Raw genomic sequence first — 53,800 nt, forward strand, 5'->3', positions numbered from 1 at the left:
CGAATGGCCCACCGTGTTCGGCGATCCCAAGATGACCACCGCGCTCCTTGATCGCGTCACCCACCATTGCGACATCGTCGAGACCGGCAATGACAGCTGGCGCTTCAAAAACCGCAGCTGATCGCCCCCACCGACCTCCGATTAAAAGATGCTTTGCGCTGCGCGCGCCTCCGGTCGGGCTCCGCCCTCCCTACGCCGCGCGCAGCGCAAAGGCGCGTGTCCGATCAACCTTGCGCCATCGTGAAAGGGGGTCCCTTTTGCGCGCCGATAGGGGGTCCCGTTTGCACGCCGATTGACAGGTCGCCGCCATATAGCGGCCGTCGAAAAAGCCTTCGAGCGCCATTCCCTCGAGCATCTTCAGCAGCTCGTCATCGACGAAATTCTTGAGGTCGCCGGCGCGGGCGAAATCGACCTGGGCGGTAAAGAAAGTGGCCGAGGCGACCTTCTCGCCCTCCCCTCGTCCGGCGAGCACCGCCAGCGTGGCGGCCAGCGTGGTCCCGGCGACGCAATAGCCGATCGTGTGGGCAGTCTTGACTCCGAGCAGCTCGCGAATGGTATCGATCGCATCGATCTGGGCGGCGACATAATCGTCCCAGACGACATCCTTCATGCCCGCGTCGGCGGATTTCCAGCTCACCATGAACACGGTCAGGCCCTGCTCCACCGCCCAGCGGATAAAGCTTTTCTCCGGCGTCAGGTCGAGGATGTAGAAGCGGTTGATCCAGGGGGGGAAGATCACGATCGGCGTCTCGAATACCTCATCCGTCGTCGGGCTGTACTGGATCAGCTCGTAGAGCGGCGCGCGCTTGACCACCTTGCCGGGCGTGGTGGCAAGGTTCTTGCCGAGCTCGAAGGCCCCTTGCTTCACATGGGTGAGCTGGCCCTGGCGCATGTCGCGCAGCATGTGTTCCAGGCCGCGGAGCAGGTTCTCGCCGCCGGTTTCCAGCGTCTTCTTCATCACCTCGGGATTGGTGAAGATGAAGTTGGACGGGCTCATGGCATCGGCCACCGCGCGCGCGGCGAAGCGCATCTTCTCGCGCTGCGCTTCATCGACCCCCTCCACGAGATCGACGGAGCGCATCAAATGCTCGGCAACCAGCTGATAGCTTTGCCGGATCATGTCGAACATCGGATGCTGCTGCCATTCCGGCGCTGCGAAGCGCTTGTCCTTCGGCTTCTCGGCGGACGTGGTATCGGTGCCGGGCGTCAGGAAGCGCTGCCATAGCTTCAGCCCGTCCGACCAGAAGTCGGTCGCGGCCTTGGTGAGCGCCGTGGTTTCGGCGAGGTTCGGAAAGGCGCTGGGCGGCGGCGTCTCGCTGGCCTTCATCGCCATCTCGACGCCATGCTCCATCATCAGCTGCTGGGCACGGCCGATCACCCAGGTCCAGCGCTGCATCTCGTCGAGCGTGGGCACATGGGCGCCGGGCGTTTCGGTCTGGCTAGCCATCGAATCCTCTCCTTGGGATAGGCTTCTAGCCGGCGCGAAGGGTTGTGCGAAGCGCGGCTGGTCACGATATCCTTACCATGGCCGCCACCTGCCCGCTTTGCGACAAGCCCGCCGATCCTGCCCACCAGCCCTTTTGCAGCCGCGGCTGCAAGGACCGGGATCTGCTGCGCTGGCTGGGTGAGGGCTATCGCGTGCCGGGACCGCCCGCCACCGAGCACAAGCCACTGGACAGCGAGCTTTAGCCGCCGCTATAGGCCGCGCCTCGCTCGACAAGCGTGCCGTGCCCAGGTAGCTCAGTTGGTAGAGCATGCGACTGAAAATCGCAGTGTCGGCGGTTCGATCCCGTCCCTGGGCACCATCTTTCCTCTCGCTGGTTCCGCTATCGTGGCCGACGACAAGACCGAACGCTTCGCCTGGACCGAGGAGGGTCGCTGGCACTGGATCGGCCGGGTCGGCTGGAAGGGGCTGTGCCCCCGCTGCGGCCAGGGGCCATTGTTCCGCGGCTGGCTGAAGGTGCGCGAGGCGTGCCCGGTGTGCGGCCTCGACTTCCGTTTCGCCACGCCCGATGACGGACCCGCCTTCTTCGCGCTTTGCCTGACCGCCTTTCCGCTGATCTTCTTCGTCGTCTGGCTGGAGGTCGCCTATGCGCCACCCTGGTGGGTGCATCTGCTGACGTCGATCCCGCTGATGGGGATCGGCACGCTGGCGAGCCTACGCCCGTTCAAGGGCTGGCTGGTCGCTTCCCAATATGTGAACCGCGCCGAGGAGGCGGGCACGAGCGAGCTGTCCGCGAGGCTGCGGCACAAGGACTGAACCCGGAACGACCCTCGCGTGTTTGAACGGACGAGGAGATCGGGCATGGACATTTCGAATACTCCGCTCGTCGAGCGGATCGCGCGCGTGCTGGCCGGACAGCGGCTGAGTTCCAACGCGGAAGGATCGAACCCCTCGGCCGGTGAAGCGGTCGACCTCGCCTGGCGCGAACATCTGGACGACGCCCGTGCGGTCCTGCGCACGCTGCGCGAGCCGGACGAGACGATGGCGGTCGCGGGCGACGCAGCGATATGGGAGCGGATGGTCCGCGCAGCGATCGACGCCGATGGGGCGGAGAAGCCAAACGCCGACCGTGTCGAGGAAGAGGCGGCAGCCGTCGGTCCTTAGATCATCGCCGTGGAGCGAGCCTTGCTTCTCCACAACAGTTTGACTCGTTTGCGCACCCGTTGGACTCATTGCTGGGGATAAGGAGCGCCGCGCCCCTTCCGCCCGCGTGCGCGCGCGATAAGCTCGGGCCTGGAGGGAGGCTCGTCTTTTGCGCTTCAAGCGGCTCAAGCTGTCCGGCTTCAAGAGCTTCGTCGATCCGGCCGAGCTGCGCATCGAGCCGGGGCTGACCGGCGTCGTCGGCCCCAATGGCTGCGGCAAGTCGAACCTGCTGGAAGCGCTGCGCTGGGTGATGGGCGAAGGCTCGGCCAAGTCCTTGCGCGGCGGCGGCATGGAAGACGTGATCTTCGCCGGCACCGCCACTCGCCCGGCCCGCGACTTCGCCGAAGTCCAGCTGTTCGCCGATGCCGCCGACAATGATGGCGGCGAGATCGAGGTCGTCCGCCGCATCGAGCGCGGCGCGGGATCCGCCTATCGCCTGAACGGCCGCGACGTGCGCGCGAAGGACGTCGCCCTGCTGTTCGCCGATGCCGCGACCGGCGCGCATTCGCCGGCGCTGGTCAGCCAGGGCCGGATCAGCGCCGTTATCGCCGCCAAGCCGGTCGAGCGGCGCGCGATGCTGGAGGAAGCGGCCGGCATCGCCGGCCTGCATGTCCGCCGCAAGGACGCGGAGCAGAAGCTTCGCGCGACCGAAGCCAATCTGACCCGGCTCGGCGAACTGCTCGCCGATATGGAGGCGCGGTCGGGCCAGCTGCGGCGGCAGGCCCGCGCGGCCGAGCGCTATCGAGCCCTCTCGGCCGAGATCAAGCTGGCCGAGGCGCGGCTTACCTTTGCGCGCTGGCGGGACGCGGCTGAGGCGGCGGAGCATGCCAAGAAGGAAGCCGCCGCAGCGGACGAACGAGTGCATCAGCTTGCCGAGGCCCAGCGCGCCGCGGCCGCGTGGAACGCGGAGGCGGTACGCCAGCTCGGCGACGCCCGCGCCGCGGCCCAGTCGGCGCGCGATCGCCTGTCGCAGCTTGGCCATGAACTCGCCACAGCACGCGCGGAGATGGCGGCTGCAGAGCGCCGCCTCGCCGAACTGCACCAGTCGCGCGAACGCCTCGCCAGCGACCGGGATCGCGAAGGCTCGCTCGCCAATGACGCGGCGGAGGCCATCGCCCGGCTGAGCGCCGAAGCCAAGGCGTTGGAGCAGCGCGTCGCCGCGGCCGAGGCGGGGCGCCCCGGTCTGGTCGCCGAGCTCGCCCGCGCCGAGAGCGACGCCCGCGACGCCGAAGTCGCACTCGCTCAGGCGTTGACCGCACAGGCGCGTGAGCAGGCCGATGCGCAGATCGCGCGCTCGGCGGCGGCGGCGGCGCAGGCAAGGCTGCAGCGCGCAACGGGCGAGGCGGCACGGATCGAAGCGGAAATCGCGCAGCTCGGCAGTGGCGAGCAATGGGTCGTCGGACGCGACGAGGCGGTCGCGCGCCGCATCGCGGCCGAGGCAGACGGTGCTGCTGCTGCTCAGGCGATCGAGCGCGGCGAAGCGGACCGGGCGGCTGCGGCCGCCGACCGCGACCAGGCGGAAGCCGGCCTTGCTGCGGCACGCGCGGCTTTGGCTGCGATCGAGAGTGAAGCCGCGGCACTCGACAAGGCGCTCGCCCGCAGCAGCGGCGACCGGCTCATCGACCATGTCCGCGCGGCGCCGGGTTACGAGCGCGCGCTGGCTGCGGCACTGGGCGACGATCTCGAGACACCGCTCGCCGCCTGGTCGACCGCGACCGGTGGCGAGCCGCCGATCGCCGATGCGCTGGCGGGTCACGTGACCGCCCCGGCAGCTTTGCAGCGTCGGCTGCAGCAGGTCGCGGTCACCGAAGCGGACGATGGCCGTCCCCTTGGCGTCGGCCAGCAGATCGTCACCCTTGGCGGCACGATGCGCCGCTGGGACGGCTTCTCGGCCGCCGAGACAGGCGCGGCGGCAGCCGAGCGGCTGATCCGCGTCAACCGTCGCGAGGCGCTGGCAGCGGCTCTGCCCGACGCCCGCGCCTCCGTAGAACGTGCCGAGGCGGCATCGAACGACGCCGCCGAACGGCTCGCCCGTAGCCGTGCGGCGGTGGAGGAGAGTCGGCGTGTGTTGGCGGCGGCGGAGGCTACGGCACGCGCCGCGCGGCGGGACGAGGATGCTGCCGATGCCGCGATCGAACGCTTCACGGCGCGCAGGGCCGAGCTGCAACAGCGTCACCAGCGCGCGAGCGGCGAGCTGGCGGAAGCGCAGGGCGACGCCGATGCGGCCAACGCCCGACTGGCGGCTTTGCCGAACGGGGAAGCGACGGCGCGGCTTGTCGCCACCCTCTCCGCGCAGAGCGAGGTCGCGCGCGCGGCGGTGCTGGACAAGCGCGGCGCCGCCGCGACGCTGGACCGCGCCATCACCGCTGACCGGGATCGGCAAGCGGCAGCGTTGAGCGAGGTGAAGGGCTGGCGGACGCGCGCTGGGGAGGCGGCGAAGCGCATCGACGAAATGGCCCGGCGCGCGCGTGCGGTCGAGACCGAACTCGGATCGTTGGCAGATGCGCCGGACCAGCTGCGCGCCGCGATCGCGACGCTGGAGAGCGAGCAGGACGCCGTCAAAGCGCAGGCCGAAGCGCTGGCCGCCGAGGAGCGTGCCGCCGAAGCGCGGGTACGGGAAGGCGAGGCGACGCTGGCGCAAGTCGGGGAGGCGCTCGCCCAGGCGCGCGAGACGCGTGCCGGCGCGCTGGCGCGGGCCGAGGCCGCCGACCTGCGGCGCGTCGAGATGAACCGGGTCTCGGGCGAGCGATTCGAATGCCCGCCCCCTCTCTTGCCGGAGCGGATCGGTTTCACGGCCGGCGAGGTGCGCGACGCCTCGGACGAGTCGGCGCGCCACGACCGGCTCAACATGGATCGCGAGCGGCTCGGGCCGGTCAACCTGATCGCCGAGCAGGAGCTGCGCGAACTCGAGGGAGAATTGGAACAGTCGCTCGCCGATCGCGAGGAGCTGACCGAAGCGGTCAATCGGCTGCGCGGGTCGATCGGCAGCCTCAACCGGGAAGGCCGCACCCGTCTTCTGGCCGCCTTCGAACAGGTCGACCAGCATTTTCGCCGGCTGTTCGAGCGGCTGTTCGGCGGCGGCGAAGCCTATCTGCAGCTGGTCGATTCGGACGATCCGCTCGAGGCGGGATTGGAAATCATGGCCCAGCCACCCGGCAAGCGGCTGGGGTCGCTCACGCTGCTCTCGGGCGGCGAACAGGCGTTGACGGCGGTCGCGCTGATCTTCGCACTTTTCCTCACCAAGCCATCGCCGATCTGCGTGCTCGACGAAGTGGATGCGCCGCTCGACGATGCCAATGTCGAACGCTTCTGCGACCTGCTGGACACGATGGTGGCGGATACCGAGACGCGCTACCTGATCGTCACCCATAACGCCGTGACGATGAGCCGCATGCATCGCCTGTTCGGCGTCACAATGGTCGAACGCGGCGTCAGCCGGCTGGTGTCGGTCGATCTGGGTGGCGCGGAGGAATTGCTGGCAGCGGAGTAGCATCAACATGCGCTCGTCCCGAGCGAAGTCGAGGGGCGCGGCTCAGAGCCCCCGCAGACGCCCCTCGACTTCGCTCGGGACGGGCGAGATAGTCGGCTTCATGCAAATCTCCTTCCTCCTCTTCCCGCATGTCACCCAGCTGGACCTGACCGGTCCCGCCCAGGTCCTGTCCCGACTGCCGAACGCCAAGGTGGAGCTCGTCGCTAAAACGCTGGAGCCGGTGCCGACCGACGCCGGCTTCCCGCTGCTGCCGAGCGCGACTTTCGACAGCGCGGCTGTCCCGGACATCCTTTGTGTGCCTGGCGGATTTGGCGTCACCGGTGCGATGGAGGATGAAGCGACGCTCGCCTGGCTTCGCCGGGCGACGGCGCAGGCGCAATGGGTGACGAGCGTGTGCACGGGTGCGCTGGTGCTCGGCGCGGCAGGCCTGTTGCAGGGCTATCGCGCCACCACGCACTGGGCGAGCCACGACTGGCTTGCCGCCTTTGGCGCGATTCCAGTCAAGGAGCGCATCGTGTTCGACGGCAACCGTGTGACCGGCGGCGGGGTTACGGCCGGAATCGATTTCGGCCTGGCGCTGGCGGCGGAGATCGCCGGCGACGATCACGCCCGCTTCATCCAGCTCAGCCTGGAATATGATCCGGCGCCGCCGTTCGACGCGGGGTCGCCCGACAAGGCAAGCGCCGCCACGATCGACACCTACAACAAGCTGGTCGCGCGGCTCTCTTCCGACCGCCCGGCCCGCTACCAGGCAGCCGCGCACCGGCTCCATGCGAAAAGCCCCGCCGGTGAGGGCGGGGCTTGACGCTTACTGGATCGGGGAGAGGTTCACCGCGGCGTATTTGCCGCGACGGTCCACTTCCAGCTCGAACTCAAGCTTGTCGCCCTCGTTGAGGGTCGGCATGCCGGCCCGCTCGACGGCTGAGATGTGCACGAACGCATCGGGCTGTCCGTCGTCGCGCTGAATGAAGCCGAAGCCCTTCATCGCGTTGAAGAACTTGACCGTGCCGGTCGCCTTTTCGCCGGTCAGCTGACGCTGCGGACCGCCGGCGCCGCCACGTTCCTCGCGACCGCCGCCACCACCGCCGGTGACCGGAAGCGGCTCGCCTTCGATCTTGAGGTCGGTGGCCGAGATGCGGCCGCCCCGATCCACCAGTGTGAAGCCGAGCGGCTGACCTTCGGCCAGGCCGGCCAGGCCGGCACGCTCGACCGCGGAGATATGCACGAACACATCCTCGCCGCCATCGTCGCGGACGATGAAGCCGAAGCCCTTTTGGCCGTTGAAGAACTTAACGACGCCCGTGCCCTCGCCGATGACCTGCTGCGGCATGCCGCCGCCGCGGCCACCAAAGCCGCCGCCACCGCCGCCGCCGCCGCCGAAACCACCGCCGCCGCCGCCAAAGCCGCCGCCACCGCCGCGGGGGCCGCCGAAGCCGCCGCCACCGCCGCCGAATCCGCCGCCACCAAAGCCGCCGCCGCCGCCGTAGCGGCCGCCGCCGCCGCTTTCATTGTAGCCGCCGTAGCTCTCGTCACCGAAACCGTCGCGCTTGTCCTTGCCGCCGCGCGGACCCCTACGTCCTCTGTCGAAACCCATTACTGCCTTCCGGTCGCCCACATAATCCAGTCAGAACCCTCGCGCCGGGCGCGCGCGTCGGCCCTTTCAGACGGTACCCCATAGTCACGCCCACTCCATTGCATAGCGGAGATTCGCTCGGGCGGCGAACGAAATAATCCACAGGCATGCAAAGCGAAGCTGACGGCGAAAGCGTCGCCGTCGCTAAATCATTGAGGCTTTGGTGCGTCGAGCCTATGCGTCTCAACGACATGGCCGTTCATTTCCACGAAGAAGACTTGCCCGCAGGCGTACTCGCCGAGGGCGCCGTTGCCGTCGACACCGAGACGATGGGCCTCCATTCGCACCGGGACCGGCTCTGCCTCGTGCAGATTTCCGACGGCGGCGGCGACGAGCATCTGGTCCGGTTCGGGCCCGCGAGCCGCTATGACGCGCCGAATCTGAAGGCGGTGCTCGCCGATCCGGCGCGGCTGAAGCTGTATCATTTCGCCCGATTCGATCTGGCCGCGATCGAGCTTTATTTGGGCGTCACCGCCGCCCCCGTCTACTGCACCAAGACGGCGTCGCGCCTCGTGCGCACCTATACCGATCGCCACGGCCTCAAGGATCTGGTGCGCGAGCTGGTCGGCCAGGAAATCTCCAAACAGCAGCAAAGCTCCGATTGGGGCGGGCCTGTCCTGAGCGACGCCCAGAAGGATTATGCCGCCTCGGACGTGCGCTTTCTCCACGCGATGAAGGTCGAGCTCGACAAAAGGCTTGAGCGGGAAGGTCGAACCGCCCTCGCCCAAGCCTGTTTCGATTTCCTGCCGCACCGGGCCAAGCTCGACCTCGCCGGCTGGCCGGACGTCGACATCTTCGCGCATGTCTGAAGCCGCCGAACGCTCGCGCGATTCGCGCCGGCGCTGGGCAGTGCCGGGCAGCAGCCATGACCGCACCATCCGATTGCTGCGCGTGGCGCTGCCGATGGGGATCGGCGCACTGTTCGCCTTCCTGTCGATCGCGCCGCTGACGATCGCCGGCGAGATGAGCTTCATGCTCGACAAGAACAAGGTCGAAGTCGCCAAGGAGCGGCTGCGTGTGACCGAGGCATTGTATCGTGGCGAAGATGCGAAGGGTCAGTCCTTCGCGCTCCGCGCCGGCTCGGCGGTGCAGGCGACGTCGCGTGAGCCGATCGTGCGGCTTCAGGACCTCTCGGCCAGCCTGTCGATGCAGGAAGGACCCGCCCTGCTCCGCGCCGACCGCGCCCGCTACGACATGGACAAGGAAGCTGTCGCGGTCGAGGGGCCGGTCACCTATCAATCGGCCGATGGCTATCGCCTCGTCACGCGCGACGTGAACGTGGACCTGAAGACCAGGCGCCTCGCCAGCCAGGGGCAGGTCGAAGGGCGCATGCCGCTTGGTACCTTCAGCGGTGGCCGCATCTCGGCCGACCTGCCCACCCGGGTCGTGCGGCTGGAAGGCAGGGCGCGCTTGCACATCGTCCAGGGAGCGGCCAGATGAGCCCGATGCGATCCCGGCTGATCATGGCAAGCACTGCAGGCTTTGCACTGGCCCTGTCCGCCCCGGTGCTGGCGCAGGCGCTCGCCAACCACAACACCAATGCGCCGGTCGACGTGGAGGCGGACCGGATCGAAGTGCAGGATCGCGCCGACCGCGCCATATTCTCGGGCAATGTCCGGGTCCGCCAATCCGACCTGACCATGAACGCGGCGCGGCTGACGGTCGCCTATGCCAATCAGCGCGGCAGCGGCGTCGATATCGAGCGGCTCGACGCCGCCGGCGGCGTGACCGTGCGCAGCCCCAGCGAGACGGCACGAGGGCAGTTCGCCATCTATGACCTCAACCGGCGCCAGATCACGATGGTCGGCGGCGTGGTGCTGGAGCAGGGTGCGAATGTGGTGCGCGGCGGCCGGCTGGTGATCGACCTCGACAGCGGCCGCGCCATTGTCGACGGCTCGGCGGCGGGACGCGCGCCCGGCACGGTCAGCAGCGGCACCGGCGGCCGCGTGACCGGCCGCTTCTCGGTGCCGCAGCGAAAGAATCCCTGACCTGATCCAGGCGCTTGCATCATTTCGTCGCACCCGCCGCACGGCCGCATGCACGAAGCTTGCCAAATGCCCCATCTTTACCGATCAGTAACCCCGATCTGACACCAGCCGGAGCCGGCATGAACGACGTCGCCACCCTTGCCGCACCGCTCGCGCCCGGTCCCGATGCGGATGCCGGCGGCCTCGCGGTCGTGTCGATCGCCAAGGCCTATGACAAGCGCGTGGTGCTGTCCGACGTGTCGCTCGCCGTCGGGCGCGGCGAAGTGGTCGGCCTGCTCGGGCCCAACGGCGCTGGCAAGACCACCTGCTTCTATTCGATCATGGGGCTGGTGAAACCGGATTCCGGCCGCATCATGCTCGACGGGCTCGATATCACCGGCCTGCCCATGTACCGGCGCGCCATCCTTGGCCTTGGCTATCTGCCGCAGGAAACGTCCATCTTCCGCGGGCTCTCGGTGGAAAAGAACATCCTTGCCGTGCTGGAGCTGGCCGAACCCGATCGCAACGAGCGGGCGGCGCGGCTCGAGCAATTGCTCGACGAATTCGGTCTCACGCGTTTGCGCAACGCGCCGGCGATGGGTCTGTCGGGCGGCGAGCGGCGGCGCTGCGAGATCGCGCGCGCGCTCGCGGCCAATCCGTCGATCATCCTGATGGACGAGCCGTTCGCGGGCATCGACCCGATCTCGATCGCCGACATTCGCGACCTGGTCTGCCAGCTGAAGAAGCGCGGCATCGGCGTGCTGATCACCGATCATAATGTCCGCGAGACGCTCGACATCGTCGACCGCGCCTGCATCATCTATGATGGCCGGGTGCTGTTCGCCGGCAGCCCGCAGGCGTTGGTCGCCGACGAAAATGTCCGCCGCCTCTACCTAGGCGAGCATTTCGAACTGTAGTCATGGCGTCACTCGCGCCTCGCCTCGACCTGCGCCAGTCGCAATCGCTGGTGATGACGCCGCAGCTGCAGCAGGCGATCAAGCTGCTCGCGCTGTCCAACCTCGAAGTCGAAAGCTTCATCGCCGAAGAGCTGGAGAAGAACCCGCTGCTCGAGACCGGCGGTGAGGAGCGCGCCCCTGCCGAGCCGGCCGACTTCGAAGGCGGCGAGGAGTGGGACGGCGAGAGCGCGCCCGAGCCGGTCACCGCCGATCGCCTCGTCGAACATGGCGACGGCGTCAGCGACTCTCCGCTCGACGTGGATTTCGTCGCCGAGACCTTTCATCATGACGGCCCGTCCGACAGCCACCTGGACGGCTCGCTGGGAATGGGTGGCAGCAGCGGCGGCTTGGGTGGGGAGGAGGCGATCGACTTCGATAGCTTCGGCGCCCCCGCCGAGACACTGCAGGAGCATCTGCTTGCCCAAGCGGGCGAGCGGCTGTCCGGCACCGACCATGCGATCGCCGTCTGGCTGATCGGCCAGATCGACGAAGCCGGCTACCTCGCCGTCGACTTGATCGAGGTCGCGCATCAGGCCGGTGCGCCGCTCCAGCGCGTCGAGCAGATACTCGGTGTCGTCCAGAGCTTCGATCCCACCGGCGTCGGTGCGCGCAACCTCGCCGAGTGCCTGGCGCTGCAGGCGAAGGAAGCGGACCGCTATGATCCGTGCATGGCGCGGCTGATCGCCAATCTCGATCTGGTCGCCGCCGGGAAACTGCCGCAGCTCAAGCGCATCTGCCAAGTCGACGACGAGGACCTGGCCGACATGATCCGCGAACTGCGCGGCTATGATCCCAAACCCGGACTGAGGTTCGGGGCCGCGCGCACCGAGACCGTGGTGCCCGACCTGTTCGTCGCCAAACGGCCGATCGGCTGGGCAATCGAGCTGAACGCCGCGACATTGCCCAAGCTGCTCGTCAACCGCCGCTATTATGCCGAACTCGCCTCGGGCCCGCAGGACAAGTCGTCCAAGGCGTGGCTAACCGAATGCCTGCACAGCGCGAACTGGCTGATCAAGGCGCTCGACCAGCGGCAGCGCACGATCATCAAGGTCGCGACCGAAATCGTGAAGCAGCAGGAAACGTTCTTCCTGAAGGGCGTGGAGCATCTGAAGCCGCTCACCCTGCGCCAGGTCGCCGAAGTGATCGGCATGCATGAATCGACCGTCAGCCGCGTGACGTCGAACAAATATCTGAGCTGCGCGCGGGGGCTGTTCGAGCTCAAATATTTCTTCACCTCGGGCATCCAGTCGGCGGATGGCGGCGATGCGGTGTCGGCCGAGGCGGTCAAGAGCGCGATCAAGGGCTTGATTTCCGCCGAGCAGCCGGACGCGATCCTGTCGGACGACACGCTCGTCGATCTGCTCAAGGCCAAAGGGTTCGATATCGCGCGGCGCACGGTCGCGAAGTATCGGGAAGCAATGGGCATCGGCTCTTCGGTCCAGCGCCGCCGGCAGAAGGCGTTGCGGGCCGCCTGACGCGCTCTTTACCCGCCGGTAACTCCCTACCATTTATCGTTAACGCATCACGGCCCTTTGAGTGGGATGGATTGATGCGTAAGCTTCGGAACTACAGCGCTTTCAGCCTTGGGCTGGTCCTCGCGGCCTGCGGCGGCGGCGGGAGCAGCGTCGGTTCCGCCGGCTCGCCCGCGCCCGTCCCGGCGCCGAGCCCTACGCCCACTCCGACTCCTACGCCAACACCAACTCCGGCTCCGACGCCGACGCCGACGCCGACACCCACTCCGAGTCCCTCGCCGACTCCGACTCCGACGCCAACGCCGGCACCGACACCGACGCCGACGCCCACTCCGAGTCCAGCGCCGACTCCGAGTCCAGCGCCGACTCCGACTCCGACTCCGACTCCGACGCCAACGCCAACGCCAACGCCGGCACCGACACCAACGCCGACGCCGACCCCAGCTCCGACGCCGACGCCAACTCCGACTCCGACTCCGACCCCGACTCCGGCGCCGACGCCCGCACCGACTCCGACGCCGACCCCAACTCCGACTCCGGCGCCGACGCCCACGCCCACGCCCACGCCCACGCCCACGCCGAGCAACTCGACGTTGCCGCTGGTGCACAGCGAAACGTTCCAGGCGCTTGGTGCACGCGTGGGGTCCACGGTGACGCGGGCGGACGGCACCGCATCGGCCGTGAGTTCATCCTCGGCGGACTTTTCCGGTGGGGTCAGCCTGTCCTATGACTCGACGACCGGCGCCTATACGGTGCGGGAAGCGGGCGGCGGCACGGCGACGTTCCTGCCGGCGAGCAAGAATCCAAGCGCCAGCGACGCGACCGTGACGGTATACAACAAGGCATCTGGCAACCGCACCGATCAGCTGGTGCTGTTCAATCCGGGCGCGTCCAATCCGAAAATGGCGCTTAGCTATGTCAGCTACGGCATTTGGCAGCAGGTAACCGACAATGGCGCGACCTTAGGCGTCGCCCAGCAATATCTGCTCTATGGCATTCGCCAGGCGGCCGACCAGCCGAGCACCGGCTCGGCCTCCTACACGACCCTCGTCGACGGCCTCTGGGCCAATCCCGACGGCGTCTATTCGCTGGGCGGGACCAGCAGCTTCACGGCGAATTTCGCTGCCAAGACGGTAGCGACGACGCTCGACCTGGTCGGAAAGCATGTCAGCACCGGCGTTTCGAAGACGCTCGGCCAGTTCAACGGCAGCGGCACGATTGCGACGCTCGGCGGCGGCTTCAGCGGCACGCTGACTCACCAGGGCACCGACATCGACGGCAATATCTACAGCGGCAACTTCGCTGGCGCCTTCTTCGGGCCGCAGGGTCAGGAAATGGGGTACACCTTCAACCTGACCGGCAACGGCGGCGCTGCCGTCGGCGCCGTCGTCGGCAAGTCGAACTAGCCGTTCGCTCATGCGTGCCATGCCGGGCCTCCGGATGCTCTCCGGAGCCATTCTGGTCGCCTGCGCAACGCCCCTGCTCGCGCAGGCGCCGGCGCCCGCCTGCGATCACGAAGCCGGCTGCGCCACCGGCCTGACCGCGCCCGACATCTTCGCGCTCGCGGAGCGCTATGCCGCGGCGAAGCGCCTGCCGGACGCGGAAACACTGCTGCGCGGCCTGATCCGCGATCCCGATCCGGACTATCGCGCCGAAGCCCGCTTCCGCCTGTCGATCCTGCGCGAGGCACAGGGGGATCGGCGCGGCGCCATCGAATGGCTGAAAGCCCTGCTCGACGAAAAGCCCAATGCTGGTCGGCCGCGGCTCGAACTCGCGCGGTTGCTGGCGGCCGAAGGCGACGAGGCCGGCGCGCGGCGCGAGTTGCGGCGGGCAGGCGCCGCCGGACTGCCGGACGAGGTGGCGCGCGTCGTCGATCGCTTTGCAACCGCGCTGCGATCGGTGCGGCCCATCGGCGGCGCCGTCGAGATCGCCATAGCGCCGGACAGCAATATCAACCGTGCGACCACGCAAGAGCGGGTGGACACGGTGGTCGCCCCGCTGACGCTCAGCCGCGATGCGCGTGCGACTTCCGGCATCGGCGTATCGTTGTCGCTGCAAGGCTTCGCCCGCGCCGACCTGACCGACGATATCGCGCTGCTCAGCCGCGCCTCGGCCCGTGCCGACCTCTACGGCAAGTCGCGCTTCAACGACGTGGTGGTGACGCTCGCCAGCGGCCCCGAATTCCGGCTCGGCGGCGCGCGCCTACGCCCGGCCGCCATCGCCCAACGCCGCTGGTTCGGCGGCGATCTCTATTCGGAAAGCTATGGCGGCTCGCTCAATCTGCTGAAGCCGCTCGACCGCGTGAGCCAGTTCGAGGGCGAACTCACGATCCTCGACTCGCACTATAGGAGCGCCTCGGTTCAGGACGGCACACTGGCCGATTTGAACATCGCCTATGACCGCGCTTTCTCGCCGCGGTTCAGCACCCGCGCCGCGATTCGGATCACGCGGCAGGATGCGCGTGCGGGCTTCCTCGCGACTACCAGCGGCGGCATCGACCTGCTCGCCTCACGCGCCTTCGGCAAGCAGCTCGCCTATGTGCAGCTGAGCGGGTCCAGGCTAGGCGCCGACGCGCCCTACCCGCTGTTCGGCGTCACCAGAAGGGACACGCGTTTCGACGTGACTGGCGGCCTGGTCCTGCGCCGGTTCAGCTGGCGCGGCCTGGCGCCGCTCATCCGCGTGACGCACAGCCGCAGCGACTCGACGATCCCGATCTTCGACTTCAAGCGGACGCGCGTCGAGTTCGCCCTCAGCCGCGAATTCTAGGCGACGCGGATCAGGCGCCAGCCGCCTTCAGCTGTGGCTCGAGCTTGTCCCAGGTGCCGGTATTCTCCAGCATCTTGCCGTTGAGGATGAAGGTCGGCGTGCCGACGAAGCCGGGCATCTCGTTCGCGGTCTTCTGCATCGCCACGAGCTGGTCGAGCGCGGCCTTATCGGCGAAGCACTGATCGAGCTTCGACTGCGGCACGCCGCGCTGCTTGGCGAACTGGTCGATCCCGAGCATGGCCGCCAGCGACTTGAATTGCTCGGCAGGCTGCAGGCCCTGCAGCCGCTGCAGCTCCGCCTGCGGCAGGCCCTGGATCTTGGTCATGATCTCCGACTGCTGCTCGAACGCCTGCTCGGTCATCGCAAAATAGGTGGCCGGACCATTGCAGCGGCTGACCAGGGTGGCGGTCATGTCGATCGGATCGCGCACATAATTGCGCACTTCGAGGCTGAGCGTGCCCTTCTTCACATAGTCCTGCAGCTTGGCGTAGCCGGTCTCCGCGAACTCCTTGCAGTGCGGGCAGGTGAGCGAGAGATATTCGACCAGCTTCACCGGCGCGTTCGGATTGCCCATGACGAAGCCGCCATCGGCGGTCTGGCTGACGACCTGCGTCCATTCCTGTCCGGCCGGCGGCGCAACCGTCCCCGCGGCGGCCGAGCCGTTGGCGGGAGCCGTCGCATTGTCCGCACCCTTGTTGCAGCCGGCAAGCGCCAGCGCGGCGGCGCCGAGCGCCAGCAGGTGAGCTTTGGTCATCTAAGTCTCCGTCACTTGGTCTTGAGCCTGGGCTCGAGCGCGGCCCAGCTGGTGGCATCCGGCACATCCGCGCCGTTCACGAGGAAATGCGGCGTGCCGGGGATCGAGCGGGTCTGCCACGCTTCCTGCGTCATCGCCATCACCGGCCGCTGCTGGGCCGTGTTGGCCAGACAGGCATCGACCTGCGTTTGCGAAAGCCGGACGATCGAACCAAGTCCTGCGCCCTTGGCGAGCATCTTCACGCGATCCGGTCCAGGCGCCTTTTCGAGCGCATCCTGATTGGCCTGGGCGTAGCTGACGCCCTTGCCGAACCATTGCTCCTGCGTGGCGAACAGCTTCTCGTGCGCCGCGAAAAAGCGGGTGGGTCCAGTGCAGCGCGCGAGCAGGGTCGCGGCGAGGTCGATCGGATCGCGCACCGCGTGGCGCACTTCCACCGCCGTCGATCCGCTCGCGACGTAACGCGACTTGAGCGGCGCGCTCGCTTCGTTGGTGAAGTGCGCGCAATGGCTGCAGGTATAGCTCACATATTCGACCAGCCGGGTCTTCGCGGCGGGGTTGCCGAGCACGAACGCGCCTTGCGCAGTCTGCGTCACGCGCTTGGTCCAGTCGACCGCGGCCGGTTTGGCGCCCACCAGCACGAACGCCGCGACCAGGACGCCGGCAATCACACCCACTCTCACGCTTTCACTCTCCCGAGCACGGGGATGGTCTCACTGGTCGCGATGCCGCGGGCGAGCGATTCGAGTACCGCCCGCAGCTCGGGATCGCCGACCGACCGCAGCGATTCGCCCAGTTCCTGCGGCACCGGCTCAAGCTTCGGGGGCTGCGGCTTCAGCGCGGGCCTTGCGACGACGCCCTGCCGGATCGCCACGCGCGCCACGGCGGGGTAGCCGAAAAAGCGGTTCACCCGCTCGACGATCTCCGGCAGCACATGCTGCATCATCGGCGCATGAGCGCCGGCAACGGTCAGCGTCAGCGTGCCGTCCGAGCGCTTGCCCTGCGGAAAGCGGATCGATTCGGGGGCAGACACGCCCGCATAGCGCTGGCCGACAATCTCGCCCCAGCGGCTGACGATCGAATGCTGGACGAAGCCGAACTTGCGGAACGAAGCGCGGCCGGCATCGGGCAGCAATTCGGCGACGCTGCGCGCGCGGCCGCCGCGCGCTGCCTCGTCCTTGGTGACCTTCTTGCCGCTCATCGGCCTGTCGTTTGCCACGCTTCCGATGAACCGTCCATGGCGGTAGAGGCGGATCGCGTGATCTCCCGCGATCTTCTCGCCTGGTATGACCTGCACGCCCGCACGCTGCCGTGGCGCAGCCCGCCCAGCGCGCCGCCGCCAGACCCCTATGCGGTCTGGCTGTCCGAGGTGATGCTGCAGCAGACCACCGTCGCGGCGGTGAAACCCTATTACGAAGCCTTCCTCCGTCGCTGGCCGAGCGTCGCCGATCTGGCCGCGGCGGAGGATGCTGAGGTGATGAGCGCCTGGGCCGGCCTGGGCTATTATAGCCGCGCGCGCAACCTGCTCGCCTGCGCCCGAGCGATCGTGCGGGATCATCAAGGCCGCTTCCCTGCCACCGCGGCCGAACTGCGGCGCCTGCCGGGCATCGGCGACTATACGGCGGCAGCGATCGCCGCGATCGCATTCGGCGAGGAGGTGGCCGTGGTCGACGGCAATGTCGAGCGGGTGGTCGCGCGGCTGTTCGCCATCGACACGCCATTGCCCGCGGCGAAGCCCCTGATCCGCGCGCGGGCCGCCGAACTGACGCCCGCCGATCGGCCGGGCGACCATGCGCAGGCGATGATGGACCTGGGCGCGACCATCTGCACGCCGCGCCGGCCCGCCTGCGCGATCTGTCCGGTGCGGAGCGACTGCGCCGCCTTCGCTGCCGGCATTCAGGAAGACCTGCCGGTCAAGGCGTCCAAAGGTGTCAGGCCGCACCGTCGCGGCTTCGCCTTCTGGGTCGAAGCCGAGGGGCACGTGCTGCTGGTAAGGCGACCGGCCAGGGGGTTGCTAGGCGGCATGCGCGCGCTCCCGACCAGCGCCTGGAACGACGCGCCTGAGATGGACGATGCGCCGGTGGCCGCCGATTGGTCCATCGTCGAAAAGCCAGTGCGCCACGTCTTCACGCACTTTTCCCTCGACCTGCAGGTAGCTATCGCCCGGGCAACGCGGGCGAACTTGGCTGAGGGAGAATGGTGGCCGATCGCAACGCTCTCGGAAGCGGGATTGCCGACGGTGTTTGACAAGGCCGCACGACGCGCCATGGAGCATCGCATGTCCTTGACTGCTTCATGCTGATCCCCGGCCTGACCGGCTCGCCGCTCGACCGCGCCGACACCCTCCGCACCAATCCCGAAGCGCTCGGCGCCGCGATGGGCGACTGGCGCTCGCGCCTGTTGCGGCTGGACGGCATCGACCCGGTGCTGGGTGACGATGGGCGGCTTACGTGGGGCAGCCTCGCTGAAGCCGGGGAAGAGGCGGAGCTGCTGCTGCTCGGCCTGCACGAGGGGCGCGCGCATTTCGCCGCGCTCGACTACCGCATGCCGGAAGCAGCGGGTCGGTCGATGGCGATCTTCCGCGCGCTCGAGCTGCTGCCGCCTGAGGAAGCGTCCACCTATGCCGCCGCGCGCAGCCTGATCGACTGGCATTTGCGGCACCGTTTCTGCGCGCGGTGCGGAAGCGGCGACACGGCCATCTATCGCGGTGGCTGGGGCCGGAAGTGCGGCCAGTGCGCGACCGAGCATTTCCCCCGCGTCGATCCCGTAGTGATCATGCTCGCCGAGCATGAGGGCCGCGTGCTGGTCGGCCGGCAGCCACGTTACCCCAAGGGTCGCTATTCGGCGCTCGCCGGCTTTGTCGAGCCCGGCGAATCGGTCGAGGAAGCGGTCGCGCGCGAGCTGTGGGAGGAGGCCGGGCTGAAGGTACGCGATGTGCGCTACATCGTCAGCCAGCCCTGGCCCTTCCCGTCATCGCTGATGATGGCCTGTATGGCCGCGACCGACGATCCCGCGCTCACCATCGACACCACCGAGCTGGAAGACGCCTTCTGGGTCGATCGCGCGGGCGTCGCGGCATCGATCGCGGGTGATGCGGGAGCCCCGTTCCTGCCGCCGCCGCCTTATGCGATCGCGCACACGCTGTTCAGCTGGTGGCTGGACCAGAACTGAGGATCAGCCGCGCTTGCGCGCCTGAGGATAGGTGCCGAGCATCCGCACCGAACGAGCGTGGAAGTTGAGTTCCTCCAGCGCCCGGTCGACCGGCGCATCGCCGGGAGCGCCCTCGATATCCGTGTAGAACTCGGTCGCGGCAAAGCTGGCGCCGCGCTGATAGCTCTCCAGCTTGGTCATGTTGATGCCGTTGGTCGCGAAGCAGCCGAGCGCCTTGTACAGCGCGGCGGGCACGTTGTTCACCTGAAAGATGAAGCTGGTCATCAGCGGACCCCGCTCGGGCCGCCGCGCCTCGCGCGCGAGGATCAGGAAGCGGGTGGTGTTGTCGGCCTCGTCCGCGATCTCATTCGCCAGCACGTCGAGCCCGTAGATTTCGGCCGCAAAGGCCGGAGCGATGGCAGCGATGCCCCAGTCCTGCATCTCCGCGACTGCCGCGACCGCCGCCGCCGTGTCGGCATAGTCGATCGGGCGCATGCCACGCGCGCGCAACCATTTGCGGCTCTGGCCGAGCGCCTGCGGGTGGCTCATCACTTCGCGGATCTCGTGCCCCGCCTTGCCGATCAGCGCCGGCACGATCGGCAGGAAATGCTCGCCGACAATGGCGAGGCCCGACTCCGGCAGCAGGAAGTGGATGTCGGCGACACGGCCGTGCACGGAATTCTCGATCGGGATCATGGCCGTGCTTGCCCGCCCCTCCTTCACTGCCTCCAGCGCATCCTCAAAGCTGAAGCAGGGCAAAGGCAGGCCGTCCGGGAAATGCTCGATCAGCGCGCGGTGCGAGTTGGCACCCGGCGCACCCTGGAACGCGACGGCGCGCGCGGGGTCGGCTTCGGCGGCCGCCCACATCTGCGCGACCAGAGTGCGCGCCGGTTCGGGATAATTCTCCATGACGGGTGCGCCGTTAGGGGCTTTCTCGGCGCCTGCAAAGCCGCGGCGCTTGCGGGCCGCGTGGGCTCTTTCTAAAGGAGGCCGCAAATTTCCTGAGCGCGGCCCTTCCGGGCCTTCAAGAGGACATGGAATGAACGACCGCAACAACACGATCGCCGGCTGGGTTTTGGGTGCCGGCATCGTGGCGCTGGGCGCCGGGATCGTGACCAGCGAACTGTTCCACGCCGAACGCCCGGAGAAGATGGGCTATCCGATCGAGGGCGTCGCGGCCGAAGGCGGCGGCGGCGAGGCCGAACAGCCGATCGAGGCACTGCTCGCCACCGCCGATCCGGCGAACGGGGCGAAGGTGTTCCAGAAATGCGCGGCCTGCCATACGGCGACCAAGGGCGGCGCCAATGGCGTCGGCCCGAACCTTTGGGGCGTGCTCGGCAAGCCGCACGGCCATGTGCCCGGCTTCGCCTATTCCTCGGCGCTGACGGGCAAGCCGGGCAACTGGGACTGGACGAACCTCAGCGAGTGGCTGAAAAGCCCGCGCAAATATGCCGAGGGCACCAAGATGACCTTTGCCGGCCTGTCGAACGGCAAGGACCGGGCGGACGTGATCGCCTATTTGAACCAGCAGAGCGACGGTCCGCTGCCGCTGCCCACCGCCCCCGCCGCCGGCAAGGCTGAAGGCGACGCGCCGGGCGGCGAAGCAGGCAAGTCGGCCGATGTCGGCGCCTCGCCGGTCGATACGCCGGCGACCGGTGCCGTCACCGCCGATCCTGCAGCCAAGCGCCAGTTCGAAACCAAGAGCGACATGCCGGCGGTCGAGAAGAAGTAACGCCCCGTAGCCGCGCTCCTGCGCAGGCAGGAGCCCTGTTCACGCGCTTGCATCTCATCCGACCGGGGCTCCTGCCTGCGCAGGAGCGCGGCCATATGATCGTCTAGTCGGCGAACGGGTCGCGAACCAAGATCGTGTCCTCGCGTTCCGGGCTCGTCGACACGAGCGCGACGGGGCAACGGATCAGCTCCTCGATACGACGGATATATTTGATCGCCTGCGCGGGCAGTTGTGCCCAGCTGCGCGCGCCGCCGGTCGTTTCGCTCCAGCCCTCGATCTCCTCATAGATCGGCTCCACCGAGGCCTGGTCGGCGGCATGGGAGGGAAAGTGATCGAGCGTGCGGTCGCCCAGCCGGTAACCGGTGCAGATGCGGATCGTCTCCAGCCCGTCGAGCACGTCGAGCTTGGTCAGCGCGACGCCGGTGACGCCGGACACCGCCGCCGACTGCCGCACCAACACCGCGTCAAACCAGCCGCAGCGACGCTTGCGGCCAGTCACCGTGCCGAACTCGCGCCCACGCTCGCCGAGCCGCTGACCGATTTCGTCGTCCAGTTCGGTTGGAAACGGACCCGACCCGACCCGCGTCGTATAGGCCTTCACGATCCCCAATACGAAACCGACCGCCCCCGGCCCCAGGCCCGAGCCGCCGGCGGCGGTGCCGGCAATGGTGTTGGACGAGGTGACGAACGGATAGGTGCCGTGATCCACGTCCAGCAGCGTGCCTTGCGCGCCTTCGAACAGGATGCGACGCCCTCGGGCACGCGCCTCGTTCAGGTCCAGCCAGACCGGCTTGGCGAATTGCAGCACGAAGTCGGCGATCCCGCGCAGTTCTGAGACCAGCCGTGCGCGGTCGATCGGCGGCTCGCCGAAGCCCGCGCGCAGGGCGTCGTGATGCGCCGTCAGCCGGTCCAACTGCGGGCCGAGATCGTCGAGATGGGCCAAGTCGCAGACGCGGATCGCGCGCCGGCCGACCTTGTCCTCATAGGCGGGGCCGATGCCGCGCCGCGTCGTGCCGATCTTGCCCGCGCCGCTCGCATCCTCGCGCAGCGCATCGAGATCGCGGTGGAAGGGCAGGATCAGCGCGCAATTGTCTGCGATCGACAGGGTTCGCGGGGTAACTTCCACGCCCTGAGCCTGCAGCTTCTCGACCTCCGCCTTCAGCGCCCAGGGGTCGAGCACCACGCCATTGCCGATCACCGAGGGCGTGCCGCGCACGATGCCCGAGGGCAGCAGCGACAGCTTGTACACCTCGTTGCCGATGACCAGCGTGTGGCCGGCATTGTGCCCGCCCTGGAAGCGCACGACCATGTCCGCCCGCTCAGCAAGCCAGTCGACGATCTTTCCCTTGCCCTCGTCGCCCCATTGCGCGCCGATCACCGTGACGTTGGCCACCGCATTCTCCCTAGTGCGGGGCGTGGCCTAGTCGGGACGGGCGCGCAGGTCTAGGCGGCGCGCAGCTTCCCCGACGGCGCACGCCGGGCGGCCGTGCCGGCGAGGCCGAAGCCGGCGATCATCAGCGCCCAGCTCGCCGGCTCCGGCACGCCGTTCGGCACGACCAGTTGCGCCGACCTGACATCCGCAGCCAGCCAGTAAAGATGGGAAAAGCTGCCGTCGCCCCGCGCCTGATAGTGCCAGAAGGACGCGGTCCCGATCACGTTCTGATTGACGAACGGATCGGTCAGGATGTGGCTGTTCGGTGCGTAGGAGGTCGCGTTGATCGACGCGGCCCAATATTTTTGGTTGCCGAACCCGCCATCGAAGGAGATCGACCAGGCGCCGGCACTCTGGTTGCCGGAGCGCGCGACGGTGTTGTTGTAGAGGTCCGTGTCGAGGCGCACGGCATTGTCCGTTACGCCGTTCACGGTCAGGGACCAGCGGCGGATCGGCCCGATCGCATAGCCGATGCCGCTCAGCTGGCTATAGCCGGGCACCACGGCGAGCGAGCCGATCGCCGTGTCGAAGGTCAGATCATAGACATAGTCGAGCCCCGGCGTGAGCGGACCATTGATGTCCGGGACGCCGAATGGGTCGTTCGAATAATGGACATAGTTGAGCTGGCCGGTGAAGCGGACGGTGACTTCCTCCGCCTGGGCCGGCACCGCCACCCCCGCCAACAGCAAAGCAGCAAGCAAAACGCGCATCGACAAAACTCCCCCTGAACCGAGCGCGGGGGTAAGAGAGAGCAGGCATAGCCAATAGGATGAATTCGACATTGGCGAGTCCCTGTCTCATTCTGCGACAGACGTGGAAGCGGAGGGAGAATGCGAGCAATGCTGGGACTGTCCGCGCTGCTGCTCGCCGCCGCAACGCCCGCGATCGTCGAGCAGACGGGGCCGCACATACTCGTCGCGGGACCGATCGTCGTGCAGAGCCTGACTTATGGGCCGGAGCCGCGCCAGGGCCTTGAGCTCTTCACCCGGGAACGCGCCGGCCGCGGGCCGCTGATCGTCTATCTGCATGGCGGTGGCTGGAGCGCGGGTTCGCCCAGGGACGGCGCGCGCGGAGCGCAGGCGGAGCATTGGACCAGCCTCGGCTATGCCTATGCGACGGTCGCTTATCGTTACGTGCCGATCGTCACCGCCGAGGAGCAGTTGCGCGACATCGCCAAGGCGATCGCCTTTCTGCGCCGCCAGCGGGGTGTGGATGGCCGTCGCATCATCCTGATCGGCCACAGCTCGGGCGCGACGATGGCAGCGCAGCTCGGCACCGACCCGCAGTGGCTCGAAGGCGCCAGGGTGCCGTTCGCCGATCTGAAGGCGGTGGTGCTGCTCGATCCTTCGGTGCTCGACATCGCGCCGCTGATGGCCGCGGCGGAGGCGCCCGCTGTCGAACGCTATTTCCGTCCGGCTTTCGGCGACGACCCGGTGCGTTGGTCGCAGCTGTCACCGATCAAGCAGGTCGGCGCGCGTGATGCGCCCGCTTGGGCGATCCTTACCGATGCCAACAACGTGTTCGCGGCGGCCCAAGGAGGCGACTTCGCCGCCGCGCTAATCGGCGCCGGCGCGAAGGAAGCGCGGGTGACGCCGATTCCGGACACCAGCCACATGCAGCTCAACAACCAGATCGGCCAGACTGACGATCGCGCCACGGCCGCGATCGACGCGTTTCTCGCCCGTGCCTTGCCCGAGATGCAGCGGCCCCGATTCAGGTGAGCGAAACCGGCTCCCTGCCCTGAAGCATATGGCTGCAGCCCTGCGCCGTGCATGAATCGCCTAGCGCCGCGACGGTGATCCACCCCTGTTGGCGCAGGCTGGCGGCCGCATCCGCATCGTGGCCGAGCGGCAGGAACAGGCGGCGCACCGGAGCTTCCGAGGTGACCCGATCCAGCAGCGGATCGGGATAGATGGAGAAGCCGACGGCCGGCTCCTCGCGGCCATCCTCGTGCAGGATGGTATAGCTTCCGCCACGCCCGATCTCACCCGCCAGCCCTTCGGCGAAGAGCGAGAAGCCGAGCCAGCTCTGATATTCGAAGCCGTGCCTCTCCGTCGGATCGAGCGTAACGTTCGCCACTCCCTGCAGGCGGGCGGCGATCTGCTGGAGCGCGTCGAGCCGTCCGCCGAGCTTCGCCGAATAAGGCCGCAGCCGGGCGACCGACGCCTCGAACGATCCCGCGGCAGCGACCAGCGGCAGATAGGCCTCGGCGCCGAGCGCCGTCAGGCCCCCCGCATCCTTGGCATCGAGCAGCGCGCGGACCTTGGCCGTGGTCGGGGCGTCGAGCGGCAGCGGACCCGCCGCGAGCGTCTCCACCAGATCTGGCAAAGTCAGATCGACGGTGATACCGCGCGCGCCCGCCGCCTTCAGCGCCTCAACGGCGAGGGCGACGATCTCGGCCGCCGCTGCGGCGCTGTCGCGACCGATCAGCTCGGCGCCGATCTGGGTCATCTCGCGTTCCGGCCGCAGTTGCGACGCGCGCAGCTTCACCACCGGCCCGCCATAGGAGAGGCGCAGCGGTCGCGGCCGGCCGGCCAGCCGAGTCGCCGCGATGCGGCCGACCTGCGTGGTGATGTCAGGACGCAAGGCGAGCGTCCGCTGAGACAGCGGATCGACGACGCGCAACAGGTCGCGCGCCGTGCCCGCCTTCAACCGGCCGACCAGCGACTCCTCATATTCGGCGAGCGGCGGCGCGACCCGTTCATAGCCATGCGCCCGAATGGCATCGAGCGCGGCCCGCAGCATCGCGGCGCCCGCCTCCGCCTGGGGCGGCAAGCGGTCGCGCAAGCCCTCGGGCAGCAGGGCCGTCACGAAAACAGCAGCGGCTTCACGCGCTTGACGCCCGGAAGGCGGCAGAGCGTGTCGAGCACCGGCTCGGGCACGGGGGAGTCGACCGACAGCAGCAGCACCGCTTCACCGCCCGCGGCGCGGCGGCCGAGATGGAAGGTACCGATGTTGACGCCCGCATCGCCCAGCGTGGTGCCGATGCGGCCGATAAAGCCGGGCGAATCCTCGTTCACCACATAGAGCATCGGCCCGGCAAGATCGGCCTCGACCTTGATCCCGAACAGCTCGACGAGACGCGGATTCTGGTCGCCGAACAGGGTGCCGGCGACCGAGCGCTCGCCTTCAGAGGTGGCGACCGAAACGCGCAGCAGAGTGTGATAATCGCCCTCGCGGTCGTGACGGACTTCGCGCACGTCGAGCCCGCGCTCCTTCGCCATGAACGGTGCGTTCACCATGTTCACCGTGTCCGAAAAGACGCGCATCAGCCCGGCCAGCACGGCGCCGGTGATCGGCTTCTGATTGAGTTCGGCGGCAGCGCCTTCCACCTCGATATTGATGGAGGTCAGGCCGCCATGCGAAAGCTGCCCGACGAGCGAGCCGAGCTTTTCCGCCAGTGCCATATAGGGGCGCAGGCGCGGCGCATCCTCGGCCGACACGGACGGCGTGTTGAGCGCGTTGACGATCGCACCCGTCAGCAGAAAATCGGACATCTGCTCCGCCACCTGAATGGCGACATTGACCTGCGCTTCGTCGGTCGAGGCGCCGAGGTGCGGCGTCGAGATGAAGCCAGGCGTGCCGAACAGGGGCGACTCCTTGGCGGGCTCCTCAACGAACACGTCCAGGGCGGCGCCTGCGACATGACCGCTGTCGAGCGCATCCTTCAGCGCGGCCTCGTCGATCAGCCCGCCACGCGCGCAGTTGACGATCCGCACGCCCTTCCGGGTCTTGGCCAGATTTTCGCGGCTGAGGATGTTGCGGGTCTGGTCGGTCAGCGGCGTGTGCAGCGTGATGAAGTCGGCGCGGGCGAGCAGTTCGTCCAGCGTCACCTTCTCCACGCCCAGGTCGCGCGCGCGCTCAGCCGAGAGAAAGGGATCATAGGCGACCACCTTCATCTTGAGGCCGATCGCCCGGTCGGCAACGATCGAGCCGATGTTGCCGGCGCCGATCAGGCCGAGCGTCTTGCCGGAGACTTCGACGCCCATGAAGCGGTTCTTTTCCCACTTGCCGGCCTGGGTGGAGCGGTCGGCCTCCGGAATGTCCCGGGCGAGCGCGAACATCAGCGCGATCGCATGTTCGGCCGTGGTGATTGAGTTGCCGAACGGCGTGTTCATGACGACCACGCCCTTTGCCGACGCCGCCGGGATATCGACATTGTCGACGCCGATGCCGGCACGACCGACGACCTTGAGCCTGGTCGCGGCATTCAGCACGTCGCGTCCGACCTTGGTGGCGGAGCGGATGGCGAGGCCGTCATAATCGCCGATGATCGCGATCAGCTCATCCTTGGTGAGGCCGGGCTTCTCGTCGACCTCGACGCCCCGCTCGCGAAAGATGGCGGCGGCGCGGGGGTCCATTTTGTCGGAAATGAGGACTTTGGGCATGGGGTGTTCCTAACGGCGCGTTCCCCGGCGCAGGCCGGGGTCCATTGCGCATGAAGATGGGCCCCGGCTTTCGCCGGGGAACCGGTTAATTGCGGATCGAATGCCACGCCCAGTCGAGCCAGGGGCCGAGCTTCTCGACGTCCTCGGCATCGACGGTGGCGCCGCACCAGATGCGCAGACCGGCCGGCGCATCGCGGTGGCCGGCGATGTCATAGGCGACATCCTCCGCCTCCAGCACCGAGGCGAGCTTCTTGACGAGCGCCAGGCGTCCAGCCTCGTCCATCCCGGCGACCACGTGATCGGCGAACTTCAGGCAGACGCTGGTGGTGGAGCGGGTCGCCGGCTCGGCGACAAGATGATCGAGCCAGGCGAGATCCGCGACCACCGCATCGAGCGCGGCGGCATTGGCCTGCGAGCGGGCGACCAGCCCGGCGAGACCGCCGACCTCCTTCGCCCATTCCAGCGCGAAGATATAATCCTCGATCACCAGCATCGAGGGCGTGTTGATCGTCTCGCCCTGGAAGATGCCTTCGATCAGCTTGCCGCCTTTGGTCATGCGGAAGATCTTCGGCAGCGGCCAGGCGGGCGTGTAGCTTTCCAGCCGCTCGACGGCGCGTGGCCCCAGGATCAGCACGCCGTGCGCGGCCTCGCCGCCCAGCACCTTCTGGAAGCTGAAAGTGGTCACGTCGAGCTTGTCGAACGGCAGCGGCATGGCGAAAGCCGCGCTGGTCGCGTCGGCAAAGGTCAGGCCATCGCGGTCCGCGGGGATCCAGTCGCCGTCCGGCACCCGCACGCCCGAGGTCGTCCCGTTCCAGGTGAAGATGACGTCATGGCTAAAGTCGACAGCGCCCAGATCCGGCAGCGCGCCATAGGGCGCCTTCAGCACGGTCGGATCGAGCTTCAGCTGCTTGACCGCATCGGTGACCCAACCTTCACCGAAGCTTTCCCAAGCGAGCAGAGTCACCGGCCGGGCGCCGAGCATCGACCACATCGCCATTTCGACGGCGCCGGTGTCCGACGCGGGGACGATGCCGATACGGTGCGTGTCCGGCACCTGCAGCACTTCGCGGGTGAGGTCGATCGCATGCTGGAGCCGGCTCTTGCCGAGCTTGGAACGGTGCGAGCGCCCGAGCGAGCCGTGCGGCAGCCGCTCCAGCGCCCAGCCGGGGGGCTTGGCGCAGGGACCAGATGAAAAATAGGGGCGCGCCGGTTTGTCGGCAGGACGGTCCAGGCGCAGTTCAGCCGTGGGGTCGGCAATCGATCCAGTCATGTATCTCTCCTCGCAGAGAGCGCGCGCCGCGTTGGGACGGCGTGGCCCGAGGCGCGGGATAAGGACGATGTCGGATTTGTCAAACGCCGATTGCAACGGTCGCCTGCCCCTCCAGGCCAAACAAAATGGTTAAACTTGGGCCGATCTGTGGTATCAACATCCGATAAACATAACGGCCGGGCGCGACTCACAAGCCGATCAAGTCAGACTTAAATGGGGGATTTCATGAAAAGACTTATTCTCGCCAGCGCGATAGGCATGGCTGCGTTTGCCGCAGCGCCGTCGCAGGCGGCCGACATCGTGACCGATTGCGTCCTGTTGGGCATCGACGATATCGTCCCGAATGCCGAGAAGTGCGTCGGCTATTATGACAAGAATGTGCTGAAGGCTTCGGCGGGCGATTTCGCCAAGCAGGAAGAGGTCGACGCGCTGAAGCTGCTGGGCCTTGGCGACGGCACTCTTGGCGTGATCAAGGTCCTGGAGAAGCTCGACAACTCGGGCAACTTCGTGCGCCCGCTGAACGGCCTCACCTATATCGGCGTTCACTATGGAGCCGGCAACGGCCCGGTCGCCAATAACGGCGGCGTGACCGCATTCTACCGTTTCAATGCGGGTGCCAATCTGGATGCGATCAGCTTCCAGAACGGCTCCGTGTCGGGCGTGGCCCTTTATGCGACCGGCGCGGCCGTTCCCGAGCCGGCCGCCTGGGCGCTGATGCTCGGCGGCTTCGGCCTGCTCGGTGCGTCGATGCGCCGTCGTCAGCGCACGACGGTGACCTTCGCCTGAACGTCACTGCCAAGCTGATCGAAAGGGGCGCCACCAGGCGCCCCTTTTTTTGCGCCCAATCGCCAAAGCCAACACAGATTGGGTCAATTTATTGCGCCGGAACGGAACCGGACCAAACGCCGGGCCTTGTGAGTTTCTGCAAAGGTTAACGCCATGTTGACCGGCAGGACAGTCCAAGGGGTGTATCATGAGAGCAGGTCTGGTTGCGATATCGACAGCCGCGTTGGCGTTCGGTGCGCCGGCGAGTGCTGCCGTGCTGATCGACTTCAACAACGTTTCCACGAACGAGAATGTGCTGTTCGGCAGTTCGACGAACGTGCCGAGCACGAGCATCGTGGCCGCTACCAACCAATCGAACACGGCCGTTACCTTCACCAACGCTCTGGGCCTGCTCGCCAATGCAAGCGGCCAGTCGTCGACCGCGCTCGCCTCCGGCGTTCTGACGGGCACCACCAGCGTCCTGATCGCGAACGGCTTCACCTTCGACGCGGCCTCGTTCAACCTGCAGGGCATTCCCGGCAATTCGTTGCCGGAAGCAACGAGCGTGTTCGTGGAAGCGCTGAATGGCAGCAACGTGATCGGCTCGACCACTCTCGCCCTTGGCGGGTCGGGCGAGAACCGTATCCGAATCGTCGGCAATGCCGGGGAGGTCTTCACCGGCTTCCGCATCACGCTCAACCCGACAGGCGGCGGCGTGGACTCGCTCAGTCAGGTCCGGCTCGGCGGCGTGTCGGCGCTCGCGGTGGTGCCGGAACCGGCCAGCTGGGCGATGATGCTCGGTGGTTTCGGTCTGCTCGGCGCCTCCATGCGCCGGCGGCAGCGGACGCGCGTCACTTACGCCTGATCGCGTCTGGCGACGATCGAAAAAGGGAGCGCCTTTTGGCGCTCCCTTTTTCGTCTCAGGCGACCGCGCGGGTCGGCGCGTAGGCGACCGGCTTGATGCCGGTCAGCGCTTCCAGGCGCTGTTTCACGTTGGCGCTCATCAGATTGACATAGACGCGCGCGGTTTCGTTCAGCTGCTTGGCCTGCTCGGCCAGCGCCCGCTCCTCGGCTGAGAGCGGATTGTCGTTGCGGGCCGCCAGCGCGCCGATACGGCCTTCCTTTTCGGCGGTCGCTGCGGCGAGTGCATCGATGTCGAAGCTCTTAAGCGCCGCGAGTTCGGCCTCGAGCGAGGCAATCACCGCCTTCAGCGCATCCATCCGCGTCATTTCTTTTCGACCCATTTCAGTTGCGCCGCGATCATGCGGTCGGCGATCTTGGCGGGCACGATCGGGTAGCGCCCTTCCTGCAGCGCCCGCTTGATCATCTGTACGCGCTCCGCATCGACCGGGGGCTTGGCCGCGAACGCCTTGGCCGTTTCGCGCACGCTGGTTTCGGCGATCGCCGCCGGTTGCGGCGCGCGAGCGGCTTCGATGGACACGACCCGGCTGGTGTTACCGGCTTCTGCACGGCCGCCCTGGACCTGGGCTGGCGTAATGCCGATCGGATCAATCATGCCCCCGTCCTTTCCTGGCTGGAGTGGGTTTCAGGCATTGAAACGACCGCTTGCGCAGAAGCTTTAGAAAAAGTTGCTCACCATCCAGGCAGCGTCGCCTTGCCGGTTTCAAGCGCGATGGCCTGGACCGGCGCTTTCGCGCCCTCGACCTTGATCTGCAGACGCGCGCCGGGCGCCGCATCGGCCATTGCCGTGCCGTCGGCCGACACCGAAAAGCCGCTCTGTCCGGCAACCAGCGTTACGGGATCGCCGCGACGGATCACCGGCTCGACCTTGACCGGAGCGGCGCCCGCGAGCACCGGCGACGCCTGCACGGCGACAAAGATGCGCCAGCCCTTGGGATCCGGGCAGCGGATGACGATCGCGTCGCGCGTTTCCGCGCGCCAGCTGAACTCCGGGCTGGTGCTGCAGCTCGACAGGCGCAGCCGGCGATCGATCGGCGCAACCGGACCGCCGGGCTGCCCAAGGCGTGCCCCGGCGAAGATCTCCGCGGCGCGGTCGAGCAACGCCAGATCGAAAGCGGCGGGCGCGGCCGCCATCATGAGAAGCGAGAACATGATCGGCTCCTGGTCATGGATCGAAGGAAATGGTGAGAGTCACGCGCCGCATGCCGGGGATCACGACGGCGGCGGTGCGGATGCGATCGGCCGAGACGGCGCCGGTCATCGCGGCAGCGACCCGGTCGGCGCGCAACCCGGCCAGGGCGAGGCCACTGCCGTCAAGACGGTCCGCCGCGCTCGCATCGGCATAGCCGGTGACGATCAGGCGCGTGCGCGGGTCGCGCGTGGCTTCGCTCGCCCAAGCGGCAATGGCGGCAATGCCGGGCGGCAGATCCGCGCCGCCGGCGGCAAAGCCGGTCACCGCATTGGCATCGACCGGCAGGGGGTCGGCGGGGTGGCCGCCAAAGGCCTGCCTGATGCCGGCGCCGATCGCCGCCTGCTGCGCGGCATTCTTGTGCGATGTCGCCTGCATGAAGACGAAGAAGCCGACCAGCAGCAGGGACAGGTCGGCGAGCGTGATCAGCCAGAGCGGCCGTCCGCGCGCGGGGATCGCCAGCCGCATCAGGCGGCCAGTCCGGTCCGGCGCGGCGCGACTCTCGCGGCGAAGGTGCGGAACGGAGTCACCAGCTTGCGCCGCTCGAGCTCCTCGGCGCGGGACAGGCGCCGCAGGCGCGCAGCGATCGGCGCGGCCACCAGATTGGCAAAGAGCGCCCCGTAAAGGGTGGCGAGCAGCGCCACGGCCATGGCGCTGCCGATGGTCGCAGGATCATCCATCGACCCGAACATGCGCACCAGCCCGATCAGCGTGCCGACCATGCCCATGGCCGGCGCGGTCTCGGCAGCGGCGGCCCAGAATTCCTGCACGACGAGGTGCCGCTCGCACCGCGCGGCGCACAGGCTGTCGAGCAGGGCTGCGACTTGATCGGGCGTGGCATTGTCGGCCACGGCCTCGACCCCGAGCCTTACGTCCTGGTCGCGGAGGGGAAGCGATTCCGTGGCGAGCAGGTCACGCACGGCGACCCGTTCGGCCTTCGCCAGTTCGGCGCGCGCCGGCCCGACCTCGAACGGTGAGCGCACCAGCACCGCCAGCGCGCGCAGCGCCGCAACGGTGTCGCCAAGCGGGCCACGCGCAGCAGTCGCGAGCAGCGTGCCGCCGCCGACGATGGCGAGCGCGAGCGGGTCGAAGAACACGGACAGGTCGATCATCGCCGCCCGATCAGCAAGAGCCGGGCCAGTTTGATCCAGCCGGCATGGCAAAGCGCCACCGGCAATGCGCGTTGCCGGGTCGCGGCAAAAGCTTGCCGGTTCGGTGCCGCCACGCTGGGTAAGGATGGATTTGAAGCGCTCGGAAATGGACTGGCACACCCCTTGCACAGTCGCTCGCATCAATTCGCGAGGAGCGTATGGCAGACGATCTGTTCGGGGTGCACGGAAGGGCGCTGACGCTGCGGTCGCAGCGGCTGGGCCTGCTTGCGTCCAACATCGCCAATGCCTCGACGCCGGGTTTCAAGGCGAAGGACATCGACTTCGCCGCGGCGCTGAGCGCGGCGGAGGCGCCGGGCGGTTCGACCAGCGCCGCCATCCAGAGCGCGACCAAGTTCCGCGTGCCGCTCCAGGCTTCGCTCGACGGCAACACCGTCGAGCTGAACACCGAGCAGACCAAGTTCGCCGAGAACGCGATCGCCTATCAGACGACGCTCTCATTCCTCAACGGCCGCATCGAGACGCTCAAGCGAGCGCTGAAAGGCGAGTGATGGACAAGCCGCTCACCATCTTCGACGTCGCGGGGCGCGCCATGTCGGCGCAGCTCGTGCGGATGAACACCACCGCGTCCAACCTCGCCAATGCGGGCGGCGTCGCCGGCAGCGAAGCCGATGCTTATCGCTCGATGAAGCCGGTCTTCAAGACCAGCTACGACCAGGCCACCGGCCTTGCGACCGTGGACGTAAAGCAAGTCGTGACCGCGGGGCCGGCCCCCACCAAGCGCCACGATCCCAACCACCCGATGGCGAACAAGGACGGCTACGTCTTCGAAGCCGCCGTCGACGAGACCCGGGAGATGGTCGACATGATGGAGACCGCACGCAGTTATAAGAACAATGTCGAGGTGCTGCAGACGGCCAAGAGCCTGATCCTCGACACGCTGAGGCTCGGCAAATGAGCGCGGTCTCGTCCTTCGACGACACGCTGTCGAAACTGGGCATCGGGCGGCAAGGCATTGCCGGCACGCCGAAGCTGCAGACCGCGACGGAAGCCAATATGCTCGGCCAGGAAGCGTTCCTGAAGCTGATGACCGAGCAGCTGAAAAACCAGGATCCGTTCGAGCCGGTCAAGAACGAGAATATGGTCGCCCAGATGGCGCAATTCTCGAGCGTCACCGGCATTTCGGAGATGAGCAAGACGCTGAAAAGCGTCGCGGACCAGCTGGGCGGCGCCAATGCGTCGCAGGCCGTGTCCTATGTCGGCCGCGCCGTGCTGGTCGATGGGGACACCGCTTATGCCGCTCAAGACGGCTCGCTCTCCGCCGTCCTGCCGCTCGCGGAGGGCGCCGACGAGGTGACCGTCCAGATCTCGGACCAGGCCGGCAACCTGCTGCGCACGATCAACATGGGCGCGCAGCCCAAGGGCGATCTTGAGATCAGCTGGGACGGGAAAACCGACAACGGCGGCGCCGCACCGGCCGGTCCGTACAAGATCACCGCGAGCGCCCTTCGAAATGGCACGCGAGTTGCTTCTCCGGTTGCCGTGTGGGCGCCGGTCACGTCGGTCAGCCTGGGTTCGAACGGCGAAGCGCCGATGCTGAACCTGGCCGGTCTCGGTTCCAAGCCCCTTACCGCCGTCCGCCAGGTCGGCTGAGTTTCGTAGGAGTAACCCGAATGTCGTTCTACACTTCCTTGTCCGGCCTGCAGGGCGCCCAGACCGAGCTTTCCACGATCTCGCACAACCTGGCGAACGCCGGCACCAACGGCTTCAAGCGCTCCAAGGTCGAGTTCGGCGACGTGATCGCCTCGACGGCGACCAAGAGCCCCAACCAGCTGATCGGCTCCGGCTCCTATGTGAAGAGCATCCGCCAGCAATATTCGCAGGGTGGCTTGCAGCAGTCGCAGTCGTCGCTCGACCTCGCCATTTCGGGCGAAGGCTTCTTCGTCGTGAAGCCGAACCCGAACACCAGCGAGATTGCGTTCACCCGCAACGGCTCCTTCTCGGTCTCCGCCGACCGCTTCGTGGTCGATAGCCAGGGCTCGACCGTCCAGGTCTATCCGGTGGACGGCAGCGGCACCGTGGTCGCGACCGGCATCGACGAGACCGTCGCGCTGCGGCTGCCGCAGACCAGCGGCACGCCCAAGGCGACCACCGAAGCCAAGGTCTCGGTCAACCTGTCGGCCAACGCGCCGATCCCGGCCAACGACCCGCAATGGACGGCGGCCAGCCCCTATGCGTTCAGCCGCTTCGACCCGGAGACGTACAATTTCGCCTCCTCGACCGTGATCTATGATTCGGTCGGCAACCCCGCGACGCTCACGAACTACTATGTGCGTCAGACTTCGCCGGGCGGCACGAACACCAACAGCGACTGGCTGGTCTATACCTTTGTCGGCGGGCAGCAGCTTTCGGCCGACCCGACCCAGCCGACGCCGCCGGTGCCGCTGACGCTCACCTTTGACGCGAACGGCGTGCTGCAGACGCCCGGTGGGCCGACCACCTTCGCGACCTTCACCCCGCCGAACGCGGCGCCGCAGGACATGACGATCAACTTCGCGATCGCCACCACCCAGCGCCCGTCGGCCTTCACCATCATTGCGCAGAGCCAGAATGGCGAGCCGATCGGCCAGCTGCAGGGCGTGACCGTCGATGCGAACGGCCTCGTCAAGGCGAGCTTCTCCAACGGCACCAACCAGGCGCTGGGCAAGGTCGTGCTGGCGCAGTTCGCGAACAACGAAGGCCTGCGCCAGATCGGCAACAGCTATTGGTCGGCCTCGGGTCTGTCGGGCGCGGCAACGCTGGGCCAGGCCGGCGAAGGCGGCTTCGGCAACATCATGGCTGGCGCGATCGAGCGGTCGAACGTCGACATGACCGAGGAACTGGTCGGCCTGATCGCCGCGCAGCGCAACTTCCAGGCCAATGCCAAGGCGATTGATACCGCCAACCAGCTTGGCCAGACGATCATTAACATCCGCAGCTAAGCGTAACGGGAGCCTAGGGGCGATCGATGGATAGACTGGTCTACACCGCCTATTCGGGCCTGCGCAGCCGCATGGCAGCGCAGGCCGCGATCGCCAACAACATGGCGAATGCGTCCACCGTCGGCTTCCGTGCCGATCAGATCGGCTTCGAGCAGCTGGCGCTGAAAGGCGGCGCGTTCGAAGCGCGTGCGCTGACCGCCGGCGAAGTGATCGACGCCGACCGCAAGAATGGCGCGGTCATCGGCACCGGCCGCGATCTCGACATCGCGATCGAAGGCAATGACTGGCTGGCGGTCCAGGCCGCTGACGGCGAGGAAGCCTATACCCGCCGCGGCGACCTCAGCATCGCGCCTTCCGGGGTATTGCAGACCGGCGACGGCATGCCCGTGATCGGCGGCAGCGGTCCCATCACCATCCCGCCCGCTGCCAAGGTGACGATCGGGCCCGACGGGTCGGTGCTGGTCGTGCCGCCCGGTGGCGAACTCGACAAGCCGCAAGTCGTCGACAAGCTGAAGCTGGTCGACCCCAAGGGTAGCGAGACGGTCAAGGGCACCGACAACCTGCTGCGCGTGAAAGGCGGCGGCACGCTGCCCGAAAATCTCGACGCCAAGGTGCTGAGCGGCTCGCTCGAACAGTCGAACGTGAACATCACCGACACGCTGGTGCAGATGATCGAGAACCAGCGCTCCTACGAAGTGCAGGCGAAGTTGCTCTCCAGCGCCAAGGACATGGACGATGGCGGCGCATCAATCATGCGGCTGCCGTAACAAGGACCGATGAAATGACCACTGCCGCGATGCACATCGCCCGCACGGGCCTCGACGCTCAAAACGAGCGGATGCGCGTGATCTCGAACAACCTGGCCAACGTCAACACGACCGGGTTCAAGCGCGACCGCGCCGCGTTCGAGACGCTCGCATACCAGACGGTCACCGCCAATGGCGCGCCGAGCACGTCCGAGACGAAATACGCGACCGGCACCAACCTGGGCACCGGCGTGCGCATCCAGGGGACGGCGCGGATCGACACGCAAGGGTCGCTGCAGACGACCGGCAACTCGCTCGACCTCGCGCTGGACGGCAATGGCTATTTCCAGATCCAGCTGCCCGGCGGCCAGCTCGGCTATACCCGCGCCGGTAACTTCACCCGCTCGCCGGAAGGCCTGATGGTCACCAGCGAAGGTTATCAGGTGCAGCCGGGCATCACGATTCCCGAGGGTACGACGCAGATCACTGTCGGCGTCGACGGCACCGTCTCCGCGCAGGTGCAAGGCCAGACCGCGCCGACGGAAGTCGGCCAGCTGCAGGTCGCCACGTTCCAGAATCCCGCCGGACTGCAGCCGATGGGCAGCAACTTCCTGATCGAGACGGCCGCCAGCGGCGCCGCCAACCTCGGCACCGCCGGCGTCGAAGGCCGCGGCAATATCCGCCAGGGGATGCTCGAAGGTTCGAACGTCAATGTCGTCGAAGAGCTGGTCGACATGATCGAGACCCAGCGCGCCTATGAGGTCAACTCCAAGATGATCTCGGCCACCGACCAGATGCTGCAATATGCCAACCAGAACCTGTAAGATGCGGGCCAAGGCTTCTCTGTGCTCCGGCGCAGGCCGGAGCGCTGCTCGCAAGGCTCCGGCCTTCGCCGGAGCACTGCTGGTGCTTTTCGCCTCCCCGGCACTGGCGAAGAAGGAGCCGAAGATCGACTATGCGCCGATGCCGCCGGTCTATGTGCCGCCGCCGCCGGCCAATGGGTCCATCTTCCAGGCGAGCCAGGGCTATGCCGCCCTCGTCGAAGGACCGCGCGCGCGTCGCGTCGGCGATCCGCTGACCATCGTGCTGACCGAACGTACGGTCGCGCAGAAGGACGTCTCGTCCAAATCCGGTCGCGACGGCAATATTGGCCTGACGCCGCCCAGCATGGGCCCCCTGTCGCTGTTCGATCCGGCCGAAGCGGCGGCGAGCGGCACGCAGAAGTTCAACGGCAACGGCACCGCGACGCAGTCGAACAGCCTGTCGGGCGAAGTCAGCGTGACCGTGGCGGAAGTGTTTCCCAACGGCACGATGATGGTCCGCGGCCAGAAAAGGCTGACCCTCAATCGCGGGGACGAATGGGTGCAGATCTCCGGCATCGTTCGCATCGCCGATATCGACTTCAACAACCGCGTGCTCTCCACGCGCGTCGCAGACGCCCGGATCACCTATACCGGCCGCGGCGACATCCAGCGGCAGAGCCGTCCGGGCTGGCTGCAGCGCTTCTTCTCGCTCGTGAGTCCCTTCTGATGATCCGCTTCTTCATCGCCTTCCTGGCCCTGATCGCCGCGCCGGTTTCCGCCGAGCGCATCAAGGATCTCGGCGCCTTCGCCGGCGTGCGGCCGAACCAGCTGGTCGGCTATGGCATCGTCGTCGGCCTCGCTGGCACCGGCGACGACAATCTCGAATATACCGTCCAGTCGATGAAGGGCGTGACCTCGCGCTTCGGCATCAACCTGCCCGCGGGCATCAACCCCGGCCTGAAGAACGCCGCGGCGGTGATGGTCACCGCCGAACTGCCCGCCTTCGCCAAGCCCGGCCAGCGGATCGATGTCACCGTGTCGGCGATCGGCAAGGCCAAGTCGTTGCGCGGCGGCAGCCTGCTGCTCGTGCCGCTGCAGGGTGCGGACGGCAACATCTATGCAATGGCGCAGGGCTCGCTCGCCGTCGGCGGCCTGGGCGTCGAAGGCGCGGACGGGTCGAAGCTGACGGTCAACGTGCCCTCCTCCGGCCGCATCCCCGATGGCGCGACGGTCGAACGTGCGGTCGAGACTGGCTTCGCGACGGCCGAGGACTTGCGCTTCAATCTCGCCAAGGCCGATTTCACCACGGCCGAGAATGTCTCCGAAGCGATCAACAAGCGGTTCGGCGCCGGCACCGCGCGGCCGCTCGACGCAGTATCGATCGCGATCAAGGCGCCGCAGGGCGCCGAAGTGCGTACCGCGCTGATGAGCGAAGTGCAGAATCTCGCCGTGGTCGCCGCCGAGCCCGCCGCCAAGGTGATCGTCAATGCTCGCACCGGCACGGTCGTGATCAACTCGGCCGTGCGTGTCGGTCCGGCTGCCGTGACGCATGGCCGGTTGACCGTGCGTATCGACGAAGCGCCGCGCGTCTCCCAGCCCGCGCCCTTCTCGAACGGCCAGACCGCCGTCGAGCAGCGCAGCAACGTGCAGGTGGAAGAGCAGGCGAACCCGATGTTCATGCTCGACCCCGGCCCGAAGCTCGCCGACATCGTCAAGGCGGTGAACGGCATCGGCGCGAGCCCCGCCGACCTGGTCGCGATCCTCGAGGCGCTGAAGGAAGCGGGCGCGCTGAAGGCGGAGCTGATCGTCCTGTGAACCCCGTCTCCGCCTCCAAACCGCCGGTCGCCGGCAGCCCCAGCGTCTCCGCCGACACCAGCCGGCTGGCGACCAAGGAGAACCTGGCCAAGGCGGCGCAGCAGTTCGAGGCTTTGTTCATCCACCAGATGCTGAAGTCGGCACGAGCCGCCAAGCTGGACGACGGATTGTTCGACAGCGAGGCCCTTAACCAATTTCAGGACATGCAGGACGCTAAGCTTTCGGAAACCATGGCCGTCCATACGCCCATGGGCATTGGCAAGGCTTTGACCGAGTTCCTGGCGCGCAACCGCCCGGACCTGAAGGGCGGAGACAAGTAAATGAGCGATCTGCTCTCGATCGGGTCTACGGGCGTACGGGCATATCAGCTCGCGATGAACGTGGTCGGCGAGAACATCGCCAATGCGACGACCAAGGGCTATGCCCGGCGCAGCCCGGCGCTGACCGAGCTGTCGGCCGGCGCCGGCTCCTACATCCTGCTCAACAATCTGAACATCGGCCAGGGCGTGGTCGCGGGCGGCGTGGCGCGGCAATGGGACGAGTTCCGCGCGGCCGACGTGCGCACCGGCACCTCCGAAGCGAGCCGCACCGGATCGACGATGGTCTGGCTCGACCGCATGGAAAAGCTGTTGAGCGGCACGAACATCTCGGGCTCGCTTACCCGCTTCTTCAACGCCGCCGATGGGATTGCCGCCGACCCGACCGGTATCGCACCGCGTACGGCGATGCTCGACGCGGCCGGCGGCGTCGCGGCCGCCTTTACCGCCACTGCTGAAGGCCTTGCCACGATCGACAAGGATTTGCGCGCTTCGGCGCTGCAGGCGGTGGATCAGCTGAGCGGTTTTGCCGCCGGCCTTGCGGAAGCCAATGTCGGCCTCGCCCGCGTGCGTCCGGGCAGCAACGAACAGGCGCAGCTGCTGGATCAGCGCGACCGCATGATCGACGAGATCAGCGCGCTCGGCTCGGTTCATGTCTCGTTCGACGAAAAGGGCGTCGCGACCGTCCGCATCAACGACAGCTCCGGCCCGGTGCTCGTCCAGGGTGCGAACACGCGCAAGATCGGCGCCGAGTTCAATGCGTCCGGCACGCTCGGCATGGTGTTCGACCCGATCTATGCACCGGAAGCCTTCTCGTTCCGGAGCGGCGCGATCGCCGGCTTTGCCGAGGCGAATGCGCGGTTGACCGACATGCGCACGCAGATCGCCGATCTGGCGACGGCGGTCGCCGACGGCGTCAATCAGGTCCAGGCGGCCGGCGTCGATCTGAACGGCGCGCCGGGTGCGGCGCTGTTCGATGCGAGCGCGGGCGGCGGGATCCTCTCGGTCACCACCGCCGGCGCCCGCCAGATCGCGGCGGCCCGACCCTGGACCGTCAGCGGTGCGGCCGGAAATGGCGGCAGCGCCGCTCTCCAGGCGGCGACGGCGCCCAGCGGCACTCCGCTCGCTTCCACCCGGCTCACGGTCAGCGGCGGCGTGCTGACCGCGCTCGACCCGGTGACCAACAGCGTGATCGGCACCGCACCCTATACGCCCGGAACGCCGGTGACGCTCGCCGGACTGTCGCTGACCGTCTCGGGCACGGCCGTCGATGGCGACAGCTTCACCGTCGCCGCGACCCGGCCCGGCAGCCGCGACAATGGCAATCTCGCCGGCTTTGCGGCGCTGCGCTCTGGCGCGCGCTACGAAGGCCAGGCGAATGATCTGGTGAACGCCAACGCGTCGGCGCTGGCGGCGAAGAAGCAGGTTGCCGAAGCGCAGAACGTCATCCTTGAAGGCGCTCTCGCCGCGCGCGACGCGGTTTCCGGGGTCAACCTCGACAATGAGGCGGTCGAACTGATGCGCTTCCAGCAGGCTTATTCGGCGTCGAGCCGCATCATTCAGGTCGCGCGCGACACATTCGACTCGCTCCTCCAGGCGGTGAGCTAAGACCATGCAGATCGGCACCGGCTACTTTTTCGACTCGCGCAATCGGCAGATGAGTGCGCTGAACCTCAATGCCGCCCGGCTGCAGGAGCAGATCGCGACCGGCAAGCGCCTGTCCGCGCCGTCGGACGACCCGGTCACGTCCGGCCGGCTCGCCCGGCTCGGCATCACCCAGGCCGATCAGGGGCAATATGCGTCGAACGTGAAGCTGGCCCAGTCGCTGCTCGCCCAGTCCGACAATGCACTGGAGAGCATCGCCAACAATCTGCAGCGGGCGCAGGAACTGGCCGTTCGTGCGAACAACGACACGCTGAACGACAGCAATCGCGCCGCGATCGGCAAGGAACTGGAGGCGATCCTTGAGGATCTCTACAGCCTCGCGAACTCGACCGACTTGCGTGGCGAGCCCCTGTTCGGCGGCAGCACGAGCGGCCAAGCCTATGTGCGCGCGCCTGACGGCAGCATCGCCTTTGCCGGTTCCGGTGAAGCGCCCGGCGTGCCCATCGGCACCGGCGTGTCGATCCAGGCGACCGACAGCGGCCCCCGCCTGTTCGAAGGCTTGACTGTCGGCGGTGCGGCCACCGACATGTTCAAGATCGTGGGTGATCTCGCCAAGGCGCTGGCGCCCGGTGGCAGCCCCGACAAGGCCGCGCTCAAGCAGGCGCTCGCCGCCGGCACCGAAGGGCTGAGCAAGGCTGCCGACAAGGTCTATGCCGGCCGAGCCTCGATCGGCGCGCGCGCTGCGCGGCTCGATATCGAGGCCGAGCGTCTCGCCCAGGCGAAAACGGATACCGAACTGGAACGTGCCGGACTGGAGGGCACCGATATCCAGGCCAACGTCATTGAGCTGCAGAAGACGATGCTCGCCCTTGAAGCCAGCCAGGCGAGCTTTTCCAAGCTGAGCCAGCTGAGCCTGTTCGACTATATCCGCTGATCCCGCGCGCTTACGCATGAGGGGGCCAAGCCGGGAATCCGCAGATTACCGCCACTTTAACCACAGTTATTCCTCAAGATTGCACGGCTAATGCCGTCTTAGGGATCAGGCGCGGGCGGGTCCGCGGCGGCGTAAAGGTGGAGGCGGCGAGAGCCCGATGTTTCCTGTAATCGGTCTGGTCGTCCTCATCGCAATGGTGTTCGGCGGATTCGCGATCACCGGCGGCGCGCTTGGACCCGTGCTGCACGCCCTGCCGCACGAGATGCTGATCATCGGCGGTGCCGCCGTCGGCGCGCTGATCATCGGCAATTCGGGCAAGCAGCTGAAGGCGCTGGGCGGCGGCCTGGGCAAGGCGTTCAAGGGTCCGACCTACAAAAAGCAGGATTTCCTCGACGTCATCTTCCTCGTCTCGCGGCTGATGAAGATGCTGCGTGTCGAAGGACCGATCGCGCTCGAGCCCCATGTCGAGGATCCGAAATCGAGCGCGGTGTTCGCCGAATATCCCAAGCTGCTGAAGGACTCGGCGCTCATTCATCTGATCGCCGACACGCTGCGGCTGGTCGTCGTCTCGTCCGGCACGCTCGACGTGCACGCGGTCGAGGAGGTCGTCGACAACTCGATCAAGACGCATCACCACGAGACCATGGGCCCCGCTCACCAGCTGCAGACGCTGGCGGATGCGCTGCCCGCGCTCGGCATCGTCGCGGCGGTGCTGGGCGTCGTGAAGACAATGGGCTCGATCGACAAACCACCGGCGATCCTGGGCGGCATGATCGGCTCGGCGCTGGTCGGCACCTTCCTGGGCGTGCTGCTCGCCTATGGCATTGTCGCGCCGCTCGCCGCGCGCCTGAAGCATGTGATGGAAGAGGATGCAGCCATCTACCAGACCGTCAAGCAGATCATCATCGCGTCGCTGCACGGTCATCCGCAGCCGCTGGTGATCGAAGCCGCGCGGTCCGGCATCGCCCATGCGATGCAGCCGAGCTTCGCCGAAGTGTTCGACGGCCTGCGCGGCAAGTAAGATGGCGAAGCGCGCGACCATCCCGGCGCGGCCCGGATCCAACGAGCCGCCCAAGATCATCGTCAAGAAGATCGTCGAAGGCGAGCACGGCCATCATGGCGGCGCCTGGAAGGTCGCCTATGCCGATTTCGTGACGGCGATGATGGCGTTTTTCCTGCTGATGTGGCTACTCGGCGCCACCACCGAAAAGCAGCGCAAGTCGATCGCCGACTATTTCTCGCCGACCCTGGTCGAAACCAAGCGCGAAAGCGCGGGCAGCAACGGTCTGCTCGGCGGATCGTCGCTCACCGACCGGGACGCCTATCCCCACAAGGCGTCGCAGACGGGCACCCGCGCGCTCACGGTCCCGCTCGACGCCCAGGGTGGACCGGATTCCGGTGGCGGCAGCCAGTTGCGTCGCGAGGACATTCAGCGTTTCAACCATGTGCGGCAGCGGCTGACGTCCCAGCTGGACACGGTGAAGTTCAAGAAGCTGCGCAACCATGTCCGTTTCGTGCCGACTCGGGACGGGCTGCGCATCGACCTGATCGACAATGCAGACTATTCGATGTTCGCGCTCGGCACGACGACGCTGAACGGTGAAGCGGCCGAGCTGATCGGCACGGTCGCCGAAGCGGTCAAGGGCATGCCGAACCAGCTCTCCATCCGGGGCCATACCGACAGCCTGCCTTATGGCGACCCGCGCGCGATGAACAACTGGATGCTGTCGAGCGGCCGTGCCGAGGCCACGCGGCGCAAGCTGGCCATGGGCGGAATCGTCGAACGCCGTTTCGAACGGATCGAGGGTGTTGCCGACCGCGACCCGTTCATCGAGAAGGATCCGGCCGACCCGCGCAACCGTCGTGTGTCGATCACCCTGCTCTACCGCGGCGTCTCCGGCCGATAAGCAAAAGGCCGGAGCGTTTCCGCTCCGGCCTCCGTCTCCCCGTTACGCCACCGGGGGAGAAACTGGTCAGCAGCGATTGCCGCTGCGTTCGATGGCGCGGCCGGCAAGGGCACCGGCGCCTGCGCCCACGATCGCTCCGGCCGTATCGTCGCCGCGACGACCCACGGCCGCGTCACCCAGCAGACCGCCGACAATGGCACCCAGGATGGTGCCGGTCGTGCCGTTGCTGCGGCAGCGGTAGCCGGACCCATTGCGGCCGTAATAATTGCGGCCGTCGCGGTAATAGCCGCGGTCACGGTAGGTCTGACCGTAATAGCGATCGGCCCGGCCGTAACGGTCGCCATAATAGCGGTCGGCGGCATAGCCGCGGCCATATTGGCCGCCGCCATAATATTGCGCCTGCGCCGGAACTGCCGTGACGGCAGTGGCTAGTGCGGCGCCGATGATTCCGATGGTCTTCAGCATGACAGTGTCTCCTTTTGCCCCGTAAGAGCTTGGAGACGCTTTTGGCTGAACGGCCGTGATCCGGTGCTGAACGTGCGGGTTAGCTCCCGTTCAGGTTCGGTGTCCGTTCATGCCGCGATCACTTGCTCTTACGGGCAATCACCCGGAGTTCGGTGATCCCCCGATCGGGAATGAGGCGCACGATCTCGATAGCCGTCCAGGCGATGGCAGGCGGCTTCACAAACAGCTTCTTGACCGCGACGATCGCCGGCATTTGGCTCTGCAGGTCCGTGTGGAAGCTGGTCAGTTCCAGCACATCGTCCCAGCTCGCCCCGGCGCGTGCCAGTATTCCCGTGATTCGCTCGAAGGCGCGGGTGTAACTCGCCTCCAGCGTTTCGCCCTCGCGCTGCCCGGCAACGACACCCGAAAGATAGACCATGTCGCCGGAGACGACCGCATCGGCATAGCCCCAGTCTTCCTGGTTCTGCCGGCCCTGCGGATGCTCGGTCATGATGACCTGCGCCTGCTGGCGCGTGCCGGCGGTCGCGGCAGATGACAATGCGGCGGCGGCGAGAAGCAGCGCACGAATCGACATGAGAGGCCCTCCCGAACGACGAAAACCGGCCGGAACTGGGCTCCGGCCGGCTTTGGCGTCTAGCAGAGAAGAAGCTGGCGCTTAAGCGGCCTGCTGCTGCTTGGCGAGCTCGCGCTTTAGCTTGCGGGCGGTGGGCCCGAGCTTGTCTTCGCTCGTCTTGAGCAGCCAATTGTCGAGGCCGCCGACATACTCGACCGAGCGCAGCCCGTGCGTCGACACGCGCAGCTTCACGCTCTTGCCCAGCCGGTCGCTGATCAGCGTGACGTTCTGCAGGTTCGGCAGGAACGTGCGCTTCGTCTTGTTGTTGGCGTGGGAAACATTGTGGCCCACCTGCCGGCCCTTGCCGGTCAGCTCGCAAATGCGCGACATCGTCGATTCTCTCTTAAGTTCGGGATTGCCCGGAAAGGCAGCGCGCATAGCGGCAGGCGGCGCCCGCGTCAACGTGAGTCGGTGACGATGCAACCGTTCCGCACGCGACACGTTGTCGAGCCCAACATGGGTCAAGGGAGAAAATGAAATGCGTCCATTGCTGACTATCGTTGCCGTCGTCGTCCTGCTGCTGATCGTCGGCGTCGCCACGGGCTTTATCAACCTCAGCAGCCGTGGCGGCGACCTGCCGGAAGTGAAGGTCGAAGGCGGCGCGCTGCCCAAGGTCGACGCGGATGTGGGCGATGTCGATGTCGGCACCAAGAACGAGACGGTGAACGTCAAGGTCCCGACCATCGACGTCGACACCGCCAAGCAGGACGCGAGCGAAGACAAGGACAAGTGAAACGTCCGGTGAACCCTGGGGCGGTGGCCGGCGCAATGCTGCTGCCGCCCCTGGGTGTGTTTCTCGACCGAGGGATGGGCCGCGATTTCTGGATCGCGGCCGGCCTTACCTGCCTCGCCTGGCTGCCGGGGGTCGCATTCGCCTTGTGGACGGTGCTGGCGCGCTGACCTAAGCGCCGTTCATGAGCTTCCCATTGCCGGAACCGATGAAGCAGGCGCTTTCGCTTGCTCGTGCCGCAGCCGAAAAGGGGGAAGTACCGGTCGGCGCCGTGATCGTGCGCGACGGCGCCATCGTGGCCGAGGCGGCCAATGCGCCGCGACGCCTCAACGATCCGACAGCCCATGCCGAGCTGCTCGCGATCCGGGCTGCCGCCGCGGCCCTGGGCGAAGATCGGCTTCAGGATTGCGAGCTCTGGGTCACGCTCGAGCCTTGCGCGATGTGCGCCGGCGCCATCGCCCTCGCCCGCATTCCCCGGCTCTACTACGGTGCCTCCGATCCGAAGGGCGGGGCGGTCGAGCATGGCCCCCGCTTCTTTACGCAATCGACGTGTCATCACCGCCCGGAAGTATTCAGCGGCATCGGAGAGGCGCAGGCCGCGGCGCTGCTACGGAGCTTCTTTGAGGAGCGGCGCTGAGGCTCCGGTCGTCGCATTTGCGGCAACTACGGTATTGCTCGCTCAAAGGCGCCGCCGCATGGGCCCCGTCCCGCCTCCGGTCCCCCTGGGCGGCGGGCGTCCCGTCGGCCGCAAGGCTGACGGGACGATATTCTCCGGCGGCCTACGTTCAAGCCATTGAGGTGGCTGGACGAAACTGATCCATCTCAACGATCTGGGTGAGCGCGAATCGCTCGCCCCTTATGGCAAGAGCTTCCCTGTCAGCAGGGGAATTCCATGACCGATCCCGATCAGATCAATTATCACTCCACCCGCGCAGCGGCCGAACTGGACCGCGGGCTGACGACCCAGGTCCTTCCCGCCGCCCGCGCGCATCTGCGCCTCGCCTCGCTGCACTTTGAGCGCGTCCGCCAGTTGGCGCGCGATGCCGGCGAGCCAATCACATCGCCCTTGCGGATGTAAGCCAGCCTCCCCGCTCTCGACATCCGCAATGTGCCCGCTCATTTCAGGGGGGGAGCGGGCACTTTTTTGCGTGCTGCAGTCCCGCCGGTGGCGCTGCCGACATCCTTCCTCTCGACGAGGCTCGGTGCCAGCGTCTAGGTGGGCGCAGGAGACCTGCCATGACCGCGCAACCGCTTGCCACGCTTCGCTGGGATGACCCGCTGCTGCTGGAAGACCAGCTGACCGAGGAAGAGCGGGCAATTCGCGACGTCGCGCACGGCTATGCGCAGGAGCGGCTGTTGCCGCGCGTGATCGACGCGTTTCGCGAAGAAAAGACCGATCGCGCCATCTTCAACGAAATGGGCGAACTCGGCCTGCTCGGCGTGACCCTGCCCGAGGATTATGGCTGCGCGGGTGCATCCTATGTCGCCTACGGCCTGGTCGCGCGCGAAGTGGAGCGCGTCGATAGCGGCTATCGATCGATGATGAGCGTGCAGAGCTCGCTCGTCATGTATCCGATCTACGCCTATGGCTCCGAAGAGCAGCGCCGGCGCTATCTGCCGAAGCTCGCCAGCGGCGAATGGGTCGGCTGCTTCGGCCTGACCGAGCCGGATGCGGGCTCCGATCCGGGCGGCATGCGCACGCGGGCCGAGAAGGTTGACGGCGGCTATCGCATCTCCGGCTCCAAGACCTGGATCTCCAACGCACCCTTCGCCGACGTGTTCGTCATCTGGGCCAAGTCCGACGAACATGGCGGAGCGATCCGCGGCTTCGTCATCGAAAAGGGCGCCAACGGCCTCGATGCGCCGAAGATCGAGGGCAAACTGAGTCTGCGCGCGTCCACCACCGGCATGGTGATGATGGACGGCGTCGAAGTCGGCGAAGACGCGCTGCTGCCGAATGTGCGGGGGCTGAAGGGACCATTCGGCTGCCTCAATCGCGCCCGCTACGGCATCAGCTGGGGCGCCATGGGCGCGGCGGAGGATTGCTGGCACCGCGCCCGCGCCTACACGCTCGAACGCAAGCAATTCGGCCGACCCCTTGCGCAGACTCAGCTCGTCCAGAAGAAACTGGCCGACATGCAGACCGAGATCACGCTGGGCCTGCACGCCTCGCTGCGTGTGGGCCGGCTGATGGACGAAGGCCGCTTCGCACCGGAGATGGTGAGCCTCGTCAAACGCAACAATTGCGGCAAGGCGCTGGAGATCGCGCGCACCGCCCGCGATATGCACGGCGGCAACGGCATCTCCGAGGAATATCACGTGATGCGCCACCTGATGAACCTCGAGACCGTCAACACCTATGAAGGCGCGCACGACGTGCACGCCCTGATCCTGGGCCGCGCACAGACGGGGCTGAATGCGTTTTTCTGAGCATCAGATCCTCCCCTGCCTTGCAGGGGAGGGGGACCGCGCGCCGCAGGCGCGCGGTGGAGGGGCGCGAAGCGGAGCGGAGCGGCAGACGTCCTCGCTTCGCTGCGGCCCCTCCACCATGCTGCGCATGGTCCCCCTCCCCTCGGCAGAGCCGAGGGGAGGAATGTTATGAAGCCGCTCGCCGGGCTCAAGGTCCTCGAACTGGCGCGCATCCTGGCCGGACCCTGGGCCGGACAGCTGCTGGCCGATCTCGGTGCGGATGTGATCAAGATCGAGCGGCGCGGTGCCGGCGACGACACGCGCGGCTGGGGCCCGCCCTTCGTCCAGGGTGCGGATGGGGAGCCGCTCTCCGCCGCCTATTACCACAGCTGCAATCGCGGCAAGCGGTCGGTCACCGCCGATTTCGAGAATGACGCGGACATGGCGCGTGTGCGGGAACTCGCCGCGGAAGCCGATATCGTCATCGAGAACTTCAAGACCGGCGGGCTAAAACGCTACGGTCTCGACTATGACAGCCTGAAGGAGCTCAACCCCCGGCTGATCTATTGCTCGATCACCGGCTTCGGCCAGACCGGCCCCTATGCTGCGCGCGCCGGCTATGATTATCTGATCCAGGCGATGGCCGGCATGATGAGTATCACGGGCATCGACGAGCCGACCCGCGCCGGCGTCGCCGTCGCGGACCTGTTCACCGGCGTCTATTCGGCCGCCGCGATCCTCGCCGCCGTCAATCACCGGCACGAGACCGGCCAAGGCGCGTGGATCGACATGGCGCTGCTCGACGTGCAGACCTCCGTGCTGGCCAATCAGGCGATGAATTATCTGGTGTCGGGTACCGCGCCGGGCCTGACCGGAAACACCCACCCCAATGTCGTGCCCTATCAGCCGTTCGAGACCAGCGACGGGCGTGTGATCGTCGCGGTCGGCAATGACGGGCAATTCGCGCGCTTCGTCGCCATTCTGGGCGTGCCGCAATTGGCCGAAGACGCGGACTTCAGGACCAACGCCGCACGCATTGCCAATCGCGAGCGCCTGATCCCGCTGCTGACCGAACGCACGCGGCAGATGACGCGCGCGGAGCTGCTCGCCGCACTGGAGCGCGAGGGCGTGCCGGGTGGGCCGATCAACGACATCGCCGACGCGTTTGCCGACCCCCAGGTGCAGGCGCGCGGATTGCAGGTGCAGCTGCAGGCGCCGCATGTCGCCGGCGGCACCCTGCCTCAGGTGCGATCGCCGGTGGTCATCGACGGCGAGCCCATGGTCGCCGGCCGCGCGCCCCCCGCTCTCGGTGCCGACGACGGGGATTGGGGCTGGCGCTAGTTCCCTGTCTGTTCGCATGACGCTACACTGGCCGGGTGAGTCCCGTCCGCAAGATCATCCATGTCGACATGGACGCCTTCTTCGCGTCGGTGGAACAGCATGACGATCCGTCGCTGAAGGGGAAGCCGGTCGCGGTGGGTTCGCCCAGCCCGCGCGGGGTGGTGGCGGCGGCCAGCTATGAGGCGCGCAAGTTCGGCGTGCGTTCGGCCATGCCGTCGGTGACCGCGCTGAGGAAATGCCCGAATCTGATCTTCGTGCGCGGTCATTTCGACCGGTATCGCGAGGTGTCGCGGCAGATCCATGCGATCTTCGCCGACTATACGGACCTGATCCAGCCGCTGTCGCTCGACGAAGCCTATCTGGACGTCACTGCCAATAAGCGGGGCCTGCCGACCGCCTGGGCGACAGCCAAGGAAATTCGCGCCCGGATCCTCGAGGAAACCGGCCTCACCGCTTCGGCCGGCATTTCGTACAACAAGTTCCTGGCGAAGCTCGCCTCCGATCACCGCAAACCCAATGGCCAGTTCGCGGTGACGCCGGACATGGGCGCCGCCTGGGTCGAGACGCTGCCAGTCAGCCGCTTCCATGGCGTGGGGCCGGTCACGGCGAAGAAGATGCAGCGGCTGGGGATCGAGACCGGCGCGGACCTGCGCGCCTGCTCGCTCACCTTCCTCCAGCAGCATTTCGGCAGTTCGGCGGAATGGTATCACGCGATCGCGCGCGGCGAGGATCACCGCGAGGTGAACCCGTACCGCGAGCGCAAGTCATCGGGATCGGAGACGACCTTCAACGAGGATCTGACCGATCCGGCGGCGATCGAGGCGGGCGTGATCGGCCAGGCCGACGAGGTTTGGGCCTGGTGCGAAAAGGCGCAGTCCTATGGCCGCACCGTCACGGTGAAGGTCAAATATGGCGACTTCCAGATCATCACCCGCAGCCGCACCCAGCCGGCGCCGGTGCGCAGCCGCGCGGCGCTGCACGAGGCGAGCCTGGCGCTGATCCGCGCGGTACTGCCGCCGGAAAAAGGGATTCGGCTGGTCGGCGTCACGCTCTCGAACTTCGTTAATGACGAGATTGAGCAACCTGAACTGCTGCCCCTGTTCGGCAGCTAGAACAGGCCCGGCACCTCGCGCTGCGCGGTATTCGGCGCAGCGGGGCTCAAGAGCAGCCGCCGCCCGGCCAGGCTCTGCCCGCTCTGACCCACCGCAATCGGCGTGCAGGTCCGCCCGGCAAGGAAGTCGAGCGCGCGCGCGACCGACGCCTCGCGCGGATCGCCAAGCGGGAAGTTAATATCGTCCGCCGCCGTGCAGCTGTTCGGCACCGTGGCGGCAAGGCCGTTGAAATAGGCGTCCGAGTCCGCCGCGTTGCGGGTCGAGAAGGCGACGACGCGCAGCCGGTCGTCGCAGGCGGAGCGGTCGATGGCAATCTGCCCGACCGGCTTGCCATAGGTGTTGCCGCCGATCAGCGCCATGTTCGGGCCGAGATACGGGATCTGCGCGTTGATCACGAGCTCGCTGGCCGAGGCGGTCGAGCCGGTGCCGATGAATGCGATCTTCATCGGCGCAATCGACTGGGCCTGCGGCTTGAAGAAGCGCGTCTCGTTCCGCGACGCCTTCTCGGGCCGGTAAGTGACGCGGCTGAGCACTTCGGACGAGAAGCGGGCCCGGCCGAGCAGGTCCCCGATCAGCTCCGCCGTCGAGACCAGACCACCGCCATTGTAGCGCAGGTCGATGATCAGTTCGGTGACACCCGCCCCGCGGAATTGGTCGAAGGCGGTGCGCAACTGCGAGTCGGCGGTGCTGATGAAGGTGCGCAGATTGAGATAGCCGATCTTCCGCCCGCCATCGTCGATGATCCGGGCACCATAGCGGCTGGAGACCGGCTGCAGCGTATAATCCGCCTTCGTCATCGTGACGTCGCGCGTGCCCGAAGGGCCGCTCAGCCGCACGGTGCGTGTGACGCCGGCCGTACTGGGGCCGAGCGCCGCCGAGACGCCGCCGGTGCCCTCCGCGGCAATGATGTCGGCAACCGAGCGCAGCCCGCCGGGCGAGTCGCCGACCGCCAGTATCTCATCGCCGCGGTCGAGCCCTGCGGCAAAGGCCGGCGCACCTTCGAAGCTTTCCGCGACAAACGCCCGCTTCTGGGCGGCATCGGTCGACAGGCGGAAGCCGAAGCCGGCGGTGGTGCCGCTGTCGTAATAGGCATCCTCTTCGCGGATCGAGGTCAGATAGGTGAAGAACCGGTCCCGGCCCTGCGAACGGGCCGTGGCCGTCAGTCCGTCGATATAGGCCTGAACGGTCGCATAGCCGCTGCCATCCAGGTTCGCGGGCAGCGTCTCGGGGAAGAGATACCATTCCTGCAGCACGCCCTGCGCCCAGTTCTGCCGCGCCTGCAGCGTGCACGCAGAGCTCGAGCCGCTGGAGGTCGGCGCCGGCGCGGACGAACCCGCACCGCCGCCGGAGGACCCGCCACCACCGCCGCAAGATGTGAGAATCGCTGCCAAACTCAGCAGCGCGCCAAAGCCACGCCAGCGCTTCACGTACAAAACTCCCCGCAAAACCAGCGGGTTATACCAGAGGCTCAGACGCTCCGCCAGCGCGCCCAGATGGCGGTGGGCAGCAGCAGGCCGCGCGCCTCCTCGCGCACGGCGAGCTCGCCCATCTCGACGCGGCCCGGCAGATCGCCGAACAGCTGCTCAACCAATTGCCCGATCGCGAGCGCGGACATGCGCACGGCGTAGACGGTCAGAAACAGAAACCGCGATTCGGTATCAAGCAGCTGCCGGCAGTCGGCGAGCAGCGGTGCGAGCTTTTCCTCCAGCCGCCAGACCTCACCTTCTGGGCCGCGGCCGAATTTGGGCGGATCGAGGATGATGCCATCATAGCGGCGGCCTCGACGCACCTCGCGGGCGGTGAACTTCGCCGCGTCGTCGACGATCCAGCGGATCGGGCGATCCGCCATTCCGGCAAGCACCGCATTGCCGCGCCCCGCCTCGACGGACTTTTTCGATGCATCGACATGCACGACTTCGGCGCCGGCGTCCGCCAGCGCGAGCGTGCCGACCCCGGTATAGCCGAACAGGTTGAGCGCGGACCTTGGCTGCAGCCCCCGCATCCACTGCCAGACCGGCGCCATGTCGGGGAAGAAACCGAGGTGGCGGAAGGGGGTGCATTGCGCGGTGAAACGCACCTCCTCCCAGCGCATCGGCCAGCCCTCGCGCGGCACCGGGCGGTCGAAACGCCAGCGGCCGCCGCCTTCCTCGTCGGAGCCGGGCACGAACTCCGCATCCGCGTCCCAGTCGGCGTGCGCCGGTGCCCACATGGCCTGCGGCTCGGGCCGGATGAAGCGGAAGCGGCCATAGCGCTCCAGCTTGCGGCCATGCCCCGAATCGAGCAGCCCGTAATCCGCCCAGGGTTCGGCGATCAGCGTCTGCAGCTCAGGCACGGGCGGGCGTCGCGCGCTCCGCGATATAGGCGGTGACGGGGCCGAGCGCCGCGGGCAGCACGTCATAGCGCTCGTCCCGCTCGAACAGCGAGCCGACCCGCGACGGCAGCGACGGGCGGATTCCAGTCGCCCGTTCGACCGCATCGCGGAACTTGGCGGGGTGAGCCGTGGCGAGCGTCACCACCGGCACATCGGCCGGCAGACCGGCGGAGCACGCGGCGGCGAGGCCAATCGCGGTATGCGGATCGAGCACCTGACCGGATCCTTCACACGCCCAGCGCATCGCCATGGCCATGCCGTCTGGATCGATTCGCGCGCTGCCAAACAGCGTAGACGCGCCGTGCCGCTGCGCATCCGTCAGATGCATCGCCCGATCCTGCGCGAACGCGGTCATCTGACCCGGAACCGCAGCGGGATCGAGGTCGAACAACAGCCGCTCGAAATTCGAGCTGACCTGAATGTCCATCGACGGTGCAGCCGTGGGCGTCACCTCCCCGGCCGAATAGTCGCCGGAGGACAGGGCGCGATGCAGGATGTCGTTGACGTTGGTGGCGACGATCAGCCGCGCGACCGGCAGGCCCATCTGCGCCGCCGCATAGCCTGCGAACACGTCCCCGAAATTGCCCGTCGGCACGGAAAAGGCGACCGGCCGATCGGGCGCGCCAAGGCGGACGGCGGCGTAGAAATAATAGACGATCTGGGCCATCAGCCGCGCCCAGTTGATCGAGTTGACGGCGGACAGGGTGAACCGCCCGGCAAAGTCGCGGTCGGCGAACATTGCCTTCACCAGCGCCTGTGCGTCGTCGAAATTGCCCTCGACCGCGATGTTGTGAACATTGGGCGCCTTGACCGTCGTCATCTGTCGCCGCTGCACGTCCGACACCCGGCCATGCGGGTGCAGCATGAAGATATCGACCTTGGCGCGACCGGCGAGTGCGTCGATCGCCGCCGATCCGGTATCACCTGACGTCGCGCCGATCACCGTCAGATGTGCGTCGCTGTCCTGCAGGAACCGTTCGAAGAGCAGCCCCAGCAGCTGCAGCGCCACATCCTTGAAGGCGAGCGTCGGTCCATGGAACAGCTCCAGCAGCCAATGCTGAGCATCCAACTGGACGAGCGGGGTGACCGCCCTGTGCGCGAACCGGCCATAGGCAAGCGTGCAGAGCGAGCGCAGTTCTTCCTCGCCGAGCGCATCGCCGACAAAAGGGCGCATCACCCTCACTGCGGTCTCGACATAGGAAAGGCCGTTCAGCGCCGCGATCTCGTCCCGCGAGAAATGCGGCCAGGCCGCCGGCACGTACAGTCCGCCGTCGCTCGCCAGCCCCGCCAGCGTCACGCCGCGAAAGTCGAGCCGCGGCGCCGCCCCCCTGGTGCTCACATAGTCCATCGCCGCGCGACTTACCGGGCGCGGCGGCGCAGGGCCAGAAAGTAAATGACGAGGGCTGTGAAGGCGAAGAAGAACCACTGGATCGCGTAGGACAGGTGGTTGTTCGGCACGTCCTCCAGCGAGGGCGGCCGCGCTGGCAGAAGCCCGGCAGGCGCCTGGCCGGCGATCAGGCGGATGGTGCGGCTTCGATCGGGACCAATCACGCCGGCGACTTGCCCGCCGCGCCAGTTCGGGCGATCCGGCCGGCTCGACCAGCCCACCACCACATTGGCGCTGCCCTCAACGGTGCGGCACTCGGCGATGTGCACCCAGCCCGCCTCACCGCGCAGGTTGCGGCCGCTTTCCTCGCGCCAGCCGGCAACCGCGTGGCAATCGAGACCGGAGCGGCGGAACAGCGGCGGATCGCGCGGATCGACTTGTTCAGGCCATGGGATTGGCGCTTGACCTTGGGCGGCGGCATAGCGCGCCAGCGCCGCCTCCTTCTGCGCACGGCGATCGAGTTGCCACAGGCCGAGCCAGATCATCACGGCGACGGCGGCAGCGACGATAAGCGTGGGGATGAGAGGCAGCCGGATCATCGGCAGGGCTCAGCCGCACCAGCGCCTAGGCGCGGCCGACGCACCAGGGGTCGGGCTGCATATCGACCGGCAGGCCGGTCTGGTCCG

Annotated in this window: 63 protein-coding genes, 1 tRNA gene and 1 pseudogene (1 of these 65 cut by a window edge); 40 read left to right on the top strand and 25 right to left on the bottom strand. The window is 67.4% G+C overall.

The window, feature by feature from the left end:
• Positions 1 to 121: ATP-binding protein (locus HJG53_RS08940; protein ID WP_171129749.1), on the top strand; the 121-nt coding region annotated here is incomplete at its 5' end.
• A gap of 177 nt (positions 122 to 298) precedes the next feature.
• Here the strand turns inward: HJG53_RS08940 and HJG53_RS08945 are convergent.
• Positions 299 to 1,447: pseudogene (locus HJG53_RS08945) on the bottom strand (PHA/PHB synthase family protein); the annotation flags it as partial.
• A gap of 77 nt (positions 1,448 to 1,524) precedes the next feature.
• Here HJG53_RS08945 and HJG53_RS08950 point away from each other — a divergent pair.
• The 6 genes from HJG53_RS08950 (at position 1,525) to HJG53_RS08975 (ending at position 6,942) form a co-directional block, all read left to right on the top strand.
• On the top strand, positions 1,525 to 1,689 hold the full coding sequence (locus HJG53_RS08950; RefSeq protein WP_171129753.1) for a DNA gyrase inhibitor YacG: 165 nt from the start codon (positions 1,525 to 1,527) through the stop codon (positions 1,687 to 1,689).
• 40 nt (positions 1,690 to 1,729) lie between these two features.
• Positions 1,730 to 1,805, top strand: a tRNA-Phe gene (locus HJG53_RS08955).
• 26 nt (positions 1,806 to 1,831) lie between these two features.
• Positions 1,832 to 2,260 (top strand): DUF983 domain-containing protein, encoded by a 429-nt coding sequence (locus HJG53_RS08960; protein ID WP_171129755.1) that lies wholly within the window; start codon positions 1,832 to 1,834, stop codon positions 2,258 to 2,260.
• Between the two features lie 45 nt (positions 2,261 to 2,305).
• Positions 2,306 to 2,608 carry a hypothetical protein gene (locus HJG53_RS08965; protein WP_171129757.1) on the top strand — a complete coding sequence of 101 codons (303 nt, stop codon included), beginning with the start codon at positions 2,306 to 2,308 and terminating at the stop codon, positions 2,606 to 2,608.
• 148 nt (positions 2,609 to 2,756) lie between these two features.
• Entirely contained in the window at positions 2,757 to 6,137 is a 3,381-nt protein-coding gene (gene smc, locus HJG53_RS08970; RefSeq protein WP_171129759.1) for a chromosome segregation protein SMC, read from the top strand.
• A gap of 100 nt (positions 6,138 to 6,237) precedes the next feature.
• Positions 6,238 to 6,942, top strand: coding sequence for a DJ-1/PfpI family protein (locus tag HJG53_RS08975; RefSeq protein WP_171129761.1), 705 nt, complete (start codon positions 6,238 to 6,240; stop codon positions 6,940 to 6,942).
• A 3-nt stretch (positions 6,943 to 6,945) separates the two neighbouring features.
• Here the strand turns inward: HJG53_RS08975 and HJG53_RS18990 are convergent, their stop codons facing one another.
• Positions 6,946 to 7,731 carry a cold-shock protein gene (locus HJG53_RS18990; RefSeq protein ID WP_171129763.1) on the bottom strand — a complete coding sequence of 262 codons (786 nt, stop codon included), beginning with the start codon at positions 7,729 to 7,731 and terminating at the stop codon, positions 6,946 to 6,948.
• A 230-nt stretch (positions 7,732 to 7,961) separates the two neighbouring features.
• On the opposite strand from HJG53_RS18990, the gene HJG53_RS08985 reads away from it, so the two are divergent.
• The 5 genes from HJG53_RS08985 (at position 7,962) to rpoN (ending at position 12,168) form a co-directional block, all read left to right on the top strand.
• Positions 7,962 to 8,579, top strand: coding sequence for a ribonuclease D (locus HJG53_RS08985; RefSeq protein WP_171130650.1), 618 nt, complete (start codon positions 7,962 to 7,964; stop codon positions 8,577 to 8,579).
• Positions 8,572 to 9,210, top strand: a complete 639-nt coding sequence (gene lptC / locus HJG53_RS08990) for an LPS export ABC transporter periplasmic protein LptC (protein ID WP_171129765.1) — start codon at positions 8,572 to 8,574, stop codon at positions 9,208 to 9,210. The genes HJG53_RS08985 and lptC overlap by 8 nt, the downstream gene beginning before the upstream one ends.
• A 23-nt stretch (positions 9,211 to 9,233) precedes the next feature.
• Entirely contained in the window at positions 9,234 to 9,758 is a 525-nt protein-coding gene (locus tag HJG53_RS08995; RefSeq protein WP_254447663.1) for an LptA/OstA family protein, read from the top strand.
• Positions 9,759 to 9,877: 119 nt separating this feature from the next.
• Entirely contained in the window at positions 9,878 to 10,654 is a 777-nt protein-coding gene (gene lptB, locus HJG53_RS09000; protein ID WP_171129767.1) for an LPS export ABC transporter ATP-binding protein, read from the top strand.
• A gap of 2 nt (positions 10,655 to 10,656) precedes the next feature.
• Complete coding sequence (gene rpoN, locus HJG53_RS09005; RefSeq protein ID WP_171129769.1) at positions 10,657 to 12,168, top strand: RNA polymerase factor sigma-54; 1,512 nt, start codon at positions 10,657 to 10,659, stop codon at positions 12,166 to 12,168.
• 210 nt (positions 12,169 to 12,378) lie between these two features.
• Here the strand turns inward: rpoN and HJG53_RS18360 are convergent, their stop codons facing one another.
• Positions 12,379 to 12,693 (bottom strand): hypothetical protein, encoded by a 315-nt coding sequence (locus tag HJG53_RS18360; RefSeq protein WP_217352745.1) that lies wholly within the window; start codon positions 12,691 to 12,693, stop codon positions 12,379 to 12,381.
• A gap of 74 nt (positions 12,694 to 12,767) precedes the next feature.
• Between HJG53_RS18360 and HJG53_RS19120 the strand changes: the two genes are divergently transcribed.
• Together HJG53_RS19120 and HJG53_RS09015 are read left to right on the top strand one after the other, a co-directional pair.
• Entirely contained in the window at positions 12,768 to 13,571 is an 804-nt protein-coding gene (locus HJG53_RS19120) for a transferrin-binding protein-like solute binding protein (protein ID WP_217352746.1), read from the top strand.
• Between the two features lie 10 nt (positions 13,572 to 13,581).
• The gene (locus HJG53_RS09015) at positions 13,582 to 14,931 is read left to right on the top strand and encodes a surface lipoprotein assembly modifier (protein WP_171129773.1); all 1,350 of its coding nucleotides are present in this window, start codon (positions 13,582 to 13,584) and stop codon (positions 14,929 to 14,931) included.
• 10 nt (positions 14,932 to 14,941) lie between these two features.
• Here the strand turns inward: HJG53_RS09015 and HJG53_RS09020 are convergent, their stop codons facing one another.
• The 3 genes from HJG53_RS09020 to HJG53_RS09030 are packed head-to-tail and all read right to left on the bottom strand — an operon-like array spanning position 14,942 to position 16,883.
• The gene (locus HJG53_RS09020) at positions 14,942 to 15,685 is read right to left on the bottom strand and encodes a thioredoxin domain-containing protein (RefSeq protein WP_171129775.1); all 744 of its coding nucleotides are present in this window, start codon (positions 15,683 to 15,685) and stop codon (positions 14,942 to 14,944) included.
• 11 nt (positions 15,686 to 15,696) lie between these two features.
• On the bottom strand, positions 15,697 to 16,359 hold the full coding sequence (locus HJG53_RS09025; RefSeq protein WP_171129778.1) for a thioredoxin domain-containing protein: 663 nt from the start codon (positions 16,357 to 16,359) through the stop codon (positions 15,697 to 15,699).
• A 2-nt stretch (positions 16,360 to 16,361) separates the two neighbouring features.
• The gene (locus HJG53_RS09030; RefSeq protein ID WP_171129780.1) at positions 16,362 to 16,883 is read right to left on the bottom strand and encodes a DUF721 domain-containing protein; all 522 of its coding nucleotides are present in this window, start codon (positions 16,881 to 16,883) and stop codon (positions 16,362 to 16,364) included.
• Positions 16,884 to 16,919: 36 nt separating this feature from the next.
• Between HJG53_RS09030 and mutY the strand changes: the two genes are divergently transcribed.
• Together mutY and nudC are read left to right on the top strand one after the other, a co-directional pair.
• On the top strand, positions 16,920 to 17,984 hold the full coding sequence (mutY, locus tag HJG53_RS09035; protein ID WP_171129782.1) for an A/G-specific adenine glycosylase: 1,065 nt from the start codon (positions 16,920 to 16,922) through the stop codon (positions 17,982 to 17,984).
• Complete coding sequence (gene nudC, locus HJG53_RS09040) at positions 17,978 to 18,853, top strand: NAD(+) diphosphatase (RefSeq protein WP_171129784.1); 876 nt, start codon at positions 17,978 to 17,980, stop codon at positions 18,851 to 18,853. The genes mutY and nudC overlap by 7 nt, the downstream gene beginning before the upstream one ends.
• A gap of 3 nt (positions 18,854 to 18,856) precedes the next feature.
• Here nudC and HJG53_RS09045 read toward each other — a convergent pair whose 3' ends face one another.
• On the bottom strand, positions 18,857 to 19,741 hold the full coding sequence (locus tag HJG53_RS09045; protein WP_171129786.1) for a prephenate dehydratase: 885 nt from the start codon (positions 19,739 to 19,741) through the stop codon (positions 18,857 to 18,859).
• A 130-nt stretch (positions 19,742 to 19,871) separates the two neighbouring features.
• On the opposite strand from HJG53_RS09045, the gene HJG53_RS09050 reads away from it, so the two are divergent.
• Positions 19,872 to 20,564: a cytochrome c family protein gene (locus HJG53_RS09050; RefSeq protein ID WP_171129788.1), complete on the top strand. Its 693-nt coding sequence runs from the start codon at positions 19,872 to 19,874 to the stop codon at positions 20,562 to 20,564.
• Between the two features lie 103 nt (positions 20,565 to 20,667).
• Here HJG53_RS09050 and HJG53_RS09055 read toward each other — a convergent pair whose 3' ends face one another.
• Both HJG53_RS09055 and HJG53_RS18370 read right to left on the bottom strand, forming a co-directional pair.
• Positions 20,668 to 21,957 (bottom strand): adenylosuccinate synthase, encoded by a 1,290-nt coding sequence (locus HJG53_RS09055; RefSeq protein ID WP_171129790.1) that lies wholly within the window; start codon positions 21,955 to 21,957, stop codon positions 20,668 to 20,670.
• Positions 21,958 to 22,007: 50 nt separating this feature from the next.
• Entirely contained in the window at positions 22,008 to 22,706 is a 699-nt protein-coding gene (locus tag HJG53_RS18370; RefSeq protein WP_217352747.1) for a PEPxxWA-CTERM sorting domain-containing protein, read from the bottom strand.
• Positions 22,707 to 22,835: 129 nt separating this feature from the next.
• Here HJG53_RS18370 and HJG53_RS09065 point away from each other — a divergent pair, with 129 nt between their 5' ends.
• On the top strand, positions 22,836 to 23,717 hold the full coding sequence (locus tag HJG53_RS09065) for an alpha/beta hydrolase (protein WP_171129792.1): 882 nt from the start codon (positions 22,836 to 22,838) through the stop codon (positions 23,715 to 23,717).
• On the opposite strand, the gene HJG53_RS09070 is transcribed toward HJG53_RS09065, so the two are convergent.
• From HJG53_RS09070 to HJG53_RS09080, 3 genes are all read right to left on the bottom strand, one after another.
• A complete protein-coding gene (locus HJG53_RS09070) occupies positions 23,710 to 24,807 on the bottom strand; it encodes an ATP phosphoribosyltransferase regulatory subunit (protein WP_368039548.1) in 1,098 nt (365 codons plus the stop codon). The genes HJG53_RS09065 and HJG53_RS09070 overlap by 8 nt on opposite strands.
• Complete coding sequence (serA, locus tag HJG53_RS09075) at positions 24,804 to 26,384, bottom strand: phosphoglycerate dehydrogenase (protein WP_171129794.1); 1,581 nt, start codon at positions 26,382 to 26,384, stop codon at positions 24,804 to 24,806. Before serA ends, HJG53_RS09070 begins: the two co-directional genes overlap by 4 nt.
• A gap of 85 nt (positions 26,385 to 26,469) precedes the next feature.
• Entirely contained in the window at positions 26,470 to 27,654 is a 1,185-nt protein-coding gene (locus tag HJG53_RS09080; RefSeq protein WP_171129795.1) for a phosphoserine transaminase, read from the bottom strand.
• Positions 27,655 to 27,879: 225 nt separating this feature from the next.
• Here HJG53_RS09080 and HJG53_RS09085 point away from each other — a divergent pair, with 225 nt between their 5' ends.
• A complete protein-coding gene (locus tag HJG53_RS09085; protein WP_254447664.1) occupies positions 27,880 to 28,440 on the top strand; it encodes a PEPxxWA-CTERM sorting domain-containing protein in 561 nt (186 codons plus the stop codon).
• 187 nt (positions 28,441 to 28,627) lie between these two features.
• The gene (locus HJG53_RS09090; protein ID WP_171129797.1) at positions 28,628 to 29,284 is read left to right on the top strand and encodes a PEPxxWA-CTERM sorting domain-containing protein; all 657 of its coding nucleotides are present in this window, start codon (positions 28,628 to 28,630) and stop codon (positions 29,282 to 29,284) included.
• Between the two features lie 55 nt (positions 29,285 to 29,339).
• Here the strand turns inward: HJG53_RS09090 and HJG53_RS09095 are convergent, their stop codons facing one another.
• The 5 genes from HJG53_RS09095 to HJG53_RS09115 form a co-directional block, all read right to left on the bottom strand.
• Positions 29,340 to 29,648: a flagellar protein FlgN gene (locus HJG53_RS09095; protein ID WP_171129799.1), complete on the bottom strand. Its 309-nt coding sequence runs from the start codon at positions 29,646 to 29,648 to the stop codon at positions 29,340 to 29,342.
• The gene (flgM, locus tag HJG53_RS09100; RefSeq protein ID WP_171129801.1) at positions 29,645 to 29,935 is read right to left on the bottom strand and encodes a flagellar biosynthesis anti-sigma factor FlgM; all 291 of its coding nucleotides are present in this window, start codon (positions 29,933 to 29,935) and stop codon (positions 29,645 to 29,647) included. The genes HJG53_RS09095 and flgM overlap by 4 nt, the downstream gene beginning before the upstream one ends.
• A 77-nt stretch (positions 29,936 to 30,012) precedes the next feature.
• Complete coding sequence (locus tag HJG53_RS09105; protein ID WP_171129803.1) at positions 30,013 to 30,492, bottom strand: flagella basal body P-ring formation protein FlgA; 480 nt, start codon at positions 30,490 to 30,492, stop codon at positions 30,013 to 30,015.
• A 13-nt stretch (positions 30,493 to 30,505) separates the two neighbouring features.
• Positions 30,506 to 30,997, bottom strand: a complete 492-nt coding sequence (locus HJG53_RS09110) for a flagellar motor protein MotB (RefSeq protein ID WP_171129805.1) — start codon at positions 30,995 to 30,997, stop codon at positions 30,506 to 30,508.
• Entirely contained in the window at positions 30,997 to 31,641 is a 645-nt protein-coding gene (locus HJG53_RS09115; RefSeq protein WP_171129807.1) for a motility protein A, read from the bottom strand. Before HJG53_RS09115 ends, HJG53_RS09110 begins: the two co-directional genes overlap by 1 nt.
• Positions 31,642 to 31,838: 197 nt before the next feature.
• Between HJG53_RS09115 and flgB the strand changes: the two genes are divergently transcribed.
• The 13 genes from flgB (at position 31,839) to HJG53_RS09180 (ending at position 42,746) form a co-directional block, all read left to right on the top strand.
• A complete protein-coding gene (flgB, locus tag HJG53_RS09120) occupies positions 31,839 to 32,189 on the top strand; it encodes a flagellar basal body rod protein FlgB (protein ID WP_171129809.1) in 351 nt (116 codons plus the stop codon).
• Positions 32,189 to 32,596, top strand: a complete 408-nt coding sequence (gene flgC, locus HJG53_RS09125; protein WP_171129811.1) for a flagellar basal body rod protein FlgC — start codon at positions 32,189 to 32,191, stop codon at positions 32,594 to 32,596. The genes flgB and flgC overlap by 1 nt, the downstream gene beginning before the upstream one ends.
• Positions 32,593 to 33,291, top strand: a complete 699-nt coding sequence (locus HJG53_RS09130; RefSeq protein ID WP_171129813.1) for a flagellar hook assembly protein FlgD — start codon at positions 32,593 to 32,595, stop codon at positions 33,289 to 33,291. The genes flgC and HJG53_RS09130 overlap by 4 nt, the downstream gene beginning before the upstream one ends.
• 20 nt (positions 33,292 to 33,311) lie before the next feature.
• Entirely contained in the window at positions 33,312 to 34,619 is a 1,308-nt protein-coding gene (locus HJG53_RS09135; RefSeq protein WP_171129816.1) for a flagellar hook protein FlgE, read from the top strand.
• Between the two features lie 26 nt (positions 34,620 to 34,645).
• Positions 34,646 to 35,386, top strand: coding sequence for a flagellar basal body rod protein FlgF (locus HJG53_RS09140; protein WP_171129818.1), 741 nt, complete (start codon positions 34,646 to 34,648; stop codon positions 35,384 to 35,386).
• A 14-nt stretch (positions 35,387 to 35,400) separates the two neighbouring features.
• Positions 35,401 to 36,189 carry a flagellar basal-body rod protein FlgG gene (gene flgG, locus HJG53_RS09145; protein WP_171129820.1) on the top strand — a complete coding sequence of 263 codons (789 nt, stop codon included), beginning with the start codon at positions 35,401 to 35,403 and terminating at the stop codon, positions 36,187 to 36,189.
• Positions 36,190 to 36,328: 139 nt separating this feature from the next.
• Positions 36,329 to 36,895 carry a flagellar basal body L-ring protein FlgH gene (locus HJG53_RS09150; protein ID WP_254447693.1) on the top strand — a complete coding sequence of 189 codons (567 nt, stop codon included), beginning with the start codon at positions 36,329 to 36,331 and terminating at the stop codon, positions 36,893 to 36,895.
• Positions 36,895 to 37,983, top strand: coding sequence for a flagellar basal body P-ring protein FlgI (locus HJG53_RS09155; protein ID WP_171129824.1), 1,089 nt, complete (start codon positions 36,895 to 36,897; stop codon positions 37,981 to 37,983). Before HJG53_RS09150 ends, HJG53_RS09155 begins: the two co-directional genes overlap by 1 nt.
• Complete coding sequence (locus HJG53_RS19125) at positions 37,980 to 38,303, top strand: rod-binding protein (protein ID WP_171129826.1); 324 nt, start codon at positions 37,980 to 37,982, stop codon at positions 38,301 to 38,303. Before HJG53_RS09155 ends, HJG53_RS19125 begins: the two co-directional genes overlap by 4 nt.
• The gene (locus tag HJG53_RS09165) at positions 38,304 to 39,908 is read left to right on the top strand and encodes a flagellar hook-associated protein FlgK (RefSeq protein WP_171129829.1); all 1,605 of its coding nucleotides are present in this window, start codon (positions 38,304 to 38,306) and stop codon (positions 39,906 to 39,908) included.
• 4 nt (positions 39,909 to 39,912) lie between these two features.
• Positions 39,913 to 40,839, top strand: coding sequence for a flagellar hook-associated protein FlgL (gene flgL / locus HJG53_RS09170; protein ID WP_171129831.1), 927 nt, complete (start codon positions 39,913 to 39,915; stop codon positions 40,837 to 40,839).
• A gap of 157 nt (positions 40,840 to 40,996) precedes the next feature.
• The gene (gene motA / locus HJG53_RS09175; RefSeq protein ID WP_171129833.1) at positions 40,997 to 41,860 is read left to right on the top strand and encodes a flagellar motor stator protein MotA; all 864 of its coding nucleotides are present in this window, start codon (positions 40,997 to 40,999) and stop codon (positions 41,858 to 41,860) included.
• Between the two features lies 1 nt (position 41,861).
• Positions 41,862 to 42,746 carry a flagellar motor protein MotB gene (locus tag HJG53_RS09180; RefSeq protein WP_171129834.1) on the top strand — a complete coding sequence of 295 codons (885 nt, stop codon included), beginning with the start codon at positions 41,862 to 41,864 and terminating at the stop codon, positions 42,744 to 42,746.
• Positions 42,747 to 42,812: 66 nt separating this feature from the next.
• On the opposite strand, the gene HJG53_RS09185 is transcribed toward HJG53_RS09180, so the two are convergent.
• The 3 genes from HJG53_RS09185 to rpmB all read right to left on the bottom strand — a co-directional run bounded on the left by HJG53_RS09185 (position 42,813) and on the right by rpmB (position 44,154).
• Positions 42,813 to 43,211 (bottom strand): glycine zipper 2TM domain-containing protein, encoded by a 399-nt coding sequence (locus tag HJG53_RS09185; protein ID WP_171129836.1) that lies wholly within the window; start codon positions 43,209 to 43,211, stop codon positions 42,813 to 42,815.
• Positions 43,212 to 43,329: 118 nt separating this feature from the next.
• Positions 43,330 to 43,785 (bottom strand): Rid family hydrolase, encoded by a 456-nt coding sequence (locus HJG53_RS09190; protein ID WP_171129838.1) that lies wholly within the window; start codon positions 43,783 to 43,785, stop codon positions 43,330 to 43,332.
• A gap of 81 nt (positions 43,786 to 43,866) precedes the next feature.
• The gene (gene rpmB, locus HJG53_RS09195) at positions 43,867 to 44,154 is read right to left on the bottom strand and encodes a 50S ribosomal protein L28 (protein WP_171129840.1); all 288 of its coding nucleotides are present in this window, start codon (positions 44,152 to 44,154) and stop codon (positions 43,867 to 43,869) included.
• Between the two features lie 148 nt (positions 44,155 to 44,302).
• On the opposite strand from rpmB, the gene HJG53_RS09200 reads away from it, so the two are divergent.
• From HJG53_RS09200 to dinB, 7 genes are all read left to right on the top strand, one after another.
• Positions 44,303 to 44,557: a hypothetical protein gene (locus HJG53_RS09200; RefSeq protein ID WP_171129843.1), complete on the top strand. Its 255-nt coding sequence runs from the start codon at positions 44,303 to 44,305 to the stop codon at positions 44,555 to 44,557.
• A 35-nt stretch (positions 44,558 to 44,592) separates the two neighbouring features.
• Positions 44,593 to 44,724: a YqaE/Pmp3 family membrane protein gene (locus tag HJG53_RS09205; RefSeq protein WP_171130659.1), complete on the top strand. Its 132-nt coding sequence runs from the start codon at positions 44,593 to 44,595 to the stop codon at positions 44,722 to 44,724.
• A gap of 14 nt (positions 44,725 to 44,738) precedes the next feature.
• A complete protein-coding gene (locus tag HJG53_RS09210; protein WP_254447665.1) occupies positions 44,739 to 45,191 on the top strand; it encodes a nucleoside deaminase in 453 nt (150 codons plus the stop codon).
• Positions 45,192 to 45,446: 255 nt separating this feature from the next.
• Complete coding sequence (locus HJG53_RS09215; RefSeq protein ID WP_171129845.1) at positions 45,447 to 45,632, top strand: hypothetical protein; 186 nt, start codon at positions 45,447 to 45,449, stop codon at positions 45,630 to 45,632.
• 158 nt (positions 45,633 to 45,790) lie between these two features.
• Complete coding sequence (locus tag HJG53_RS09220) at positions 45,791 to 46,984, top strand: acyl-CoA dehydrogenase (RefSeq protein WP_171129847.1); 1,194 nt, start codon at positions 45,791 to 45,793, stop codon at positions 46,982 to 46,984.
• 168 nt (positions 46,985 to 47,152) lie between these two features.
• Entirely contained in the window at positions 47,153 to 48,304 is a 1,152-nt protein-coding gene (locus HJG53_RS09225) for a CaiB/BaiF CoA-transferase family protein (RefSeq protein WP_171129849.1), read from the top strand.
• 35 nt (positions 48,305 to 48,339) lie between these two features.
• The gene (gene dinB / locus HJG53_RS09230) at positions 48,340 to 49,416 is read left to right on the top strand and encodes a DNA polymerase IV (RefSeq protein WP_368039549.1); all 1,077 of its coding nucleotides are present in this window, start codon (positions 48,340 to 48,342) and stop codon (positions 49,414 to 49,416) included.
• On the opposite strand, the gene HJG53_RS09235 is transcribed toward dinB, so the two are convergent.
• The 5 genes in view from HJG53_RS09235 to HJG53_RS09255 are tightly spaced (at most 41 nt apart) and all read right to left on the bottom strand, a layout consistent with a single transcriptional unit that may run on beyond the window.
• Positions 49,413 to 50,843 (bottom strand): S41 family peptidase, encoded by a 1,431-nt coding sequence (locus HJG53_RS09235; RefSeq protein WP_368039550.1) that lies wholly within the window; start codon positions 50,841 to 50,843, stop codon positions 49,413 to 49,415. The genes dinB and HJG53_RS09235 overlap by 4 nt on opposite strands.
• Before the next feature lie 41 nt (positions 50,844 to 50,884).
• Positions 50,885 to 51,748, bottom strand: a complete 864-nt coding sequence (locus HJG53_RS09240) for a class I SAM-dependent methyltransferase (RefSeq protein WP_368039551.1) — start codon at positions 51,746 to 51,748, stop codon at positions 50,885 to 50,887.
• Positions 51,741 to 53,135 (bottom strand): threonine synthase, encoded by a 1,395-nt coding sequence (gene thrC, locus HJG53_RS09245; protein WP_171129853.1) that lies wholly within the window; start codon positions 53,133 to 53,135, stop codon positions 51,741 to 51,743. Before thrC ends, HJG53_RS09240 begins: the two co-directional genes overlap by 8 nt.
• 11 nt (positions 53,136 to 53,146) lie before the next feature.
• Positions 53,147 to 53,713, bottom strand: a complete 567-nt coding sequence (locus HJG53_RS09250) for an SURF1 family cytochrome oxidase biogenesis protein (protein WP_171129855.1) — start codon at positions 53,711 to 53,713, stop codon at positions 53,147 to 53,149.
• A gap of 25 nt (positions 53,714 to 53,738) precedes the next feature.
• Positions 53,739 to 53,800, bottom strand: partial view of a DUF3291 domain-containing protein gene (locus tag HJG53_RS09255; protein WP_171129857.1) — the 3' portion only. 448 nt of this gene lie beyond the right edge of the window; only the last 62 of its 510 coding nucleotides appear in the window; its start codon lies off the right edge, out of view; the stop codon is at positions 53,739 to 53,741.

Origin of the sequence: Sphingomonas sp. ID1715, from assembly GCF_013044515.1 — a bacterium.
Taxonomy (GTDB): domain Bacteria; phylum Pseudomonadota; class Alphaproteobacteria; order Sphingomonadales; family Sphingomonadaceae; genus Sphingomonas_B.

Coding starts and splice junctions, on each gene's coding strand:
- nudC (WP_171129784.1), top strand. CDS start 17,978: ATGCTGATCCCCGGCCTGACCGGCTCGCCGCTCGACCGCGCCGACACC.
- mutY (WP_171129782.1), top strand. CDS start 16,920: ATGGCGGTAGAGGCGGATCGCGTGATCTCCCGCGATCTTCTCGCCTGG.
- lptB (WP_171129767.1), top strand. CDS start 9,878: ATGAACGACGTCGCCACCCTTGCCGCACCGCTCGCGCCCGGTCCCGAT.
- HJG53_RS09090 (WP_171129797.1), top strand. CDS start 28,628: ATGAGAGCAGGTCTGGTTGCGATATCGACAGCCGCGTTGGCGTTCGGT.
- HJG53_RS09065 (WP_171129792.1), top strand. CDS start 22,836: ATGCTGGGACTGTCCGCGCTGCTGCTCGCCGCCGCAACGCCCGCGATC.
- flgC (WP_171129811.1), top strand. CDS start 32,189: ATGGACAAGCCGCTCACCATCTTCGACGTCGCGGGGCGCGCCATGTCG.
- HJG53_RS09220 (WP_171129847.1), top strand. CDS start 45,791: ATGACCGCGCAACCGCTTGCCACGCTTCGCTGGGATGACCCGCTGCTG.
- flgG (WP_171129820.1), top strand. CDS start 35,401: ATGACCACTGCCGCGATGCACATCGCCCGCACGGGCCTCGACGCTCAA.
- HJG53_RS08965 (WP_171129757.1), top strand. CDS start 2,306: ATGGACATTTCGAATACTCCGCTCGTCGAGCGGATCGCGCGCGTGCTG.
- HJG53_RS09150 (WP_254447693.1), top strand. CDS start 36,329: ATGCCGCCGGTCTATGTGCCGCCGCCGCCGGCCAATGGGTCCATCTTC.
- HJG53_RS18370 (WP_217352747.1), bottom strand. CDS start 22,706: ATGCGCGTTTTGCTTGCTGCTTTGCTGTTGGCGGGGGTGGCGGTGCCG.
- HJG53_RS08950 (WP_171129753.1), top strand. CDS start 1,525: ATGGCCGCCACCTGCCCGCTTTGCGACAAGCCCGCCGATCCTGCCCAC.
- HJG53_RS09155 (WP_171129824.1), top strand. CDS start 36,895: ATGATCCGCTTCTTCATCGCCTTCCTGGCCCTGATCGCCGCGCCGGTT.
- flgB (WP_171129809.1), top strand. CDS start 31,839: ATGGCAGACGATCTGTTCGGGGTGCACGGAAGGGCGCTGACGCTGCGG.
- HJG53_RS09115 (WP_171129807.1), bottom strand. CDS start 31,641: ATGATCGACCTGTCCGTGTTCTTCGACCCGCTCGCGCTCGCCATCGTC.
- HJG53_RS09105 (WP_171129803.1), bottom strand. CDS start 30,492: ATGTTCTCGCTTCTCATGATGGCGGCCGCGCCCGCCGCTTTCGATCTG.
- HJG53_RS09045 (WP_171129786.1), bottom strand. CDS start 19,741: ATGGAGAATTATCCCGAACCGGCGCGCACTCTGGTCGCGCAGATGTGG.
- HJG53_RS09225 (WP_171129849.1), top strand. CDS start 47,153: ATGAAGCCGCTCGCCGGGCTCAAGGTCCTCGAACTGGCGCGCATCCTG.
- HJG53_RS08995 (WP_254447663.1), top strand. CDS start 9,234: ATGGCAAGCACTGCAGGCTTTGCACTGGCCCTGTCCGCCCCGGTGCTG.
- HJG53_RS09085 (WP_254447664.1), top strand. CDS start 27,880: ATGAAAAGACTTATTCTCGCCAGCGCGATAGGCATGGCTGCGTTTGCC.
- thrC (WP_171129853.1), bottom strand. CDS start 53,135: ATGGACTATGTGAGCACCAGGGGGGCGGCGCCGCGGCTCGACTTTCGC.
- HJG53_RS09250 (WP_171129855.1), bottom strand. CDS start 53,713: ATGATCCGGCTGCCTCTCATCCCCACGCTTATCGTCGCTGCCGCCGTC.
- HJG53_RS08975 (WP_171129761.1), top strand. CDS start 6,238: ATGCAAATCTCCTTCCTCCTCTTCCCGCATGTCACCCAGCTGGACCTG.
- HJG53_RS09095 (WP_171129799.1), bottom strand. CDS start 29,648: ATGACGCGGATGGATGCGCTGAAGGCGGTGATTGCCTCGCTCGAGGCC.
- HJG53_RS09210 (WP_254447665.1), top strand. CDS start 44,739: ATGAGCTTCCCATTGCCGGAACCGATGAAGCAGGCGCTTTCGCTTGCT.
- HJG53_RS09180 (WP_171129834.1), top strand. CDS start 41,862: ATGGCGAAGCGCGCGACCATCCCGGCGCGGCCCGGATCCAACGAGCCG.
- lptC (WP_171129765.1), top strand. CDS start 8,572: ATGTCTGAAGCCGCCGAACGCTCGCGCGATTCGCGCCGGCGCTGGGCA.
- HJG53_RS09080 (WP_171129795.1), bottom strand. CDS start 27,654: ATGACTGGATCGATTGCCGACCCCACGGCTGAACTGCGCCTGGACCGT.
- HJG53_RS09165 (WP_171129829.1), top strand. CDS start 38,304: ATGAGCGATCTGCTCTCGATCGGGTCTACGGGCGTACGGGCATATCAG.
- HJG53_RS09050 (WP_171129788.1), top strand. CDS start 19,872: ATGAACGACCGCAACAACACGATCGCCGGCTGGGTTTTGGGTGCCGGC.
- HJG53_RS09130 (WP_171129813.1), top strand. CDS start 32,593: ATGAGCGCGGTCTCGTCCTTCGACGACACGCTGTCGAAACTGGGCATC.
- HJG53_RS09110 (WP_171129805.1), bottom strand. CDS start 30,997: ATGCGGCTGGCGATCCCCGCGCGCGGACGGCCGCTCTGGCTGATCACG.
- HJG53_RS09030 (WP_171129780.1), bottom strand. CDS start 16,883: ATGAGCGGCAAGAAGGTCACCAAGGACGAGGCAGCGCGCGGCGGCCGC.
- serA (WP_171129794.1), bottom strand. CDS start 26,384: ATGCCCAAAGTCCTCATTTCCGACAAAATGGACCCCCGCGCCGCCGCC.
- HJG53_RS09190 (WP_171129838.1), bottom strand. CDS start 43,785: ATGTCGATTCGTGCGCTGCTTCTCGCCGCCGCCGCATTGTCATCTGCC.
- HJG53_RS08985 (WP_171130650.1), top strand. CDS start 7,962: ATGGCCGTTCATTTCCACGAAGAAGACTTGCCCGCAGGCGTACTCGCC.
- rpmB (WP_171129840.1), bottom strand. CDS start 44,154: ATGTCGCGCATTTGCGAGCTGACCGGCAAGGGCCGGCAGGTGGGCCAC.
- HJG53_RS09185 (WP_171129836.1), bottom strand. CDS start 43,211: ATGCTGAAGACCATCGGAATCATCGGCGCCGCACTAGCCACTGCCGTC.
- HJG53_RS09015 (WP_171129773.1), top strand. CDS start 13,582: ATGCGTGCCATGCCGGGCCTCCGGATGCTCTCCGGAGCCATTCTGGTC.
- HJG53_RS09215 (WP_171129845.1), top strand. CDS start 45,447: ATGACCGATCCCGATCAGATCAATTATCACTCCACCCGCGCAGCGGCC.
- flgM (WP_171129801.1), bottom strand. CDS start 29,935: ATGATTGATCCGATCGGCATTACGCCAGCCCAGGTCCAGGGCGGCCGT.
- HJG53_RS09020 (WP_171129775.1), bottom strand. CDS start 15,685: ATGACCAAAGCTCACCTGCTGGCGCTCGGCGCCGCCGCGCTGGCGCTT.
- HJG53_RS09200 (WP_171129843.1), top strand. CDS start 44,303: ATGCGTCCATTGCTGACTATCGTTGCCGTCGTCGTCCTGCTGCTGATC.
- motA (WP_171129833.1), top strand. CDS start 40,997: ATGTTTCCTGTAATCGGTCTGGTCGTCCTCATCGCAATGGTGTTCGGC.
- HJG53_RS09140 (WP_171129818.1), top strand. CDS start 34,646: ATGGATAGACTGGTCTACACCGCCTATTCGGGCCTGCGCAGCCGCATG.
- flgL (WP_171129831.1), top strand. CDS start 39,913: ATGCAGATCGGCACCGGCTACTTTTTCGACTCGCGCAATCGGCAGATG.
- HJG53_RS09135 (WP_171129816.1), top strand. CDS start 33,312: ATGTCGTTCTACACTTCCTTGTCCGGCCTGCAGGGCGCCCAGACCGAG.
- rpoN (WP_171129769.1), top strand. CDS start 10,657: ATGGCGTCACTCGCGCCTCGCCTCGACCTGCGCCAGTCGCAATCGCTG.
- HJG53_RS09205 (WP_171130659.1), top strand. CDS start 44,593: ATGCTGCTGCCGCCCCTGGGTGTGTTTCTCGACCGAGGGATGGGCCGC.
- HJG53_RS18990 (WP_171129763.1), bottom strand. CDS start 7,731: ATGGGTTTCGACAGAGGACGTAGGGGTCCGCGCGGCGGCAAGGACAAG.